56 protein-coding genes and 1 tRNA gene (1 of these 57 running past the window's edge) are annotated in these 57,671 nt (G+C 31.6%); 27 read left to right on the top strand and 30 right to left on the bottom strand.

Annotated features, from left to right (window positions below; translation table 11 throughout):
* The 7 genes from topA to ITB9_RS08445 form a co-directional block, all read left to right on the top strand.
* Window positions 1-1,255: the 3' portion of a type I DNA topoisomerase gene (topA, locus tag ITB9_RS08475; RefSeq protein WP_054851881.1), read on the top strand. Its footprint begins 1,289 nt before the window's first position; 1,255 of the gene's 2,544 nt are visible here — the last part of the coding sequence; its start codon lies beyond the left edge, outside the window; it ends in the stop codon at window positions 1,253-1,255.
* 5 nt (window positions 1,256-1,260) lie between these two features.
* The gene (locus ITB9_RS08470) at window positions 1,261-2,427 is read left to right on the top strand and encodes a formimidoylglutamase (RefSeq protein ID WP_054851880.1); all 1,167 of its coding nucleotides are present in this window, start codon (window positions 1,261-1,263) and stop codon (window positions 2,425-2,427) included.
* 162 nt (window positions 2,428-2,589) lie between these two features.
* Window positions 2,590-3,957 carry a gliding motility lipoprotein GldK gene (gldK, locus tag ITB9_RS08465; protein ID WP_028607342.1) on the top strand — a complete coding sequence of 456 codons (1,368 nt, stop codon included), beginning with the start codon at window positions 2,590-2,592 and terminating at the stop codon, window positions 3,955-3,957.
* Window positions 3,958-4,009: 52 nt separating this feature from the next.
* On the top strand, window positions 4,010-4,642 hold the full coding sequence (gldL, locus tag ITB9_RS08460) for a gliding motility protein GldL (protein WP_028289572.1): 633 nt from the start codon (window positions 4,010-4,012) through the stop codon (window positions 4,640-4,642).
* Between the two features lie 46 nt (window positions 4,643-4,688).
* A complete protein-coding gene (gene gldM, locus ITB9_RS08455) occupies window positions 4,689-6,251 on the top strand; it encodes a gliding motility protein GldM (protein WP_028289573.1) in 1,563 nt (520 codons plus the stop codon).
* Window positions 6,252-6,292: 41 nt separating this feature from the next.
* Window positions 6,293-7,192 (top strand): gliding motility protein GldN, encoded by a 900-nt coding sequence (gldN, locus tag ITB9_RS08450; protein WP_028289574.1) that lies wholly within the window; start codon window positions 6,293-6,295, stop codon window positions 7,190-7,192.
* 103 nt (window positions 7,193-7,295) lie between these two features.
* Window positions 7,296-8,336, top strand: coding sequence for an FAD-binding oxidoreductase (locus ITB9_RS08445; RefSeq protein ID WP_054851879.1), 1,041 nt, complete (start codon window positions 7,296-7,298; stop codon window positions 8,334-8,336).
* A 1-nt stretch (window position 8,337) separates the two neighbouring features.
* Here the strand turns inward: ITB9_RS08445 and ITB9_RS08440 are convergent, their stop codons facing one another.
* On the bottom strand, window positions 8,338-8,724 hold the full coding sequence (locus tag ITB9_RS08440) for a DUF983 domain-containing protein (protein ID WP_054851878.1): 387 nt from the start codon (window positions 8,722-8,724) through the stop codon (window positions 8,338-8,340).
* Window positions 8,725-8,811: 87 nt separating this feature from the next.
* Between ITB9_RS08440 and ITB9_RS08435 the strand changes: the two genes are divergently transcribed.
* The 7 genes from ITB9_RS08435 to ITB9_RS08405 all read left to right on the top strand — a co-directional run bounded on the left by ITB9_RS08435 (window position 8,812) and on the right by ITB9_RS08405 (window position 17,880).
* On the top strand, window positions 8,812-10,716 hold the full coding sequence (locus tag ITB9_RS08435) for an ABC-F family ATP-binding cassette domain-containing protein (protein ID WP_054851877.1): 1,905 nt from the start codon (window positions 8,812-8,814) through the stop codon (window positions 10,714-10,716).
* An 81-nt stretch (window positions 10,717-10,797) separates the two neighbouring features.
* Window positions 10,798-11,919, top strand: a complete 1,122-nt coding sequence (locus tag ITB9_RS08430) for an efflux RND transporter periplasmic adaptor subunit (protein WP_054851876.1) — start codon at window positions 10,798-10,800, stop codon at window positions 11,917-11,919.
* A gap of 13 nt (window positions 11,920-11,932) precedes the next feature.
* Window positions 11,933-15,130 carry an efflux RND transporter permease subunit gene (locus tag ITB9_RS08425; RefSeq protein ID WP_028289579.1) on the top strand — a complete coding sequence of 1,066 codons (3,198 nt, stop codon included), beginning with the start codon at window positions 11,933-11,935 and terminating at the stop codon, window positions 15,128-15,130.
* Window positions 15,120-16,442, top strand: coding sequence for a TolC family protein (locus tag ITB9_RS08420; RefSeq protein WP_054851875.1), 1,323 nt, complete (start codon window positions 15,120-15,122; stop codon window positions 16,440-16,442). The genes ITB9_RS08425 and ITB9_RS08420 overlap by 11 nt, the downstream gene beginning before the upstream one ends.
* A 173-nt stretch (window positions 16,443-16,615) precedes the next feature.
* Entirely contained in the window at window positions 16,616-17,431 is an 816-nt protein-coding gene (locus ITB9_RS08415) for a Two component regulator three Y domain protein (RefSeq protein ID WP_054851874.1), read from the top strand.
* A 73-nt stretch (window positions 17,432-17,504) separates the two neighbouring features.
* Window positions 17,505-17,687 carry a CPXCG motif-containing cysteine-rich protein gene (locus tag ITB9_RS08410; protein ID WP_054851873.1) on the top strand — a complete coding sequence of 61 codons (183 nt, stop codon included), beginning with the start codon at window positions 17,505-17,507 and terminating at the stop codon, window positions 17,685-17,687.
* Window positions 17,688-17,807: 120 nt separating this feature from the next.
* A tRNA-Met gene (locus ITB9_RS08405) sits at window positions 17,808-17,880 on the top strand.
* A 120-nt stretch (window positions 17,881-18,000) separates the two neighbouring features.
* Here ITB9_RS08405 and ITB9_RS15715 read toward each other — a convergent pair.
* The 5 genes from ITB9_RS15715 to ITB9_RS08385 all read right to left on the bottom strand — a co-directional run bounded on the left by ITB9_RS15715 (window position 18,001) and on the right by ITB9_RS08385 (window position 20,943).
* Entirely contained in the window at window positions 18,001-18,153 is a 153-nt protein-coding gene (locus tag ITB9_RS15715; protein ID WP_222829367.1) for a hypothetical protein, read from the bottom strand.
* 80 nt (window positions 18,154-18,233) lie between these two features.
* On the bottom strand, window positions 18,234-18,764 hold the full coding sequence (locus tag ITB9_RS08400; RefSeq protein WP_222829366.1) for a patatin-like phospholipase family protein: 531 nt from the start codon (window positions 18,762-18,764) through the stop codon (window positions 18,234-18,236).
* A 32-nt stretch (window positions 18,765-18,796) separates the two neighbouring features.
* Window positions 18,797-19,393, bottom strand: coding sequence for a DUF6134 family protein (locus tag ITB9_RS08395; protein WP_054851872.1), 597 nt, complete (start codon window positions 19,391-19,393; stop codon window positions 18,797-18,799).
* Window positions 19,394-19,562: 169 nt separating this feature from the next.
* Window positions 19,563-20,138: a DUF2911 domain-containing protein gene (locus tag ITB9_RS08390; RefSeq protein WP_028289585.1), complete on the bottom strand. Its 576-nt coding sequence runs from the start codon at window positions 20,136-20,138 to the stop codon at window positions 19,563-19,565.
* A 1-nt stretch (window position 20,139) separates the two neighbouring features.
* Window positions 20,140-20,943, bottom strand: a complete 804-nt coding sequence (locus tag ITB9_RS08385; RefSeq protein WP_054851871.1) for a DUF6503 family protein — start codon at window positions 20,941-20,943, stop codon at window positions 20,140-20,142.
* 148 nt (window positions 20,944-21,091) lie between these two features.
* Here ITB9_RS08385 and ITB9_RS08380 point away from each other — a divergent pair, with 148 nt between their 5' ends.
* The 3 genes from ITB9_RS08380 to ITB9_RS08370 all read left to right on the top strand — a co-directional run bounded on the left by ITB9_RS08380 (window position 21,092) and on the right by ITB9_RS08370 (window position 24,091).
* A complete protein-coding gene (locus tag ITB9_RS08380; RefSeq protein WP_028289587.1) occupies window positions 21,092-21,550 on the top strand; it encodes an RNA methyltransferase in 459 nt (152 codons plus the stop codon).
* 27 nt (window positions 21,551-21,577) lie between these two features.
* Window positions 21,578-22,459 (top strand): GTPase Era, encoded by an 882-nt coding sequence (gene era, locus ITB9_RS08375; protein ID WP_028289588.1) that lies wholly within the window; start codon window positions 21,578-21,580, stop codon window positions 22,457-22,459.
* Window positions 22,460-22,546: 87 nt separating this feature from the next.
* Window positions 22,547-24,091, top strand: a complete 1,545-nt coding sequence (locus tag ITB9_RS08370; protein WP_054851870.1) for a choice-of-anchor I family protein — start codon at window positions 22,547-22,549, stop codon at window positions 24,089-24,091.
* Window positions 24,092-24,142: 51 nt separating this feature from the next.
* On the opposite strand, the gene ITB9_RS08365 is transcribed toward ITB9_RS08370, so the two are convergent.
* Window positions 24,143-24,640: a hypothetical protein gene (locus ITB9_RS08365; protein WP_054851869.1), complete on the bottom strand. Its 498-nt coding sequence runs from the start codon at window positions 24,638-24,640 to the stop codon at window positions 24,143-24,145.
* A 98-nt stretch (window positions 24,641-24,738) separates the two neighbouring features.
* Between ITB9_RS08365 and der the strand changes: the two genes are divergently transcribed.
* Window positions 24,739-26,046, top strand: coding sequence for a ribosome biogenesis GTPase Der (gene der, locus ITB9_RS08360; RefSeq protein WP_054851868.1), 1,308 nt, complete (start codon window positions 24,739-24,741; stop codon window positions 26,044-26,046).
* A gap of 109 nt (window positions 26,047-26,155) precedes the next feature.
* Complete coding sequence (locus ITB9_RS08355; protein ID WP_054851867.1) at window positions 26,156-28,936, top strand: outer membrane beta-barrel protein; 2,781 nt, start codon at window positions 26,156-26,158, stop codon at window positions 28,934-28,936.
* On the opposite strand, the gene ITB9_RS08350 is transcribed toward ITB9_RS08355, so the two are convergent.
* From ITB9_RS08350 to ITB9_RS08325, 6 genes are read right to left on the bottom strand one after another with little or no spacing between them, the layout of a single operon-like run.
* The gene (locus ITB9_RS08350) at window positions 28,926-29,408 is read right to left on the bottom strand and encodes a YgcG family protein (protein WP_054851866.1); all 483 of its coding nucleotides are present in this window, start codon (window positions 29,406-29,408) and stop codon (window positions 28,926-28,928) included. The genes ITB9_RS08355 and ITB9_RS08350 overlap by 11 nt on opposite strands.
* Before the next feature lie 25 nt (window positions 29,409-29,433).
* Window positions 29,434-30,318, bottom strand: coding sequence for a TPM domain-containing protein (locus ITB9_RS08345; protein WP_082396127.1), 885 nt, complete (start codon window positions 30,316-30,318; stop codon window positions 29,434-29,436).
* Window positions 30,315-30,758 carry a TPM domain-containing protein gene (locus ITB9_RS08340; protein ID WP_028289594.1) on the bottom strand — a complete coding sequence of 148 codons (444 nt, stop codon included), beginning with the start codon at window positions 30,756-30,758 and terminating at the stop codon, window positions 30,315-30,317. The genes ITB9_RS08345 and ITB9_RS08340 overlap by 4 nt, the downstream gene beginning before the upstream one ends.
* A 6-nt stretch (window positions 30,759-30,764) precedes the next feature.
* Window positions 30,765-31,364 carry a LemA family protein gene (locus ITB9_RS08335; RefSeq protein WP_028289595.1) on the bottom strand — a complete coding sequence of 200 codons (600 nt, stop codon included), beginning with the start codon at window positions 31,362-31,364 and terminating at the stop codon, window positions 30,765-30,767.
* Between the two features lie 37 nt (window positions 31,365-31,401).
* A complete protein-coding gene (locus ITB9_RS08330; protein WP_028289596.1) occupies window positions 31,402-31,731 on the bottom strand; it encodes a MerR family transcriptional regulator in 330 nt (109 codons plus the stop codon).
* Entirely contained in the window at window positions 31,731-32,702 is a 972-nt protein-coding gene (locus ITB9_RS08325; protein ID WP_028289597.1) for a M23 family metallopeptidase, read from the bottom strand. Before ITB9_RS08325 ends, ITB9_RS08330 begins: the two co-directional genes overlap by 1 nt.
* Before the next feature lie 134 nt (window positions 32,703-32,836).
* Between ITB9_RS08325 and alaS the strand changes: the two genes are divergently transcribed.
* From alaS to ITB9_RS08310, 3 genes are all read left to right on the top strand, one after another.
* A complete protein-coding gene (alaS, locus tag ITB9_RS08320) occupies window positions 32,837-35,452 on the top strand; it encodes an alanine--tRNA ligase (protein WP_054851865.1) in 2,616 nt (871 codons plus the stop codon).
* Between the two features lie 29 nt (window positions 35,453-35,481).
* Window positions 35,482-36,426 (top strand): GSCFA domain-containing protein, encoded by a 945-nt coding sequence (locus ITB9_RS08315; RefSeq protein ID WP_054851864.1) that lies wholly within the window; start codon window positions 35,482-35,484, stop codon window positions 36,424-36,426.
* Between the two features lie 248 nt (window positions 36,427-36,674).
* Window positions 36,675-37,286, top strand: a complete 612-nt coding sequence (locus tag ITB9_RS08310) for a DUF4230 domain-containing protein (RefSeq protein ID WP_028607360.1) — start codon at window positions 36,675-36,677, stop codon at window positions 37,284-37,286.
* On the opposite strand, the gene ITB9_RS08305 is transcribed toward ITB9_RS08310, so the two are convergent.
* Complete coding sequence (locus ITB9_RS08305; protein ID WP_028289601.1) at window positions 37,281-37,586, bottom strand: rhodanese-like domain-containing protein; 306 nt, start codon at window positions 37,584-37,586, stop codon at window positions 37,281-37,283. The two genes, ITB9_RS08310 and ITB9_RS08305, sit on opposite strands and share 6 nt — an antisense overlap.
* An 84-nt stretch (window positions 37,587-37,670) precedes the next feature.
* Between ITB9_RS08305 and ITB9_RS08300 the strand changes: the two genes are divergently transcribed.
* Complete coding sequence (locus tag ITB9_RS08300; protein WP_054851863.1) at window positions 37,671-38,423, top strand: enoyl-CoA hydratase/isomerase family protein; 753 nt, start codon at window positions 37,671-37,673, stop codon at window positions 38,421-38,423.
* On the opposite strand, the gene ITB9_RS08295 is transcribed toward ITB9_RS08300, so the two are convergent.
* Window positions 38,424-40,184, bottom strand: coding sequence for an aromatic amino acid hydroxylase (locus ITB9_RS08295; protein WP_054851862.1), 1,761 nt, complete (start codon window positions 40,182-40,184; stop codon window positions 38,424-38,426). It abuts the gene before it with no gap.
* A gap of 106 nt (window positions 40,185-40,290) precedes the next feature.
* Between ITB9_RS08295 and ITB9_RS08290 the strand changes: the two genes are divergently transcribed.
* Both ITB9_RS08290 and ITB9_RS08285 read left to right on the top strand, forming a co-directional pair.
* A complete protein-coding gene (locus ITB9_RS08290; RefSeq protein ID WP_028607363.1) occupies window positions 40,291-40,578 on the top strand; it encodes a twin-arginine translocase TatA/TatE family subunit in 288 nt (95 codons plus the stop codon).
* Between the two features lie 236 nt (window positions 40,579-40,814).
* On the top strand, window positions 40,815-42,332 hold the full coding sequence (locus ITB9_RS08285; protein ID WP_054851861.1) for a S8 family serine peptidase: 1,518 nt from the start codon (window positions 40,815-40,817) through the stop codon (window positions 42,330-42,332).
* A 71-nt stretch (window positions 42,333-42,403) separates the two neighbouring features.
* Here ITB9_RS08285 and ITB9_RS08280 read toward each other — a convergent pair whose 3' ends face one another.
* The gene (locus tag ITB9_RS08280; protein WP_054851860.1) at window positions 42,404-42,934 is read right to left on the bottom strand and encodes a DUF421 domain-containing protein; all 531 of its coding nucleotides are present in this window, start codon (window positions 42,932-42,934) and stop codon (window positions 42,404-42,406) included.
* Between the two features lie 220 nt (window positions 42,935-43,154).
* On the opposite strand from ITB9_RS08280, the gene ITB9_RS08275 reads away from it, so the two are divergent.
* Entirely contained in the window at window positions 43,155-44,195 is a 1,041-nt protein-coding gene (locus ITB9_RS08275) for an NAD(P)/FAD-dependent oxidoreductase (RefSeq protein WP_054851859.1), read from the top strand.
* 48 nt (window positions 44,196-44,243) lie between these two features.
* On the opposite strand, the gene ITB9_RS15620 is transcribed toward ITB9_RS08275, so the two are convergent.
* The 13 genes from ITB9_RS15620 to ITB9_RS08215 form a co-directional block, all read right to left on the bottom strand.
* Window positions 44,244-44,414 carry a hypothetical protein gene (locus ITB9_RS15620; protein WP_187294261.1) on the bottom strand — a complete coding sequence of 57 codons (171 nt, stop codon included), beginning with the start codon at window positions 44,412-44,414 and terminating at the stop codon, window positions 44,244-44,246.
* 287 nt (window positions 44,415-44,701) lie between these two features.
* Window positions 44,702-45,091 carry a DUF3037 domain-containing protein gene (locus ITB9_RS08270; RefSeq protein ID WP_054851858.1) on the bottom strand — a complete coding sequence of 130 codons (390 nt, stop codon included), beginning with the start codon at window positions 45,089-45,091 and terminating at the stop codon, window positions 44,702-44,704.
* Window positions 45,081-45,860, bottom strand: a complete 780-nt coding sequence (locus ITB9_RS08265) for a HipA family kinase (RefSeq protein WP_054851857.1) — start codon at window positions 45,858-45,860, stop codon at window positions 45,081-45,083. The genes ITB9_RS08270 and ITB9_RS08265 overlap by 11 nt, the downstream gene beginning before the upstream one ends.
* Window positions 45,861-45,868: 8 nt before the next feature.
* A complete protein-coding gene (locus tag ITB9_RS08260; RefSeq protein ID WP_054851856.1) occupies window positions 45,869-46,510 on the bottom strand; it encodes an O-methyltransferase in 642 nt (213 codons plus the stop codon).
* Window positions 46,511-46,600: 90 nt separating this feature from the next.
* Window positions 46,601-47,686 (bottom strand): amidohydrolase family protein, encoded by a 1,086-nt coding sequence (locus tag ITB9_RS08255; protein WP_028289612.1) that lies wholly within the window; start codon window positions 47,684-47,686, stop codon window positions 46,601-46,603.
* Between the two features lie 363 nt (window positions 47,687-48,049).
* Window positions 48,050-48,586 (bottom strand): 3-hydroxyanthranilate 3,4-dioxygenase, encoded by a 537-nt coding sequence (locus ITB9_RS08250; protein WP_054851855.1) that lies wholly within the window; start codon window positions 48,584-48,586, stop codon window positions 48,050-48,052.
* A 196-nt stretch (window positions 48,587-48,782) separates the two neighbouring features.
* A complete protein-coding gene (locus ITB9_RS08245) occupies window positions 48,783-49,565 on the bottom strand; it encodes an SDR family oxidoreductase (protein ID WP_054851854.1) in 783 nt (260 codons plus the stop codon).
* Between the two features lie 238 nt (window positions 49,566-49,803).
* Window positions 49,804-50,124 carry a GIY-YIG nuclease family protein gene (locus ITB9_RS08240; protein ID WP_054851853.1) on the bottom strand — a complete coding sequence of 107 codons (321 nt, stop codon included), beginning with the start codon at window positions 50,122-50,124 and terminating at the stop codon, window positions 49,804-49,806.
* A 69-nt stretch (window positions 50,125-50,193) separates the two neighbouring features.
* The gene (locus ITB9_RS08235; RefSeq protein ID WP_054851852.1) at window positions 50,194-51,633 is read right to left on the bottom strand and encodes an aldehyde dehydrogenase; all 1,440 of its coding nucleotides are present in this window, start codon (window positions 51,631-51,633) and stop codon (window positions 50,194-50,196) included.
* 81 nt (window positions 51,634-51,714) lie between these two features.
* A complete protein-coding gene (locus ITB9_RS08230) occupies window positions 51,715-52,149 on the bottom strand; it encodes a RidA family protein (protein WP_051419174.1) in 435 nt (144 codons plus the stop codon).
* Window positions 52,150-52,415: 266 nt separating this feature from the next.
* On the bottom strand, window positions 52,416-53,813 hold the full coding sequence (locus ITB9_RS08225) for an NAD(P)/FAD-dependent oxidoreductase (RefSeq protein ID WP_054851851.1): 1,398 nt from the start codon (window positions 53,811-53,813) through the stop codon (window positions 52,416-52,418).
* Between the two features lie 82 nt (window positions 53,814-53,895).
* Window positions 53,896-55,167, bottom strand: a complete 1,272-nt coding sequence (gene kynU, locus ITB9_RS08220) for a kynureninase (protein WP_054851850.1) — start codon at window positions 55,165-55,167, stop codon at window positions 53,896-53,898.
* Window positions 55,168-55,340: 173 nt separating this feature from the next.
* A complete protein-coding gene (locus ITB9_RS08215) occupies window positions 55,341-56,012 on the bottom strand; it encodes a hypothetical protein (protein ID WP_054851849.1) in 672 nt (223 codons plus the stop codon).
* A gap of 69 nt (window positions 56,013-56,081) precedes the next feature.
* On the opposite strand from ITB9_RS08215, the gene ITB9_RS08210 reads away from it, so the two are divergent.
* Window positions 56,082-56,882, top strand: a complete 801-nt coding sequence (locus ITB9_RS08210; protein WP_054851848.1) for a bifunctional 2-polyprenyl-6-hydroxyphenol methylase/3-demethylubiquinol 3-O-methyltransferase UbiG — start codon at window positions 56,082-56,084, stop codon at window positions 56,880-56,882.
* On the opposite strand, the gene msrA is transcribed toward ITB9_RS08210, so the two are convergent.
* A complete protein-coding gene (msrA, locus tag ITB9_RS08205; RefSeq protein WP_054851847.1) occupies window positions 56,879-57,535 on the bottom strand; it encodes a peptide-methionine (S)-S-oxide reductase MsrA in 657 nt (218 codons plus the stop codon). The genes ITB9_RS08210 and msrA overlap by 4 nt on opposite strands.
* Between the last annotated feature and the right edge of the window lie 136 nt (window positions 57,536-57,671).

Here is a 57,671-nt window from a genome sequence, read left to right as displayed (position 1 = left end):
TACTGCCACCGAACGTTATTCGCGTGCGCCTTACAGGTATACTGAAGCGTCTTTAGTTAAGAAGTTAGAAGAGTTAGGTATTGGTAGACCATCTACATATGCGCCAACAATTTCGACAATTCAAAATAGAAACTACGTAGAAAAAGGGACTATTGAAGGTGTTGAGAGAGAATATACACAATTAGTGTTACAAGATGGTGAGTTAAAGGATAAGACTTTAACAGAAAAAGTTGGATCTGATAAAGGGAAATTAGTGCCAACAGATATAGGAATGATTGTAACTGATTTTTTAGTAAATCATTTTGAAAGTATTTTAGATTACAACTTTACAGCAAAAGTTGAAAACCAATTTGATGATATTGCCGAAGGTAAAGAGGATTGGAAAAAAATGATGAAAACTTTTTACAAAAAGTTTCATCCTGTTGTTGAAGATGTAAAAGAAAACGCTGATAGAGAATCTGGAGAACGTATTTTAGGTAAAGATCCAAAATCAGGAAAACAAGTAAGTGTTCGTTTAGGTAAATTTGGACCTATGGTACAAATGGGAACTGTAGATGACGAAGAAAAACCCACCTTTGCTAGTTTAAGTCCTGACCAACAGTTAACAACTATCACGTATGAAGAGGCAATGGATTTGTTTAAATTGCCAAGAACTTTAGGGAAATATGAAGATGAAGTAGTGGAAGTTAATAATGGACGTTTTGGACCTTATGTAAAATATGGTAAAAAATATGTATCATTAGCTCCTGGTCAAGATCCTTTAAATGTAGAAATAGAGGATGCTATAGAGTTAATTAAAGAAAAAGAAATTGCTGATGCTCCTGTGTATCATTATAAAGGACATGGCGTTACAAAAGGTAAAGGACGTTTTGGACCTTTCATTAAATGGAATGGTTTGTTTATTAATGTCAACAAAAAATACGATTGGGATAATTTAACTACCGAAGAAATTGAAGAATTAGTTGATGCTAAAATTCAAAAGGAAATTGATAAAGTTGTCCATAATTGGGAAGAAGAAGGTATACGTGTCGAAAAAGCGCGTTGGGGAAGACATAACATCTTAAAAGGAAAAATTAAGATTGAGTTGCCTAAAACAGTGGATGCAAAAGCATTGACTTTGGATGAGGTCAAAGACTTAATAGAAAAGAAAGCGCCTAAGAAGAAAGCTACAAAGAAAAAGGCTACAACTAAAAAGAAAGCTCCAGCAAAAAAGAAAACAACGACCAAGAAAAAAACTACAGCAAAAAAGAAATAATATAAATGAATTTTAATTTTCTTACTCCAGTTTCAGATACTGTTTTAGCGCATAATCAATTATTATCGCCTTTAAGCTTAGGACAAAAAATTAAAATTCATTCGGTACAGAATGGTTTTCCAGATTTGGATAAAGTTAAAATAGCCATCTTTGGTGTTCTTGAAAATCGTAATGATGTTAATTATATAGGAGAAGATTTTAATTTAAACGAAATTAGAAAATCTTTTTACACTTTATATCCAGGAAGTTGGAGTGCGTCCATTGCCGATTTAGGTGATATTCAGAAAGGGGAAACGGTAGAGGATACTTATTTTGCCTTAAAAGAAACTATAAATACATTAGTGCAAAATCGTATTACACCAGTTATTATTGGTGGAAGTCAAGATTTAGCTTATGCTAATTATCGTGCCTATGATAGTTTAATGCCAATGGTTAATGTTGTAAATGTAGATAGATCTTTTGATTTAGGCGATTCTTCTAAACCTACTAAAAATTCAAATTTTGTAGGTAAAATAATTTTAGACGAACCATATAACTTATTTAACTACGCTATTTTAGGCTATCAAACATATTTTAATAGTCAAGAAGAGATAGATTTGATGGAGCGTTTGTATTTTGAACCTTATCGTTTAGGAGAAATATCTAATGATATTACTTTGGTGGAGCCAGTAATGCGTGATGCAAATATTGTTACTGTTGATTTGGGAGCTATCAAAGCCTCAGAAGTTAGTCAGAAGCAAAAGGTGTCACCAAATGGTTTAGATGGAAAAGAAATTTGTGCAGTAGCACGTTATGCAGGGATAAGTAATAAAGTATCATCATTTGGTATTTATGAATATAAACCGTCTCAGGATGACGAAATTACTTCAATGTTAATTTCACAGATGATTTGGTATTTTATTGAAGGTTTTAATTGTCGTGTTAACGATGATGATTTTTCAAATGATGATAATCACCAAAAATTCATTACTTTAGCCGAATCTCATGAATTAATTTTCTATAAGAGTACAAAAACAGGACGTTGGTGGATAGAAATTCCATTTTTAGCAAATGTTAATAATAAATTAAAAAAACATACGTTATTACCATGCACGCATCAAGATTATTTAGATGCCTGTAATGATAAAATACCTGAGCGATGGTATAAGGCTTATCAAAAAAATAGCGTCTAATCGTATAGCTTAACAGATCGACGATATTGTGTATCGTTTAAGCGTTAAATTTTTACGACGAAATGTATTTTTTTTTGCCAAAAAAGTTGTTTTTCATTAAATAAATAAATATGTTTACGCTCTTAAAAAAATTAAGAGTATTAAATTAACCTCGAGTTTTCAATGGATATGAAGAAGTTTGTATTATTAACAGCGGTTTTCGCACTTTTAGTAAGTTGTGGATCAAAAGATAAAGGACAGCTAGTAGGTGCTAAAGGAAAAAAGTGGCACCCAGAAAAACCTTTCGGTATGACATTAGTTCCTGGTGGAGCTTTTATTATGGGTAAAGCAGATGATGATTTAGCAGGTATACAAGATGCACCAGCTAAAACAGTTACAGTAGCTTCGTTCTACATGGATGAGACAGAAATCACAAATAGTGAGTATCGTCAATTCGTAGAATGGGTAAGAGATTCAACAATTCGTACAAAATTAGCAATCTTAGCTGATGAAGTAGGAATGACTCCAGATGATGGAGGTATTGGTGAATTTGCATTTAAAGATGCAGATACAACAGATACTTCAGCTTACGAAAAGTATATGATTGATAATTATAGTGGACTTGGTGAAACTGGTTATGAAGGTAGAAAATTAAACTACGATGTAGATTTGTTTTTTGACACTGCAGAATATCCAGATGAGTACTATGTGGAAGTAATGGATACAATGTATTTACCATTAGAGGAGTCTTACAATGGACAACGTACTTGGGATGTAACTAAATTTAAGTTTCAATACACTTACATGGACATTGCAAAAGCTGCAAAAAATAAAAATTTAAGACGTAAAGACGTTGTTATTAGAGAAGAGGTTGAAATATATCCAGATACAACTGCTTGGATTAGAGATTTTGCTTATTCTTATAATGAGCCAATGCATAATGATTATTTCTGGCACGATGCTTACAGTGACTATCCAGTAGTAGGTGTATCTTGGCAACAAGCTAAAGCATTTTGTGAGTGGAGAACAAAACACCACAATGATTACAGACGTTCAAGAAAAATACACAACGTAGGTCGTTATAGATTACCATCAGAAGCACAATGGGAATATGCTGCAAGAGGAGGTTTACAAGCTGCAACTTTTCCTTGGGGAGGACCTTATGCTAAAAACGATAGAGGTTGTTTTATGGCTAACTTTAAACCATTAAGAGGAGATTATGCAGCAGATCAAGCTTTATATACAGTTGAAGCAGATGCTTATGAGCCAAATGATTTTAACTTATATAACATGGCAGGTAACGTGTCAGAATGGGTAGATTCTTCTTACGATCCAGGTTCATATGAGTACGCATCTACTATTAATCCAAGTGTTAATGATCCATATAACAAACGTAAAGTTGTTCGTGGTGGTTCTTGGAAAGATGTTGCTTACTATTTACAAGTAAGTTCAAGAGATTACGAATATTCTGATTCTGCAAGAAGTTACATTGGTTTCAGAACGGTTCAAGATTACATGGGAACTGATGTTACAGCTAACTCAAGACAATAATAATTACTACTAATAACAACTAAAAAACTTAACAACTAAAAACTTAGAAATTATGGCACAAAAAAAGATTTCAACAATGAACATGGTCTACGGATTAGGAGCAGCAATTGTAATTATTGGAGCTTTATTTAAAATCCAACACTGGCCTTACGGTTCACTTATCTTAACAATAGGTATGATTGTAGAAGCTGTTGTATTTACATTATCTGCATTTGAAAAACAAGGTGGTGAATTAGATTGGTCTCTTGTGTATCCTGAATTAGCAGGCGGACAAGCAACAACTAAAAAAGGTAAAGTTGAAGAGCCTAAAGATGCTGAAGGTTTATTATCTAAAAAATTAGATAACTTATTAAAAGAAGCTAAAATTGATGGTGAATTAATGGCTAGCTTAGGAACAAGTATTAAAAACTTTGAAGGAGCTGCAAAAGGAATTTCTCCAACTGTAGATTCTATTGCTGCTACTAAAAAGTATGGTCAAGAAATGACATTAGCTGCATCTCAAATGGAGTCTTTAAATAGCTTATATAAAGTGCAAATGGAAAGTGCTTCTCGTCAAGCTACTATTAATGAAGAAGCTGTTGAAAATGCTGCTAAATTAAAAGAACAAATGCAATCTTTAGCGTCTAACTTATCTTCTTTAAACGGAGTATATGGTGGAATGTTAACTGCAATGAATAAAAACTAATTAGTGATTAATATCAACTAATATTAATAAATTAAACTAATTAGAAATGGCAGGAGGAAAACAGTCCGCAAGACAGAAAATGATTAACCTGATGTACTTAGTATTTATTGCAATGATTGCAATGACTATGTCAAAAGAAGTATTATCTGCATTTGGGTTAATGGATAAAAAATTTGATAGAGCTAATGAATTAGCAATAGCTTCAAATGATGGTATATTAAGCCAACTTAACACACAAGCTGAAGAAAAGCCTGAGGAATTTCAATCGGCAAATGAATTAGCAAAGCAAATAAGCGTAATTTCAGATGATTTTTACAAATTTCTAGGTACAGTTAAAGCCAATGATATAGTAAAATTAGGTGGTTACGAGCTTGAAGATAATGGTGATTTACCTTACGAAGAAATGGATAAGGGAGATAAACTAGATGAATTATGGTTTACAGGAGATAGACTTACCAAAAGAGGTCAAGAAGTACTTGATAGAATTGAAAAGTATAAGTCAGATATAATTGCAGTATTACCACAAGAAGCAAAGTGGAAACCTGTAATTGAGAACTTTGAAAAACGTTTTAGTACATCACCAGTTAAAGATAACGAAGGTGTTGAGAAAAAATGGTTAGATTACCATTTCCAAGGTTTTCCAGCTATTGCATCTTATACAAAGTTAACAGCTATGCAAAACGATATCAAAGCTACTGAAACTAATATTTATAACGGTTTTCTTGGTAACTTAGTAAGTAATGCTACTTCTTTAAAAAATTATAAAGCGATTGTTTTGGCTGATAAATCAGCATTCTTTGCTGGAGAAAAATTTCAAGGAAGAGTTGTTCTAGGTAAGTATGCTAACGTTGCACCAACTAAAATGAGCGTTTCAGGTAAAGACATTGATCTAACAGAAGCAATTGATTCTACTGGAGCTGCTAAATTAGATTTTAATGTTGGTAATGTTGGAGAACATGATATAGATGGTAAATTTACTTTCTTAGAGGACGGTAAAGAACTTGAAATACCTATTATAGGTAACTATGTTGTAGTTCCAAGACCAAATTCAGCTACAATTTCAGCTGATAAAATGAATGTAGTTTACAGAGGTGTTGCTAACCCAATGACTATCTCTTTTGCAGGTGTGCCAGATAACAAAGTTAATGCTTCTGCATCAGGTTTATCATCAAAAGGTGGTGGTAAGTATATTATGACACCTGGTTCAGGTAAGCAAGTGACTATTAATGTTACAGCAAAACTTGACGACGGTTCTAGTGCTTCTGACAGAGCAGTTTTCAGAATTAAAGATATCCCAAAGCCTTCAGGTACTATTGCTGGTAAGTCTCAAGGTTCTTTACCAAGAAACAATGTTGAAATTGGTACTGTTAAAGCAGTATTAGAAGATTTTGATTTTGATTTACCTTTAACTGTAACATCATTTAAAATTAAAGTACCAGGTCAAGCAACAGTAAATGTTTCTGGTAGTAGATTAAATGGTCAAGCTAAAGCAGCTTTAAGAAAAGCTAGACGTGGTGATGCTATTCAGATTTTTGATATTAAGTCTAAATCATCAGGGGGACCAAGAATTAAACCAGCTAGTCCAATAGCAATTGAGCTATCTAACTAATCAAACTAAATTTGATTAATAAATTATAAAATAAATTTCAGATGAATTATAAATCTTTATTAGCAGTTGTTTTCGGAGTATGTTTTGCATCTCAATCAGTTGCACAATCTAATATTCTAAATGCTAAATCTCCAGATGAGATTGGTGTAAGAACAGAGGAACAAATAGCATTAGATAATGATAGACCATTAGAATATGGTTATGTTGATGATAGAGATATTATGTTTGCAAAAATGACTTGGGAGAAAGTTGTTTTAGACGAGCGTGTAAACTTTCCATTATATTATCCTGTTGATACTAATAATATAGGTAGTGAAAGACGTTCTCTATTTGATGTTCTAACTAAGGCTATCGATGAAGGTAAAATTGAAAATGTTTATAACGATTCATATTTTACTGGTAGACGTACTAAAAAAGAATTAGAGCAAATTAGAACAGCAGTTGATACTATGGATATTGGTTACGATCAGTTAAATGCTGATGGTTTTGTAGATCCTGAGTATATTACAACTACAACTATTGCTTCTTATGATGTATCAGCATACTTAATCAAAGGGTTATGGTATTTTGATAAGCGTCAAGGTGAATTAAAATATAGATTGTTAGGTCTTGCTCCAGCTGCACCAGATGTTAACTACGTTAACTCAAATGATGAAGCTAACAAAGAGCCAATTCCTTTATTTTGGATTTTCTATCCAGATGCAAGAAGTATTTTACATGAGTCTAAAGCTTTTAATGCTAAAAATAGTGCAATGCCTTTTTCTTTTGATCACATATTAAACTCTAGACGTTTTAATAGTGTAATTTATAAAGAAGAAAACGTATTTGGAGACAGAAAAGTTGAAGATTATGTTGCAGAAAATGCTTTAATGCAATTATTAGAGTCTGAAAGAATAAAAGAAAAAATTAGAAACTTTGAGTTAGACATGTGGTCTTACTAAGTTACACACTAATTAATATTTTAAAAAACGCTCACTTTTAAGTGAGCGTTTTTTGTTTTTATTCAGATTAGATTTTTGATTTATTTATCAATATTTTTGTATCATGAAAGTAGATTATATAGTTGTAGGTTGCGGTTTAGCAGGATTATCTTTTTGCGAAAAATTATTAGAGAATAATAAATCTTTTATAGTCATAGATAATAATTCTCAGCAATCTTCGGTTGTTGCAGGTGGATTATATAATCCAGTAACTTTAAAACGTTTTACTCCAGTTTGGAAAAGTGAAGAACAGTTAGCTACAGCTTTACCTATTTACAAACTCTTAGAACAAAAATTAAATTCTACTTTAGATTATAAGATTCCTGTTAAAAGACGATTTACGTCCCTAGAAGAGCAAAATAATTGGTTTTCTGCTTCAGACAAAAAAGGACTAAAACCATTTATTAATACTGATCTTTTTGTTAATAACAACCCTTATATTGATGCTAATTTTAAATTAGGTGAAGTCTTTCAAACGGGAAGATTAGATACCAAGAAACTTATTGAAAATTATAAAAAATGGCTTTCTGATAATAATCTTCTTATTTCAGAAACCTTTAATTATGATGCGTTAATCCTAGATGAATCAAAAGTAATTTATCAACATATTACAGCAAAGCACATTGTCTTTGCTGAAGGTTTTGGTATGAAACAAAATCCATATTTTAAAGATTTACCACTTTCAGGTACTAAAGGTCAGTTGTTAACTATTCATGCTCCAGAGTTAAAATTAGATTATGTGTTAAAATCCAGTGTATTTGTTATTCCTTTAGGTGAGGATTTATATCGTGTAGGCTCTACTTATGAGCAAAAAGATAAAACGAACACTATCACTGAGGACGCAAAGGAAATGTTATTAAACAAGCTTAAAACGTTTGTTAAATGCGATTTTGAAATCATTAATCAAGTTGCTGGAATTAGGCCAACTGTTAAAGATCGTAAACCTTTGGTAGGTAAGCATCCAACAATACCAAACATGTATTTGTTTAACGGTTTAGGGTCACGAGGCGTTATGATTGCTCCATATGTTGCTGACCAACTATTCAATTTTATTGAAAATAATGGAAGTTTAGATACAGAGATTGACTGTAGTCGTTTTTTTTAAACTAATCTTTTTTTGCTAATTTTTTGTCATAACTCATAAAAATATTAATCCAAATATTTCTAGAAAGCCTAACTATTATTGGATAAAATACTACTAATGTAAATATAATAGCAACAAACGCTGTGGTTGTACTGCTTCCTAAAAATACATAACTTATTATAAATGCAGCAACTGCAAAAGCTATACCTACTCCATAACTAACATACATTGAACCATAAAAAAAGGAAGGTTCAATTTTATATTTTGTATCACAATTACTGCAACGTTCATGCATACTAAATAGCTTACTTATAGCATAAGGATTAGGGTTTGTATACATAGATTGTTCGTGACATTTTGGACATGTACCTGTAAAAATTGAATATAATTTAGAGCCTTTTTTAAACATAATATTTGTGTACTTTTGCCTTTTGTAATTAGAAGAACAAAAATATAACTTCTAATTTTTATATTAAGTAACATAAGTCACAATTCAATGCTAAACATTCATAATTTATCAATTTCATTTCAAGGAGAATATCTTTTTGAAGACATCACTTTTAAATTAGGAAATGGTGACCGAGTTGGTCTTATAGGTAAAAATGGTGCAGGTAAGTCTACCATGCTTAAAATTTTATCTAAAGAAATGGAGCCTGATTCAGGTCAAATTGCTGCAGATAAAACTTTGAAAATTGGTTTTTTAAAACAGGATATAGACTTTATTTTGGGTCGTACTGTTCTTGAAGAATCATATCAAGCTTTCACTGAAATTAAAGAGATTGAAGCTAAAATAGAACATATAAATACACAATTAGCAGAACGTACAGATTATGAGAGTGAAGCTTATCACGATCTAATGGTTGAGTTAAGTGATATCCAGCATCAATATGAAATTTTAGGTGGTTATAATTATCAAGGTGAAACCGAAAAAATATTACAAGGTTTAGGTTTTAAACGTGAAGATTTTAATAAACTTACAGATACTTTTTCTGGTGGTTGGCGTATGCGTATTGAGTTGGCCAAATTATTACTTCAAAATAACGATGTTTTACTTCTGGATGAGCCAACTAACCACTTAGATATTGAGTCTATTATTTGGTTAGAAAGTTTCCTTAAAAATTATTCAGGTGCAGTAGCAATTGTATCTCACGATAAAATGTTTTTAGACAATGTTACAAATCGTACTATCGAAATTAGCTTAGGACGTATTTATGACTACCCAAAACCTTACACGCAATATTTAGTCTTAAGAGAAGAAATTAGAACACAACAATTAGCCTCTCAAAAAAATCAACAAAAGCAAATTGAACAAACTGAAAAGCTAATAGAAAAATTTCGTGCCAAAGCTAGCAAAGCAACTATGGCACAATCTTTAATTAAAAAATTAGATAAAATTGATCGTATTGAGGTTGATGAAGATGATAATAGCGTAATGACTTTAAACTTTCCAGTATCAATTACTCCAGGAAAAGTTGTGGTTGAGGCTAATAATATCTCTAAAAGTTATGGAGACAATCACGTATTATCTGGTGTTGATTTAATGATTGAGCGTGATGTTAAAACAGCTTTTGTTGGTCAAAACGGTCAAGGAAAATCTACTTTGGCAAAAATCTTAGTAGGAGATTTAAAACATGAAGGAGAATTAAAGTTAGGTCATAATGTACAAATAGGATATTTTGCACAGAACCAAGCAGAATATTTAGACGGAAATAAAACCGTTTTAGATACAATGATTGATGCAGCTAATGAAACTAACAGAAGTAAAGTTAGAGATATTTTAGGTTCATTTTTATTTAGAGGTGAAGAAGCAGATAAATATGTTAGAGTTTTATCTGGAGGTGAGCGTAACCGTTTAGCATTAGCAAAACTAATGTTACAACCGTTTAATGTGCTAATAATGGATGAGCCAACCAACCATTTAGATATAAAATCTAAAAATGTTTTAAAAGATGCTTTGCAACGTTTTGAAGGAACATTAATTTTAGTATCTCACGATAGAGATTTTTTACAAGGTTTAACAAGCACTTTGTTCGAATTTAAAGACGGAAATATTAAAAAATATTTAGGTGATATTGATTATTATTTAGAACAACGTAATGTAGAAAACCTTAGAGAGGTTGAAAAACGTACAGTTGTAAAAACGGAAGCTAAAGAAACACCTAAACAGTCATACGAAGACCAAAAGAAGCAAAAATCATTAAACAACAGATTAAGTAATTGCGAGTCTAAAATCGCACAGCTTGAAAAAGATATAAAAGATATTGATGTAGAATTAGCTGTTAATTATGACGAAACCGTTGCTAAACCTAACTTTTTTGAACGATATCAAGCTAAAAAAGATAAATTAGAGCAATTAATGGAAGATTGGGAAAATATAACGCTACAATTAGAACAATTTTAACATCAGTCTTTTAGCTTTTTTTTAACGTTTAACCTTTAAACTATAAACTAATTTTGCGGTCATACCATCAAAACCAAATTCATGCGCAAAATTATCCTTTCAATTTTAGGTGTTCTTTTTATTATAGGTGCTTTTATAATTGCAAAAAATCTTATTGATAACAAAAATAAGCCAAGACCAGTAGCTGCAAAAGTTATTAAAACTGTTTTTACAGATACGGTTAAAAATACAACCATTCCTATTGTAATTCCTGCTAATGGTAATCTTACAGCAAAACAACGTGTAGAAATCTATTCAGAAGTGCAAGGCGTTTTTCGTAATGGTAGCTATTTGTTTAAACCTGGTCAAACGTATCGTAAAGGTCAAACCTTAATTCGTGTTGATGCTTCAGAGTATTATGCAAGTGTACAATCTTCAAAAAGTGACTTGTACAATTCAATAGCTGCAATAATGCCAGATTTAAGATTAGATTTTCCAGATATATTTTCAAAATGGCAATCCTATTTAAATAGTTTCGATTTAAATAAAACAACACCCAAGTTACCAGAAATGAGTTCTGATAAAGAAAACTATTTCATAACAGGTCGTGGTATTATTACAAGCTATTACAATGTAAAAAATTTAGAACAGCGTTTGTCTAAGTACACTATATCTGCTCCCTTTAATGGTATTTTAACCGAAGCTTTAGCAACAGAAGGTTCTTTAATTAGAAGTGGTCAAAAGTTAGGCGAATTTATTAATCCTTCTGTTTATGAAATGGAAGTATCAATAAGTAAAACATTTGCTAATATTTTAAAAGTAGGTGAAAGTGTAGCTTTAACTAATTTAGATAAAACGGAAAGTTATACAGGAAAGGTGTCTAGAGTAAACGGAAGCATTGATGCTAACACACAAACCATTACAGCTTTTATAGAGGTGACAGATGATGACCTAAAAGAAGGTATGTATCTTGAAGCTAATTTAAATGCTAAAAGTATTGACAATGCAATTGAGATTAATAGAAATCTATTAACGGATAATCAAGAAATATTTGTCATAAAAGATTCTATCCTTGATGTAATACCAGCTAAACCTGTACATTTTTCTGATACCAAAGTCGTGTTGCAAGACGTACCAAACGGAACAGTTATTTTAAAGCGTCAAGTACCAGGAGCTTATTCTGGTATGATTGTAAAACCTTTTGTAGAAACAAAAGACAACTAAATAGCATACTATAATGAGAAAAATAATTAGCTATTTTATAAAATACCATGTTGCAGTAAATGTATTTATTATTGCATTTGCAATATTTGGTATTCTTGGATATTCGTCTTTAAAATCTTCGTTTTTTCCATTAACAGAATCTAAGATAATCAATGTTAGTATTGCTTATCCAGGAGCTTCACCTCAAGAAATTGAAGAAGGTATTGTACTTCAAATAGAAGAAAATTTAAAAGGACTTAAAGGGGTAGATCGTGTCACATCTGTGTCAAGAGAAAACAGCGGAACCATTACTGTAGAAATCGAAAAAGGTGAAAACCTAGATTTCATGTTACTAGAAGTTAAAAATGCGGTAGATAGAGTTCCAACGTTTCCTACAGGTATGGAGCCATTAGTAGTTTCTAAACAAGAAGCAGTTAGAGAGACTATTTCTTTCGCTTTAAGCGGAAAAGAGATTCCGTTAGCCACATTAAAACAATTAGGTCGTCAAGTTGAAAACGATTTACGTGCTATTGAAGGTATTTCTCAAATAGAAGTAACAGGTTATCCAGAAGAAGAGATAGAAATTGCTGTAAATGAAGGAAGCTTATTAGCCTATAACTTAACTTTTACCGATGTTGCCAATGCTGTAAGTACGTCTAACATATTAGTAACAGGTGGAAATATAAAAACAGAAGCCGAAGAGTATTTGATTAGAGCTAATAACAAACAATATTATGGCGCAGAATTTTCTAATATTATTGTAAAAGCCTCAGCAGATGGTAAAGTGGTACGATTAAAAGACGTTGCTGTAATCAGAGATCGTTTTTCTGAAACACCAAATGCATCTTATTTTAATCAAGAGTTATCTGTAAATGTTTCGGTAACCAGTACTAATAACGAAGACTTAATTTCATCTGCAGATAAAGTTAAGGAGTATATCACAAGTTTTAATCAAAAATATAATAACATACAATTACATATTGTAAGAGATTTATCTATAACACTTAATCAGCGTACAGATTTATTGACAGAAAACGCAATAGTTGGGATGATTTTGGTATTGGTGTTTTTATCATTATTCCTTAACACACGTTTAGCCTTTTGGGTAGCTTTTGGTTTGCCAATTTCGTTTTTAGGAATGTTTATTTTTGCAGGACAATTTGATGTCACAATTAATGTATTATCATTATTTGGTATGATCATCGTTATTGGTATTTTGGTGGATGATGGTATTGTAATTGCAGAAAACATTTACCAACATTTTGAAAAAGGTAAAACGCCAAAACAAGCTGCGTTGGATGGGACAATGGAAGTTATTCCTCCTGTAGTTTCGGCTATTATTACTACGTTACTAGCCTTTTCATTATTCTTGTTTTTAGATAGTCGTATTGGTGAGTTTTTTAGCGAAGTTTCAGTCATAGTAATTTTAACTTTAGTAGTGTCTTTAGTTGAAGCATTAATTATTTTACCAGCTCACTTAGCACATTCTAAAGCATTACAACCACAAGTAGAAGAAGAAAATCCTTCAAAGATGAAGCAGTTTTTTGCTAAAATGAGAGGGATTAATAGAGCAGGAGATAAATTTATGGGTTATTTAAGAGATAAAGTGTATGCTCCAGCCCTAGATTTTGTGCTTCAATTTAAAGTGTTATCCTTAGGTATATTTGTTGCATTACTAGTTTTAACTTTTGGATCAATAGGAGGAGGTATAATTGGAGTGACACTATTTCCAAGTGTAGCTAGTGATAGGGTTTCAGTTCAATTAGAAATGCCTAATGGAACAAATGTTAAGGTTACAGATTCAATAATTTCTATGATTGAAGAAAAATCATTCATAGTAAATGAAGAATTAAGCGAAAAATATTTAAAAGGAACGGGTAAAAAGCTTTTTGAAAATACAATTTTAAGTATCAATAGTAGCTCAAGTGCCACTCTTAGATTAAATATGTTACCAGGAGAAGAACGTCCAGATGCTATAAAATCGTCAATGGTTTCTAATCGTTTAAGAGAGTTAGTTGGACCAGTAATAGGAACAGAAAGTTTAATTTTTGGTTCTGGTGGTAATTTTGGAGGTAGTCCAGTATCTGTATCCTTGTTAGGTAATAATATCGAAGAGCTTAAAGCATCTAAACTAGAACTTAAAGCTTACCTGTCTACCAATCCACTATTAAAAGATATTGAGGATAATGATCCTGCAGGAATTAAAGAAATTAGATTACAACTTAAAGAAAGTGCCTATCTATTAGGTTTAGATTTAAGAACAGTAATGTCACAAGTACGTTCTGGTTTTTTTGGATCACAAGCACAACGTTTTCAACGTGGACAAGACGAAATTAGAGTTTGGGTACGTTATGACAGACCAAACCGTAATTCGATAAACGATTTAGACGACATGCGTATTTTAACACCAACTGGTGAGCGTGTAAATTTAAAAGACATTGCTAATTATAGTATAGCTAGAGGAGATGTAGCAATAAATCACCTAGAAGGTTTAAGAGAAATTAGGGTGTCTGCAGATTTAAAAGATCCAAGTACAAGTACGACAGATATTTTAGACGATATTAAAAATAATTTCATTCCTAATTTGCAATCAAAATACCCAACTATAAAAGCATCTTACGAAGGTCAAAATCGTGAAAAAGACAAATTAGTAAGTTCTTTAAGTAAAGCCGGAATACCAATATTGCTATTAATTTACGTTACAATTGCTTTTACTTTTAGAAGTTATAGTCAACCTATATTGTTACTTTTATTAGTGCCTTTTAGTATGACTGCTGTAGCTTGGGGACACTGGATTTTAGGATTTCCGGTTAATGTATTATCCTTACTAGGTATTATCGCTTTAATTGGTATTATGGTTAATGATGGCTTAGTATTGATAGGTAAGTTTAATAGTAATTTAAAAGAAGGTATGGCTTTTGATTTGGCGTTATCTGAAGCTGGTAAATCAAGATTTAGAGCCATATTTTTAACCTCATTAACAACTGTCGCTGGTTTAGCACCATTATTATTAGAAAAAAGTAGACAAGCTCAGTTTTTAAAACCTATGGCAATTTCAATATCATTTGGTATTGCTTATGCAACAATATTAACCTTATTAGTTTTACCATTGTTTTTATCGTTTAGTAATACTATTAAGCAAAAAACAAAATGGTTAATTACAGGAGATAATATAACTAAAGAAGAAGTAGAACGTGCAATTAAAGAACAAAATGAAGAAAATGAACATTAATAAAAGCCTTTTACTTCTAGTATTATTGTGTGGTGCTTCAATTGTAAATGCACAACAAATTTTAACTCAAGAAGACGCTGTAAAATTAGCTTTAGATAATAACTACGGAATCAAAATTGCCAAAAATGATGTTGAAGTCGCTAATAACAATACAAGTATTTTAAATTCTGGTTATTTACCAACGGTTACTGCAGCTGCAGGTGCCACTTATAATTTAGATAATACTGAAGCAGAGTTTTCTAATGGAACAGATCCTACTGTACTAAATGGAGCAGAAAGTGACCGTTATAATGCATCAATAAGCCTTAATTATACCATTTTTGATGGATTAGGTAGACGTTATAATTACGAAAGTTTGAAAGAACAATACCAGTTGTCAGAACTTCAAGCCAGAGAAACTATAGAAAATACAATTACTCAATTGTTTTCTGTATATTATAGTGTTGCACAGTTAACTGAAAATTTAGAGGCTTTAAAAGAAACCTTAGCAGTTTCAAAAGATAGATTAGTACGTGCAGAATACCAGTTTGAATACGGACAAAATACTAAGTTAGGGGTTTTAAATGCGGAAGTAGATATTAATAATGATAGTATCAACATCATTTCGTCATATCAAGATCTTAAAAATGCCAAACGTGATTTAAATGTTGTTTTAGGCAATACTTTAGATAATGATTTTACTGTAAATACTGAAGTTAACTTTGCTTTACAATTTCAACGAGATAGTTTATTTGAACAAGCTAAAATAAGAAACGTTGCTTTATTACAAACCGAAAAAAATATTGCTATTAGTCAATTAAGTATAAAATCTAATCAATCGGGTTATTTACCAACATTAGGATTATCTGGTACCTACGGATGGAATAAAAACAATAACAATGCAGCATCATTCGTGTCTGTTAGTACAAGTACAGGTTTATCTGCTGGATTAAATTTATCATGGAATATCTTTGATGGAGGAAGAACAAAAACCAATGTTAGAAATGCTAAAGTTAATTTAGAAACTCAAAAACTTCAAAAAGAAAATATCCTAAAAGGTATAAAACGTGATTTTGATAACGCTTGGGAAGATTACACTAATAAATTGAAAATCTTTAATATACAAAAGCAAAACATTATCACTTCACAAAATAATTTTGAACGTACTCAAGAGCAGTTTAAGATAGGTCAAGTCAATTCAATCGAGTTTAGACAAGCACAACTTAACCTCTTAAATGCAGAATTAAGCCGAAATAATGCTAAATACGATGCTAAATTAGCCGAATTGCAATTACTACAATTGAGTGGTCAATTACTAAATGTAGATTTTTAAATTACTGATTTACAGATTGTTTTCACCGAATGATTTTCTATTACTTTTTAGAAATCACTTTTAAACACACGTTTTTAAAGCGTTTTCTTCTTAATTGGTGTCTTTTGTCGATTTTATTTGTTTTTAAGCCTGTCAAAAGGTATATTTGATACAGTTAATCCTAAATCATCAACATGAAAACGATAAAACTTACTTTAGCAGCACTTCTTTTTACTTGCCTAACTATTGCAGGAGTATCAAATTCTGAAAAGGAAGCATTAATAGCTTTGTATGAAAATACAAATGGAGCAGAGTGGAACAATTCATGGGATTTAAACACGTCAATAGATACTTGGCATGGAGTAACTGTAGTAGATTCTAAGGTTGTAAGTTTAAACTTATCTTTTAATAATCTTCAAGGTACTATACCTACAGAGATTGGGCAATTAAGTAACTTACAAGTTTTAAACCTTAGTTTTAATAAGCTTACAGGAGATTTACCAGAGTCAATTGCTAACTTACAAAAACTATATTCTCTTCAATTATTTTTAAATCAATTTGAAGGAGAAATTCCAAGTTGGATTGGTAACATGACTAACTTAGAAGCTTTAGCTTTATATAGTAACAAGTTCTCAGGAACTATTCCTCAATCTATTACGCAGCTTAAAAAGTTAAAATCGTTAGAATTAGGAAGTAACTTTTTAACAGGTAAAATCCCTTTTGAAATAAATAATTTAACAGAACTTAAAAAATTAAGTTTATTAGATAATCAGTTAATAGGTCAAATTCCAGAAACAATAGTAGAGTTAACTAATTTAGAAGAGTTAGTATTATCAAGTAATAATCTTACTGGAAGATTACCATTTGAGTTATCTCAATTATCTAAATTAAAATTGATAATGGTTAGTGATAACCTACTAAATAATGATTATGTAACTGTTGTTGATGATGCACCAAATAAAGTAACATTATTCTTAGAAGACACAACATTAGCAGCAAATAAAGAGTAACTTTTAGTTAAATATATGTTTAAAATAGTCAACCTTTGGTTGGCTATTTTTATTTTTGGTAAAAAGTAAACCTATGTTTGAACATTATTTTCAATGTCCTTATTGTTGGGAAACTATCTCAATGTTACTTGATTCTAGCGTCTCAAAACAAACTTATATAGAAGATTGTGAGGTTTGTTGTAATCCAATACAGCTAACGCCACAATTTTTAGAATCAGAATTAGTTGGTTTTGAAGCGATTAATATTGAGCAATAAAAAAAATACATTTTTTGCTTGTTATATCTAAAAAGGGTTGTATATTTGCAGTCCGAAACAATTAGGTCGACATTATGAACCGATAGTTAAAAGCTAAATTAATTGTTACGAATATTAAATCGCGGGATAGAGCAGTAGGTAGCTCGTCGGGCTCATAACCCGAAGGTCACTGGTTCGAGTCCAGTTCCCGCTACTAAGTAAAGCTTCACAGAAATGTGAAGCTTTTTTTATTTTATTTCTTTTAGATTATAATATTGTATTTAGCTAGTGTAATATTTTTAAATTTGAATACTATTATTCAAACATTCATTATTTAGCTAAATAAACTTGGGTTTTCTTTTAAAGCTTCAATAGTGTATTGGTAACCATGATTAAAAATAGCCTCAATTTTATTCATTTCAAATGTGCTATAATTAATAAGTTCTTCTGGATAAATAATTAGATCACAATATTTAAATTTTACCATAGACTCTGAAGCTACTTTAATTTTGTACGCTCTATCTACAACAGAGTAGGAGTGTCTTAAATCTTTTATGCTTATTTTTTTTAGGGATTTACATATACACCAATAATTTTATCACATTCTTGTTGTAAAGGCTCAACAGGAAAGTTGTTTAATGTACCTCCATCAATATAAAATTTACCATTAATTTCTATGGGTGTAAATACACCAGGAAATGATGCAGATGCTATTATAGGTTTAATTAATTGTCCTTTTTTAAAAATTTTTAGGGTACCATCAATAACATTTGCTGCAGTAATGTATAAGGGTTTCTGTAAAGCATTAAATTCGTCAATAGGAAAGAAGGCTTCTAGGTCTTCATAAAATTTATCAGAATTTATAAAACCTGGTTTGTTTCTAGCATATCGTGTGGTTTTAAAAATTGAAACACTTTTAAAAAAAGTCAGAATGTCTGACCAATGTACACCTGCAGCATACAATGCGCCAACAATAGCACCTGCACTTGTACCAGAAATATGGGTTGGTTTAATGTTGTGTTCTTCTAATGCTTTAATCACGCCAATGTGTGCGGCACCTCTTACTCCACCACCTGATAATACTAAGCCTATATTCATTTTTTTGCTAACTTAATAGTTGTTATTTAAATCTATTGTTTTATTAAATCAAATTTAATTAATCCACCATCAATTGATGCTTTAGTTAAAAGACCATCTGTGTAATGAAAAATTCCAGCTTTACCTTTTTCGTTTATTTTTTTGTAAACATGATTTCCCATAGCAATAATACTATTAAACTGTCCTGTTTGTTCAGAATAGCATTTACTGATGTTTATGGGTTCGTTAAAATATAACTGAATAGTAGAAAAATTAATTACAGCATCAATAGTTTCTTCATTTTTACCATCTATTAATACTTTATAGTTGCCATCTGTTTTTTTTGTTTTTGTACTAGTATGCGGATTATTATTAACTATAATTTTTACATCTGCAGTTTCAAGATTATTGGATTTAAACGTAACATCATAATTATATTTAACAATAATATTTTTAATAATTTTAGCTTCAATTGTAGTTGCGCTTTGATAGTTAATACTATTATTTGTTGTCGTTTTGGTGGCTTTAAGATTGCCAATAATTTTATTGTTTCTTACAACATTAAAATTTATGGTGTTTTTTTTAGGTGTAGTAAATACGGTAAAACCGAATAAAAAAACACTAGTAATTATAAGTATTAAGGTGCGCATATTTTATAAATTGAATAGACTTATGGTGTCTAAACTTACAACAAATTACAATAATTTTTATAAATAGAAATCTAATGTTTATCATCTAAACTTAAGTTTAACTTTAATTTAAAAGCATAAAAAAAGCCTGACTTGATAGTCAGGCTTTTTTATTAATATTATCTAAAAATTATTTTGTTGTAATAGGAAACTCTGCAATTGTAGTATCCCATCCAATTTTTAAATGTACTGTGTTTTTTGAAGCTTCATATAAAGCAATAGATAAGTTTTCAATAACTTTATCACTTTTAGTAACAGGTACAGTCACACTAGCAACATCCTTGCTAGCATCATAACCATAATTTCCCCAACCATCTAAAACAGTGTTTAATTTTAAAGTCCACTCTGTAGCAGTAGGTATTACTATAATAGTGTAACGTCCAGCTTTGATGTTTTTACCTCCAAAAGTCACATCATTATTAAATAAAATTTCAGTAGACTCGTTAGCACCAACTCTCCAAGCTTCACCAAATTTAAGTAACTCTCCAAAAACGACTCTGTCTTTTTTTGCAGGTCTAGAATAAGTTACACGTATTTGTGGTTCTAAAGCAGTTTTTTCAGCCTCTGTTTTCTTAAAAGCTCTGTGTGGTGCTCCATCAGGATAGTATGCACGATCCATTGGGCTTTTATCCATTTTCTTAAACTCTTGTGCATTAACAGTAGATGCTGTTACAATAATTGCGATAATAAATAATAATTTTTTCATTTTAGTTGTTATTTAGATTAATTATATTTTCTGTTTTTATTGTTGAAAGTTCTTTAAGCTCACCAGCTTCATATAACTTAGGTAAATCCTTTAAAGGTGTTCCAACTTTAGCTTCGTAATTAACATAATCTTGAAACGTAATGCCATCAATAATTCTTGTGTTAAAAGCACTTCTAAATCTTACACCACCTTTGTTTACTTTATAGCTGTAAGCTAAATAGTCTATTTTTTTAGTGTTTTTATTAATCCAATAATTAAAGACATCATCATGATCTTCTCCACCACCAGCTTCGTCAAATGTCACTTCAATGACATCATAAGATTTGTTTTTTATAGTCGTGGTTTCAATAAACTTGGTGTTAACCGCTTTGTCATTTAATTTGTAAGGTAAAGTCGCAAAATATATCACCGAATTAATAGCTCCTGTTGCGCTATTAATATCCTTTTTACTTAATGTTACAGCACTATCATTTATGGTTCTAAAAAACGTTCCGTTTTTTAAGACATCTGTAATTTGTTTACCTTCTTTTTGGTAGCTTTTAGTGTACTTAAAGTCTAAACCGTTATTTTTAAATTGGTAGTTTACACCTCTAAAACTAAAGGCATAGTTAGCAGAATCAAACAATGGACCACCATGTGCAGCTATTGTAGCTTTTAAAATGGTTTCCGAAGGACTTAAACCAACCTCTTTAGACGTTGTAATTGGGGCTTTTTCTGTTAAGGTCTCTTTTTTTGTAGTCTTATTATTGCAAGCACAAAATAAAAGTATTACAAATGTGATTATTACGGATTTTAAGGTTGACATTGGGATATTTTTATATAAAACTAATGGATTTGTCGTTTTAAAACACAGACCTTTCAGTTAATTAATAAAACTTTAAGACATTACTTGGACTTATAAATTTGAAAAAAGAAGAATTAATTCTAAACTCAAAATATTTTACTTTTGTAAAATGGTAGATAATTTTGAAAATGAATATTTCGGAATAGGTATTCAAAACGGAAAAACACCCGAAAACTTAGGCGTCCTTTGGCGTACAGCACAAAATTTAGGTGCTAGTTATATTTTTACTATCGGAAACAGATATGCTAAACAAGCTTGTGATACGCATAATGCAGTAAAGGCAATGCCATATTTTCATTATAAAACTTTTGAAGATTTTTATAATAACATACCCAAAGGAGCAAGGTTAGTAGGTGTTGAGTTGGATGACACAGCTGTAGACCTAGAAACCTTCCATCATCCCAGACGTTGTGTCTATTTATTAGGAGCAGAAGACCATGGATTATCTAAGGAAGCTATTGAAAAAAGCCATTTTTTAGTTAAATTTAAGTCAGAATTAAGTTTAAATGTAGCTGTTGCGGGAAGTATTGTGATGTATGATAGAGGAATAAACAAACCAAGGTCGTAACTTTGCGTTCTATTAAATTAAAGTAAAATGAAACATAAAGCAGGTTTTGTAAACATAATCGGAAATCCAAATGTGGGTAAATCTACATTAATGAATGCGTTTGTTGGTGAAAAGTTATCCATAATCACCTCTAAAGCTCAAACAACTAGACATCGTATTTTAGGGATTGTAAATGGTGAGGATTTTCAGGTGGTATTAAGTGATACACCAGGTATTATAAAACCAGCTTATGAGCTGCAAGCCTCAATGATGGATTTTGTAAAATCTGCTTTTGATGATGCTGATGTTTTAATTTACATGGTAGAAATTGGTGAAAAAGAATTAAAAGATGATGCTTTTTTTAATAAAATCACCAATGCTAAAATCCCTGTTTTATTACTTTTAAACAAAATAGATAAATCTAATCAAGAGCAGTTAGAAGAGCAAGTACAATCTTGGTCGGCAAAAGTACCAAATGCTGAAATTATTGCAATATCTGCTTTAGAAGGCTTTAATGTTAAAGAAGTTTTTGATCGTATTATCGAGCTGTTACCAGAGTCGCCTGCATTTTATCCAAAAGACCAATTAACAGATAAGCCAGAACGCTTTTTTATAAACGAAACGATTCGTGAAAAAATCTTAATGCATTACAAAAAGGAAATCCCTTATGCAGTAGAGATTGATACTGAAGAGTTTTTTGAAGAAGAACAAATTATACGTGTAAGATCTGTAATTATGGTAGAGCGTGAAACTCAAAAAGGAATCATAATTGGTCATAAAGGATCTGCTTTAAAACGTGTAGGTGTCGAGGCTAGAAAAGATTTAGAAAAGTTTTTTGGTAAGCAAATTCACTTAGAATTGTATGTGAAAGTTAACAAAAACTGGAGAAGCAATCAACGTCAGTTAAAACGTTTTGGTTACAATCAGTAAGCAATTTTAATGTTATCGTCATTTAGGCTTAACTTTTGGTTAAAGCTATAGTTTCATCTTTATGGTTTACATAAAAACCAACTAAAAATGAAACATTTAAAACACACATTACTATTATTTTCGTCTTTACTATTATTACATTGTTCTGATGATGACGATGGTAATGTAGATATCATTATTGATCCAGTTAATACTGAAGTTAATTTTCAATACAAAACTACTATTAATGTTGGAGGAGAAGCTTCTGCAGAGATTTCAGCATTTGACGCTTCTACAAACAAGTTATTTGTAACTAATGCAGAATTAAACGAAATTTCAGTTTATAATATTTCAGATTTAGACGTGCCAGTTCAAGAGTCTTCAATAAGTTTAAATGCTTTTGGTGCACCTAATAGTGTTGCTGTTCTTAACGGAAAATTAGCAGTAGCAGTTGAAGCTTCAACAAAACAAAACCCTGGACAAATACATGTATATAATACTTCAGATTTATCTTTAGATAATCAATATACTGTTGGTGCTTTACCAGATATGGTTACGTTTTCAAAAAATGGTAATTATATTTTATCTGCTAATGAAGGTGAGCCTAACGATGATTATACAATAGATCCAATGGGAACAGTTAGTATCATAGATTTAAACGACGATACGGTTACCACATTAGATTTTTCAACCTTTACGTCCCAAGAAGCTAATTTAACGTCTCAAGGCTTTAGAATTTTTGGTCCAAATGCAACTTTAGTAGAAGATGTAGAGCCAGAATATATAGCTATTTCTGACGACTCTCAAACTGCTTGGGTCTCTTTACAAGAAAATAATGGTATTGCTAAAATTAATTTAATCACTAAAGTGATTGAAGCTATTTATCCTTTAGGTTATAAAGACTATAATTTAGCTCAAAACTCAATTGATGCTAGTGATAAAGATGAAGTGACAGAACTTAAAAATTGGCCTGTAAAAGGTATTTATATGCCAGACGCTATCGTGTCTGTAAATATTAACGGAACAGATTATGTGATTTCTGCTAACGAAGGCGATTCTAGAGACTACGATGGTTTTAGTGAAGAAGAGCGTTTAAAAGATTTAACTTTAGACCCAACAGTATTTCCTGCAACATTAGATTATTTAGCAGACGAGAATCTTGGACGCTTAAAAACAACGACAACGTTAGGAGATATTGATAATGATGGAGATATAGACGAGATATATAGTTATGGAGCTCGTTCTTTTTCAATATGGAATGCAAATGGATCTCAAGTGTATGATAGTGGTAATGATATTGCGACTCAAATTTTAGCTAATACTCCAAGTCGTTTTAATTGGGATTGGGAAGATAACGAAAACGATAAACGTAGCGATGATAAAGGTGCAGAACCAGAAAGTGTTACTGTTTTAAATATCGCAGACCAACGTTATATTTTATTTGTTGGTTTAGAAAGAAATTGTCAAGTCATGGTTTATGACATAACAAATCCAGCAGCTCCTACTTTTTTATCTATTTTATCTCATGATGGAGATTATGCTCCAGAAGGTTTATTAGTTGTACCAGCAGCAGATAGTCCAACCGGAAAAGATTTATTAATTGTATCTAATGAGGATAGTGGGACAGTTAGTTTCTACGAGAATCAGCAGTAGTAATACATTTTAACTCATGTAAAAAAGCTTCAGTTTAATCTGAAGCTTTTTTTATTCGTCTAAAACAAGGCTCATAAATGTATATAAATTAGTCATTTCAGATTGGTTGGAGGTTTTACTAATTCGACCTGAAAAGTATAACGCAAACCATAAAATAACCATTAATATTATTCCCCAAAGTTGTAAATGGTAATCTACTTTAAGCGCATAATTAGAATATGCCCAAACGCAAAAGGCAATAAATAAACCAGCAATAACAAAATGTAAAAACATAAATAAAGTCCAAACGGTAGGGTTAGGTCCAAATAATCCATACAACTGACTTGTATTATTATTTACTTCATTTATTTCTAAATGTAATTGTGGTGACCAAAAATGCTGTTGTGCTTTTGGTAGTTTAATAAAAACATGATCATCTATTCTTGAGACAATAAATTGGCTTTGGTTATGCTTTTTAGCTTCAAAAGCCTCTAAAACAGTGCTGTGTTTTTTATTTATTTCTATTTTAAATCGTGGTCGTAGCACGACTTGGTTTAAGTTTTCGTTCATAAATATCTCATAATGAAAGTAAAATACTATTTTTTCTCAAACTAAACACTACCTTTGCACTCGCTTACAGGATATGTAATGCATAAAAACTTAAAATTATGAGCAGTATAGTAGCTATCGTCGGAAGACCAAATGTTGGTAAATCTACCTTTTTTAATCGTTTAATACAACGTCGTGAGGCAATTGTCGACGCAGTTAGTGGTGTGACTAGAGATAGACATTACGGAAAAAGTGATTGGAACGGAAGAGAATTTTCTTTAATTGATACAGGAGGATACGTTAAAGGTAGTGATGATATTTTTGAAGCTGAAATTGATAAGCAAGTAGAATTGGCTATTGATGAAGCGGATGCCATAATATTTATGGTAAGTGTAGAAGATGGTGTTACAGGAATGGATGAAGATGTTGCCAAATTACTACGTAAAGTAACAAAACCAGTATTTTTAGTTGTAAACAAAGTAGATAACGGTAAACGTGAAGAGGATGCTGTAGAGTTTTACAACCTTGGACTTGGTGATTATTTTAGTGTTGCAAGTATAAATGGAAGTGGTACTGGAGATTTACTAGATGCTTTAGTAAAAGCTTTACCAGAAAATGAAGAAGAACAAATAGAAGATATTTTACCAAGATTTGCTGTAGTTGGACGTCCAAATGCAGGAAAATCGTCATTTATTAATGCTCTTATTGGTGAAGATAGATATATAGTTACAGATATTGCAGGAACAACTAGAGATGCAATTGATACTAAATATAACCGTTTTGGATTTGAGTTTAACTTAGTGGATACTGCTGGTATCCGTAAAAAATCTAAAGTTAAAGAAGATTTAGAGTTTTACTCTGTAATGCGAAGCGTACGTGCAATAGAGCATGCAGATGTTTGTTTATTAGTCGTTGATGCAACAAGAGGTTTTGATGGTCAAATTCAAAATATATTTTGGTTAGCGCAACGTAACCGTAAAGGTATTGTGGTGTTAATTAACAAATGGGATTTAGTAGAAAAGGATCATAAATCTACTACGGAGTTTGAAAAGTATATCAAAAAACAATTAGAGCCTTTTACAGACGTGCCAATTGTATTTATTTCTGCTTTAACAAAACAACGTATTTACAAAGCTATTGAAACTGCTGTTGAGGTTTATAATAACCGTACAAAACGTATTAAAACTAGTGAGTTAAATGAGACGTTGTTGCCTATTATAGATAACTATCCACCACCAGCTTACAAAGGTAAGTTTGTTAAGATTAAGTATATTATGCAACTGCCTACACCACAGCCTCAGTTTGCTTTTTTCTGTAATTTACCTCAATATGTTCGTGAAGGTTATAAGCGTTATTTAGAGAATAAATTACGTGAAATTTATGACTTTAAAGGTGTGCCTATTAGCGTTTACATGCGTAAAAAATAATCATTCTAAATTACTTTTAGCTTTTTTTTAAGATAGATAATTGGATTACAAAGTTATTTTCGTTGAAAATAAATAGCTATTAATCAAGCTGTAACATCAACCAAAAACAATGCGTAACTTAATTATTGTTTGTACACTATTATGTGCAGTATTTTCATTTAGTCAATCCAAAGAATTTAGTATTAAAGGTCAAGTTTTAGACGGTTTAGACCAATCACCTCTAGAAGCTGCTACAGTTTATCTAGAAAGAGCTAAGGATAGCAGCCTGGTAACTTATACTATAACTAATAAAGATGGAAGCTTTGAGCTAGAGGACCAAACCAGTCTAGAAAACCTAAATTTATTAGTGTCTTATGTTGGATATCAATCTTACAAACAAAAAGTAACAATCAATAAATCGGTTATAGATTTAGGAGCTATTAAACTACAAATTAGTAATTCGTTAGATGAAGTTTTAATACAATCATCAGCTCCTGTTACTATCAAAAAAGATACTTTAGAGTTTAATGTCAATTCTTTTAAAACAAAAAAAGATGCGACTGTTGAAGATTTACTTAAGCAATTACCAGGAGTAGAAATTGACGAAGAAGGCAAAATTAAAGTTAATGGTAAAGAGGTCAATAAAATATTAGTAAATGGTAAACCCTTTTTTGGTAATGATCCTTCAATAACAATTAAAAATCTTACTAAAGAAATTATAGAAAAAATTCAAGTTGTAGATACTAAGACTAAAAGTGAAGCTTTTACAGGTGAAGAAGGTGATACAGAAAACAAAACTATAAACCTGACTATTAAAGAAGAAAACAACAAAGGGGTTTTTGGTCGTGTTGCAGGAGGAGTTGGTACTGATGACAGGTATGAATTTGCAGGTATGTTTAATAGGTTTGATAACGACCAACGTATTAGTGTTTTGGTTGGAGGAAATAATATAAACTCTCCTGGATTTAGCTTCGGAGAAATCGAAAAAATGTTTGGTAATGGCGGAAGTACTTGGTTTAATAGTAATGGCTCATTTAGTATTAATGGACGACAATTTGGAGGAGGTCAAGGGATTACAACGTCTAATTTAGCAGGTGCTAATTATGCTGATACTTTTGGCGAAAAAACAGAGGTTTCAGCAGATTATTTTTATTCTAATAGTAATTCTGAAAACGAAACCGCTTCACAACGTGAAACTATTTTATCAGATTCAAGATATTTTTCCAATTCAAATTCTGAATCAGATAGTGATACACAAAGTCACTCCATTAATTCAGATTTTGAAATTAAGATAGATTCGACATTTTTTATTAATATAAAACCATCTTTTTCAAGTTCTACAAGTACAACAACTTATAATAGTAATGACGAAACCTTAAATGAAGATCTAACATTAACCAATCAATCTACTTTAAATTCGTTTGTAGAAAATAAAAGCAATAATTTTTCTAATCAAATTAGTGCAACTAAAAAGTTTGGGTCTAAAGGTGCTTTTATAAGATTTGGAATTAATAATAGTTTTAATGCTTCAGAAAGTGATGACTTTATTAATTCTAATACTGAAGTTTTTGGTGACTCAGCCGAAACTATTAATCGTAATCAATTTACAGATGGCGATAATAACAGTGACAATTTAAGAAGTAATGTTACCTACAGATTACCAATTAAAGAAAAAGAGTTTTTTGTAAATTTTGAATACGAATACCAACGTAATAATGACCAAAACAAGCAAAGTACCTTTGATTATAATAATACATCAAATCAATATGACGTGTTTAATGAAGCTTTAAGTACTGATTTTGAATATACAGATACTAAAAGTGTGCCTGGAGTTAGTTTAAGTTACCGAAAAGAAAAATGGTCTGCTAGAGTTGGTGCAGACTATGTGTTACGTACACTTAAAAATGAAGACGGTTTAAGACCGCAGTTTAATGTTGAAAGAGACTTTAATGCAATCGAATTGAACTCTAATTTTAATTATAGATTTAGTAAAAAAGCATCAATTTATGCAAGTTATAGGTTGTCAAACAGACCACCAGCTTTAAGACAATTACAAGCTTTTGAGGATGTGTCAAACCCTTTAAATACAGTTGTTGGTAATCCAAATTTAGAACCAACAAATGAGCATAGATTATATATGGGTTTCAATGCTTATAATTGGAAAGAGCGTACAGGTTTTTATATTTATGCAAATGTGTCAAAAAATCAAAATGCTGTAGTGTCTAGAACAACAATAGATTCTGAAACTTTAAAACGCACAACTACTTATGACAATGTTAATGGTAACCACAATGGTTATTTTGGAATTGATTACAGTAAGAAGTTTAAAATAGACTCTGTACAATCTGTGAGATTTAAAATAGGTAACTGGTCAAATTTCTCAAAAAACATTAATTATAATAATAATGTGCAATATGCTAGTAATGTTTTTGCTTACAATCCTAATGTTGGTATTGACTATATTTATAACGATGTGTTTGAGTTTAAACCACGTTACCGATTAACAATTACTAATAATACTTATGATATTGATGCGTTTGAAGATATTAATTTTACATCTCACAACTTGGATTTAAACACTGCTTTTTTCTTAACAAAAGGATTGGAATGGCGTAATGATATCACCTATAATTACAATCCAAATATCGCAGATGGTTTTCAAAAAGATGCATGGTTTTGGAATGCAAGTGTCGCGTATTCTGTTTTAAAAGATAAAGGTTTATTGACATTAAAGGTCTATGATTTACTAGATCAAAATACCAATGCTAGGCGTACTGCTACGCAAGATTATATTCAAGATACACAAAGTACAGTATTGCGTCAATACTTTATGCTTAACTTTAGTTGGAAGTTTAATAGTTTAGGTCCTAAAGGTGAAACTAGAGGAAACGGAATGTATTTTACGGATTAACCCATTTAACTTTAACCGAATCTAAAACTTGTAATACACCTTCAAAATAACGTTCTTCTTTAAAAGAAGGCACAAGAATATTTTCAATCAAGTCATAGCAGATAATATCTGTTATGACTTTTTCAGTTTCAGTACCTGTTGCTATCGCTATTTGACGATCGTGTTTGGATATTAGTAAAAGCAGACCGTTGTTTTTTTCGGCTTGACCGACACCTAAATTATTAGCTAATTTAGTAGCATAAGTTAGTGTGTTTTCTTGGTTTGGGATAGAGTCCTTTATATAAACACAAATTTGATTGGTAGTTTGTTTTTCAAAGTCTAAAATAATTTTTGAAATCGAGTCAGTTTGTGATTGAGTAAAAAAATTAGCCTCATCAATAACGACTAAAGCATGTTGTTGACTAGAATTTTGGGTTTGTGACTTACATGATAAAAGTGCTAAAAAAAATAGAAGTAGAGTAAATTGTTTCACTTTTAAAAATAAGTTTTAATTATAGTTACCAGCCTCCAGAAGCTCCTCCACCTCCAAAGCCTCCACCTCCAAAGCCTCCTCCAAAACCACCTCCAAAGCTTCCGCCTCCTGAGGATCCTCCAAATCCGCCTCCAAAACCTCCAGAATGACGTCTGTAGCTTCCACGACCAGAATTGCTTAAAATTAAGGCTTCTAAAATATCTCTAGTTGTATTGCTTCCTCCACCAAAATTATCGGTTCCATTACCATCACCACGTTTTTTGGATATGGATATTAGAATGATAATAAATATTAGTATTAAAATAAATATAAAGCCAACTGGAGTACTTTTCTTTTGACCTTGTCTTGTGCCTTGATATTCGCCTTTTAAGGTGTCAAAAATGGCGTCAACACCATTATTTAAGCCACCATAATAATCGTTACGTTTAAAGTATGGTATAATATCATATTCAATAATTCTAGAAGAGATAACATCGGTTAATAAATGCTCAACACCATAACCAGTAGTAATCATTATTTTTCGATCGTCTCTAGCTAATAGTATAAAAACACCATTATCTTCTTTAGCTTGACCAATTCCCCATTTTTGAGCCCATTGTGTGGCTAGATAATTAATATACTCACCTTGAGTAGATGGTATAATTGCAACAACAATTTGTGTTGATGTTGTGTCAGAGTATTTTATTAGTTTTTTTTCTAACGTCTGCTTTTGACCTTGTGTTAATAGTCCTACGTAGTCATAAACAGCATCTGGATTTGCTTTAGTTGGTTTGTCAGGTATTTTATATTGTGCAAAAGATAACTGAGTCCCTAAAAATAACAATCCAATTAGCATTAAAAAAGTATGTTTTTTACATGCTGTTTTTTTTGTTTTATTATGAAATGAGGATTGATAAAAATTTATAATCATCCTTTAGATATCGTATTTGGTAACTCATTAATATCATTGGCTTTAATAGGAAAGTGCGTTTTTAACTGTTCTCCAGCATGTAAAATGCCATCTACTAAACCTTGTTTAAATTGTCCATTTTTAAAATGGTTTTGGATAACTGTTTTAGTATCATCCCAAAAATGATCAGGAACCAATTTGTTAATGCCTTGATCTCCATAAATACTAAATTTATGATCGTTTACAGCTACATATATTAATACACCATTACGGTCTACTGTGTTATCCATTTTTAAAACAGAAAACACTTCTAATGCACGTTGTTCTAACATGTCATTACAAGTGTTTTCTATATGTACACGTATTTCGCCAGACGTTGTGTCTTCAGCAGTGCGTATTGCAGCTACAATTTCTTGTTCTTCAATAGTCGATAAAAAAGATTCTACGTTGTCTGATGCCATTTTTTTTTAGTCAAAATTAAATTCTACCTCAGGTGCATTTTCTGATCCTGGATCTGCTTTGTATCTAGCCATTTCTTCAAAACCAAACCATCCTGTTAAGACACTATTTGGAAATTTAGACGTATAAATATCGTATTGATTTACATCTTGATTATATCTATCTCTGGCAACATTAATACGGTTTTCTGTACCTTCTTGTTGTTTTATAAAATCTCTAAACTGATTCGTCGTTTTTAATTCTGGGTAACGCTCAAAACTAGCAATTAAGCGACTAAAAGATCCACTAAGTTGAGATTGTGCTTTCTGAAATTTTTCTAAGTTTTCAGGTGTTAAATCGTCAACATTTACATTTACAGAGGTTGCTTTAGATCTAGCTTCAATAACTTCTTTTAACGTTTTTCTTTCAAAATCTGCAGATCCTTGTACCGTTTTTATAACAGTATTATATAAATCATTACGTCTTTGGTAAGTGCTCTCTACATTAGACCAAGACGTTTTTGCATTAGCTTCTAGTGTTACAGCAGTGTTATTTATACCAACAGCCCATTTGTATAAACTAAAGGCTATAATTGCTATAATAATAATTGGTATAAGTAACTTTTTCATGGTAGATGATTTTTTATTTGTGTTTTCTGGTAATTGTTTATAGTTCATTTTTTAATTTTATTAGCTGTGCTTTAACACTTTCCAATTTAGCTATAATTTCAAAATTATCAAGTGTTTTTTTCTTTTCTTCTTTTAAATGAATTTTGGCGCCTTCTAAAGTAAAGCCTCTTTCTTTTACTAAATGATAAATTAACTGCAGGTTCTTAATATCGTCTGGTGTAAATTTTCGGTTACCTTTTGCTGTTTTTTTTGGTTTTAAAACATCAAACTCTTTTTCCCAAAATCTAATTAAAGACGTATTAACATCAAAAGCTTTTGCAACTTCACCAATGGTATAATATCTTTTTTCAGGTAGATCAATTATCATTAATCTAAAGATTGGTTTTCTAAAGAAGCTCGTTCTAATAATTTATTAAACTCTTCAGGAGTTAAACTTCCGTAGTAAAAATTAATAGGATTAATACGTTGTCCATCTTTAAAAATTTCGTAATGTAAGTGTGGTGCTTCAGAACGCCCTGTGCTTCCTACAAAACCTATTAAATCTCCACGTTTTACTTTTTGGTTTTTTTGCACATTATATTTGTACATATGAGCGTATAATGAAATATAGCCATAACCATGATTTATTCTAATATGATTACCATAACCAGCCGAGTTGCTGTCAGCACGCTCTACTATACCATCACCTGAGGCGTAAATTGGTGTACCTCTTGGTGCAGTAAAATCCATTCCCCAATGCATTTTTCTTAATTTGGTGAAAGGGTCAGATCGCATTCCGTATCCAGAAGCCATACGTGTTAAATCTTCGTTGCTTACTGGTTGTATAGCAGGTATTGCTCTTAAGAGTTTTTCTTTTTCTTCGGCTAAAATTGCAATTTCATCTAAAGATTTAGATTGTACTACAATACGTTTCAAAAGGTTGTCAATACGCTTGTTGCTACTAATAATTAGTTCAGAATTATCATAACCATCCAGTTTTTTATATCTATTAACACCTCCAAAACCTGCTTTTCGTTGTTCTTCCGGAATTGGATTAGCTTCAAAATATAAACGGTAAATAGCATTATCGCGATCTTCAATGTTTGCTAACACTGTTTCGGCTTCAGCCATTTTTTTGTTTAATAAATCAAACTGTAACTCTAGGTTAGTTAATTCGCGCTTCAAAGCTTTTTCTTTCGGAGATTCAAAGTATTGTCCACCTATAAAAACAAACAAAAAAGCAAATAAAGATGCAGCAATTAGTAACAGCGTTATGTACTTAAATGTGCGTCTTTTTTTGCGCTCAATTTTTTTATAAGAGAGCGTTTCAGAATCATAATAATATTTTACCTTACTCATTATCTAACTTTATACTATTTTTGCAATTGTTAAAGCTGAATTTTCAGCGCATTAAAATAGTTAACGAATAACAAATATATAAATTGTTTTAATAAGCGGTAGGCTTAGGTAAACAAGATTATCAACATAGTCCTATGAATTCTCAAGACATACGTACCACATTTTTAAAGTTTTTTGAAGATAAAAAACACAGTATTGTACCATCTGCACCAATGGTGTTAAAGGATGACCCAACATTAATGTTTGTTAATTCTGGTATGGCACCTTTTAAAGAATATTTTTTAGGTAATGCACAACCAAAAAATAATAGACTAACAGATAGTCAAAAATGTTTACGTGTTTCTGGTAAACATAACGATTTAGAAGAGGTTGGTTATGATACTTATCACCATACTTTATTTGAAATGTTAGGAAACTGGTCTTTTGGTGATTATTTTAAAAAAGAAGCAATTGCTTGGGCTTGGGAGTTGTTAACCGAAGTTTATAAAATAGATAAAGATATTTTATATGTTACTGTTTTTGAAGGTAGTGAAGATGCAGATAATCTTGATATGGATACTGAAGCTTATGATATTTGGAAACAATATATTAGCGAAGACCGTATTTTAAAAGGAAACAAAAAAGATAACTTTTGGGAAATGGGTGAGCAAGGACCATGTGGACCTTGTAGTGAAATACATGTTGATATTAGATCTGCTGAAGAAAAAGCTAAAGTAGATGGTAAAACTTTAATAAACGAAGATCATCCTCAAGTGGTTGAAATATGGAATTTAGTTTTCATGCAATACAACCGTAAAGCAAACGGAACTTTAGAAGGGCTACCAAACAAACACATTGACACAGGAATGGGGTTTGAGCGTTTATGTATGGTATTACAAAACGTACAGTCTAATTACGATACAGATGTTTTTACGCCTATAATTAGAGAAATTGAAGCCATTACTGGTAAAGATTATGGTAAAAACGAAAAAGCAGATGTTGCTATACGTGTTATTTCGGATCATGTTCGTGCTGTAGCTTTCTCGATTGCAGATGGACAATTGCCAAGTAATACTGGAGCTGGATATGTTATTAGAAGAATTTTACGACGTGCAGTACGTTATGGGTTTACCTTTTTAGATAAAAAAGAACCTTTTATTTACAGATTGGTAAATGTCTTGACTGAAAAAATGGGTCAGGCTTTTCCCGAATTAAAAGCTCAAAAACAATTAATAGAAAACGTAATTAAAGAAGAAGAAGCCTCTTTTTTACGTACCCTAGATCAAGGTTTAGCTATATTGGATCGTATTGTGGACAATGCTACAGATAAGCAAGTTTCAGGATCAAAGGTGTTTGAACTTAAGGATACCTATGGTTTTCCTGAAGATTTAACAGATCTAATTTTACGAGAAAAAGGATTTTCTTATAATAAGGGAGAATTTAATAAGCGTTTAAAAGAACAGCAAGGTCGTGGTCGTGAAGCCTCAGAATTAAAATCTGATGACTGGACTATTTTAATCGAAGATGAAGAACAAGAATTCATAGGCTATGATCAGCTAGATGCTAAAGTTAAGATTACAAAATACCGTAAAGTTGTTTCTAAAAAGGAAGGGACAATGTACCAATTGGTATTTAATTTAACACCTTTTTATGCTGAAGGAGGAGGTCAAGTTGGTGATAAAGGATACATACAATCTAGTAATGGTGACGTGTCATACATTGTAGATACTAAAAAAGAAAATAACGTAATAATACATTTAACCAAAGAGCTTCCAAGTGATGTTAATCAAACCTTTGAGGCTAAAGTAGATGAAAAACAACGTTACAGAACAGAGTGTAATCACACAGCAACTCACTTATTACACCAAGCATTAAGAGAGGTTTTAGGTGATCATGTAGAGCAAAAAGGTAGTGCAGTGCACTCAAAGTATTTACGTTTTGATTTTTCTCATTTCTCTAAACTAACTGTAGATGAGTTACGTGATGTAGAAAACTTTGTTAATGCACGTATCGAAAGTAAATTACCATTGCAAGAAGGACGTAATGTACCAATGGAAAAAGCAGTAGCAGAAGGTGCTATGGCTTTATTTGGAGAAAAATATGGAGATGCAGTACGTACAGTACGATTTGGTCAGTCAATAGAATTATGTGGTGGTACGCATGTTAAAAATACAGCCGAAATTTGGCATTTTAAAATAGTATCAGAAGGTGCTGTTGCTTCAGGTATACGTCGTATAGAAGCAATTACTAATGATGCTGTTAAGTCTTATTATCATGAAAACAACAGAGCGTTTTTTGAAATGAAAGACTTGCTTAATAATGCAAAAGAGCCTATTAAGGCATTGCAAAATCTTCAAGATGAAAATTCTAGTCTTAAAAAGCAAATAGAACAATTGTTAAAAGAGAAAGCAAAGAATATAAAAGGAGAGCTTAAAAATGAGATTACTGAAATTAACGGAGTTAATTTTTTAGCTAAAAAATTAGATCTTGATGCGTCTGGTATAAAAGATTTATGTTTTGAACTAGGTAGTCAGTTTGATAATTTATTTTTATTATTTGGAGCAGAAAATAACGGTAAAGCCATACTGTCATGTTATGTGTCTAAAAGTCTAGTTGAAACAAAAGATTTAAATGCAGGAACAATTGTTAGGGAATTAGGCAAACACATCCAAGGAGGAGGAGGTGGACAACCATTTTTTGCAACAGCAGGAGGAAAGAATCCAGCAGGAATCAAAGATGCTTTAGAAGCAGCTAAAGGGTATATTGCTTAACCTAATTAAAGCATATATTAGATTTGGTTATGAATCTACACACCAAAATACCACTAAAAAAACAAGACAAGAACCTAATAAGTTACAACACAAAGGTGTTTCTTTTAGGGTCTTGTTTTGCTGAAAATATTGGTGATAAATTTGAGTATTACAAGTTTCAAAATTATGTCAATCCTTTTGGTATTTTATTTCATCCTGTAGCTATTCATAACCTTGTAACTAAAGCTTTACAAGGTAAAAAGTATACAGATGAAGACGTGTTTTTAAACAATGAGCAGTTTCATAGTTTTGATGCACACTCCAAGTTAAGTCAGTCTACCAAAAGTTTAATATTACATCAGCTTAATGCAGCATCACAAAAAACAGGACACTATTTAAAACAAAGTTCACATGTTATTATAACTTTAGGTACTGCATGGGTTTATAAATATTTAGAAACTAATAAAGTGGTTGCAAATTGTCATAAAATTCCGCAACAGCAATTTAAAAAACATATATTAAGTGTTCAGGATATAGTCCATGCTTTACAATCTATTATAAGTCAAGTTAAGCAAGTAAATCCCAATGTTAATTTTATTTTTACCGTCTCACCAGTAAGACATATTAAAGATGGTTTTGTTGAAAACACACAAAGTAAATCCCATTTAATTACAGCAATCCATCAGGTGTTAGATAATCAATCACATTACTTTCCGTCTTATGAAATCATGATGGATCAGTTACGTGATTATCGTTTTTATAATGACGATATGATACATCCAAGTAATAAAGCAGTACAATATATTTGGGATAGTTTTAAAGAGGTGTGGTTTGATGATACTACTGAAAAAACAATGCAAACTGTAGCGCTTATTCAAAAAGGATTACAACACAAGCCATTTAATGCTTCGTCTGAAGCGCATATCAAGTTTTTAGAGCAGCTAGTTGCTAAACAAGAGCAATTGCAAAAACAATTTCCTTTTATAAAATTTTAGATATCAGATAGTTATGTTTGTTGGTGACGGTAGGTTATTTTAATTTACAGCTAATTAATATTCGTTTTATCGAAAAAAAAGGTGTTAATATTATATTATTACTAATTTGGTCATGCTATTAATCAATATATTCAAATTAACACCAACTATTTAACTGCTCTTGTAGTTACTTCTTGGTGTTTTTTTCTTAATTGTATTTTAACTTCACTTTATTAGATAAATTAGTAATCTAATAGTACATTTATATCATGCGAAAAATTATTATAGGAATCGTCATTGCATTTGTGGTGTCTTTCATTTTAAAAAAATGTACAGAAGGTAGTGCAGACAAAACAGTTATTAGAGAGCACTCTGCATTAATTGAAAAACAAATAAATAACGTTGGTAAACTAGTTGTTACAGAAGGCTATTTTAGTGATGCTTATAGTTATAAAAGTTCAAAAGCATTATTTGCAAACTTGACTTCAGATAAGCAAGCTTTAGTAATTGTAAATGCAGAAGTTACTGTAAGTTATGATTTAAGTAAAATTGAATACCAAATAGATAGTATTAATAAAGTTTTAAAGATTGTAAAAATCCCTCAGGAAGAATTAAAGATCTATCCTGATTTGGAATATTATGATGTAGAAAGTGGTTATCTTAATGCTTTTAATCAAGACGATTACAATAAGATAAAAGAAACAGTGACTATTAGAATTAGAAAAAAAATTGAAGCTTCAAACTTACGTTTAAATGCCAAAAACAGGTTAATCAGTGAGTTGTCTAAATTTTATATTTTAACCAATAGTTTGGGTTGGACATTACAGTATAATGACAGTACTATAGATACACAAGATAAGTTAGAGCGTTTTAAACTATAGCTTTTTATACAAACTTTGCCATCCACCACCATTAGTTACTTCTATACCATTACTACGTAAAATAGAAGCAGCACTACCAGATCGCATTCCGCTAGCGCAACAAGTAATTACAGGTTTTTTCCAAGCTTTAATTTGATTAATCTTTGCTTGAACTTGTTGTAAAGGTATGTGTTTTGATCCTGGTATGGCACCAGAATCATATTCTGCTTTTGAGCGTACATCTAAAATAATGGCATCACGATCAGTAAAGTCTTTGATTTTATTGGCTTTATTTCCAAAAAGAAAACTAAAAATTCCCATAGTAAAATTGTTTATTACAAAGCTACTAATTTGAAACTTAAAAATCCTTAAATTTGTTTAACTTCAACTTAAAATAAGCAGTAAATGTCTCAAGCATACGTTAAGCAAACCATTGAAAATAATATTGGTTACATCACTTTTTTCACACCAGAGCATAATGCCATGCCAAGTCCAATTTTAAAACAATTGGAACAAACTATCATCAATGCTGGTCAAAATAATGACATTAAAGTTATTGTTTTAAAAAGTGCAGGAGAGCGTACGTTTTGTGCAGGAGCAAGTTTTACCGAGTTAGTTGCTATTGATACTCTTGAGGATGGTAAACTTTTTTTCTCAGGTTTTGCTAATGTTATTAACGCAATGCGTAATTGCCCAAAGTTAATTATTGGACGTGTGCAAGGTAAAGCTGTTGGAGGCGGAGTAGGCTTAGCAAGTGCTACAGATTATTGTTTAGCAACTAAATATGCTGCAATAAAATTATCAGAAATAAGTATTGGTATTGGGCCATTTGTTATTGAGCCTGCTGTAAGCCGAAAAATTGGTCAAACCGCTTTTGCAGAAATGACCATTAATGCAGAAGCGTTTTATGATGCAAATTATGCAAAAGCAAAAGGACTGTATGCTGATGTTTTTGAAACTGTAGATGCTTTGGATATAGCAGTACAAGAATTGGCATTAACACTAGCCTCATATAATCCAGAAGCACTTTTAGAACTTAAAAAAGTGCTTTGGCAAGATACCAATCATTGGGATACGTTACTTATAGAGCGTGCTCAGATTAGCGGAACATTAGTGCTAAGTAATTTTACAAAGCAAAAGCTGGATAGTTATAGTTAACTAAACAGCTATTTCCTGACTAGCAATTTTAATACCATCATCAATTAAATGTCCAACTTCTGGACGGTTTTGTTTGATGGTTTCAAGGTGAGCTAAAATACTATCACATAATTCGTTTTCATTCCCTTTTTTAGCAAGTTCAAACAGCTCAACAGGTAATAACCAATCCATAGGAAAACGATTTACTAACTGTTCTAAAACTTTAGTTCTAGACACTGTTTGGTTAGTCCCTTCACGATATTCACGTACTTGTTTGTATAATTCAATAAGCTCTAATTTTTCAGGAGACTTTTCTTCTTGTATTGTTGTACTACTAATTTTATGTGTAATTAAATCAAAACTATGTAGATCTGCAGGTCCAGAGTAACCAGAAATAACCTCTTTACCAACAGCCATATCATATTGTCCCCAAGAAGGTTCAAATAATACAGTGTCTTTATGTGTTACAGTACAGTTTTTAAAACTTATTAATATAATTTTACCCTGTAGGTTTCGTGTACCAGTTATAATGTCTCCAGTAACAATAATATCACCTTCAAACTCTAAAGTAACCGTTTCACCTTCATAAATATCATAAGCGCGTAAATCTCTAGGCGACATGTCTTCAATAGCAAGATTAATACCTTTAAGTTTTCCAACAGGCGAACCAAAACCATCAGCATGCTCTAAAACACTGTGTCCTACCAATTCTTTATCTCTGTTAGCCAATGCAGTTTGTCCTGTAGTTTGTATGTAGCTAACCTTTCCGTTATGCTCAATCATATTAGTAAACACACCAGATATTTGTAAGCCTGTACTCAGCTCAATGGTTCCTAAAGCCTGACTTTGTATCAATTTATTAATAGCACTAGGTCCACCAGTACGTAAAGCCATAGTGTTAGCAAATGACTCTAACACTAAACTAAGGTGCGCAAAATCAGGAGTGACATAAAGTTGAGGTTGTGGTTTTGTAATGTCAAAATTCTGAAAAGTAGAAGCTATAGTATAAGGCAATTTTTTAACTTTATCAGTCATGCACCAAGCGCTTTCACCAATAGAAGATAGCAAACCAGCACCATAAATTTTAGGATTTTCAACTGTACCAATCAGTCCATACTCAACCGTCCACCAATGTAAATTTCTTATCAAAGCCATTTCACTAGGTTCGCCCATGTTGTTTTGCAAATCTTCCACCTTTTTTTCTGCTAAATCAATAGCATCTTGAGGTGTGTTTGGGGCTTCTTTTATAATAGATAAATGTCGTACAGCCTCATATAATTCATAATCTTTAGCACTACTAATTGCCTTACAACCAATCTCACCAAAACGTCTTAAATATTCAGCATACTCAGGATTAGCAATAATTGGTGCGTGGCCAGCACCTTCATGTATAATATCAGGAGCAGGAGTGTACTCAATATGTTCTAATTGTCTAATATCACTAGCAATAACCAACACATTATAAGCCTGAAATTCCATGAATGCATTTGGAGGTATAAAACCATCCACAGCAACAGCAGCCCAACCAATAGCTTTTAAAATACGGTTCATACCATACATATTTGGTATCGCATCTACATTTATACCAGTTTGCTGTAAACCATCCATATACGTACTATGTGCCACTTGGCTTAAATAATCCACATTTTTACGCATTGCATAACGCCAAACAGCTTGATCAATAGCAGTATAATCCTCATAATTTTGAGGTTTTATAAACTGTCTTAAATGCTTAGGTAAACGATCCAGTATAGGATTAGATTCAATATTTTTAAACTCCATTGGTATAAATTTCAAGTGTTGTAAAAATACAAAAAACGTACTAAAAGACTCTTAAAAAAAACAGTAGTTTAACTAAACAATCAAAACAACTTAGTATATTTGTACTATGATTACAACAGCAACATTTTTATTTATAAGTGGAGGAGAAATATTTTTTATTCTGCTTATCGTTGTTATGGTTTTTGGAGCTAAAAATGTTCCTGAAATTGCTCGTGGTTTAGGTAAAGGTATGCGTCAAATAAAAGATGCAACCAATGATATTAAAACCGAAATCACAAAATCTGCAGAACGTAACGGTTTGGATACTAGTATCACTGATGGCGTAAACGAAGAACTTAAAAAAGTTAAAGACGATCTAGAAGAGTTTACAGGATCTGTACGTCGTAAATTATAATTTAATCTTAATTGTTTTGGCGGTACCACAAAGGTCGCGTCATCCATTATATCTTTTTTTGCCATTTATGGCAGTAAAAAAAGGATGCCTTTCTACCGCTAACGCATTACCATGGTCTTTAAGATAGTGTCAAATTATTATTAAATTTACTTTAAAGTTGTTAATTTGATAAAATTATCAGTATTTTTTTAGGAAAAAATTATATATTTAGATTTCAACCTAAAATTATTAATAAAATGAAAAAACCATTACTTAAACTATCCGTACTTATGGTAGTTTTTACAATGTTTAACGCATGTCAGAAAGAGGATTATCAAGAACTACCTCAAGAGCAAACTATTGATTACGACCAAAAAGAAGCTTTATCGGTTTCAGAAATTAATGCCATTATCAATCAAAGTTTAAATACCACTGGGACTTTTAACTGGAAAGATGTACACTCACACACTTTATGGAGTGCAGTTGTAAGAGGTAACAATATCTTAACTATAGGTTACGGAGAGGAAGGTCAAAGTTTTTCCGAAATAAAAACCTCAGAATTAAAAGCTACTTTGTCCAATCTTGTTCAAGTAGTAGAAGCAAACGAAGACTATAAAAGTAGTCAAGAAACTTTGGTAGAACATGATATTATTAATGTCATAGATGTAAAGGTAGAAAATTATCAAACCATTAAAGCTTTATTACAATCTGATGGTGTTAGGTATTTAGAACCTAACGGTTACAATCAATATGAAACTGTAAGTAATGGAAGATCAAGTTCTGGATGTGATAAAAATGCAGACAGTATTAATTCGGCACATTACACAACAATAAGTCCTAATAACGCACAAGTATCTTGGCATTTTAATGCAACTAATATTCCGTCTGCTTGGAATTATAGTACAGGAAACGGAGTCACAATTGGATTAATAGATACAGGTGTGTCTGCTTCTCAATCACTATTAAACGGAAACGGATTTAAAGATGGCTATTCATCTAATAGTCGATACGTTCAAAAATACGGAACGTTTATAGATTCAAATTGGTGGTGGTCAGATAATTATGATGGGCCACATGATAAGTGTGGACATGGTACAGCTATGGCATCCACTATGGCAGCTCCACGTAATGACAATGGTATGCCTGTTGGTGTAGCTTACGATGCTAATTTGGTAGCTTATAGAGCAACAGAAGATGTTTTATTAAATGACTATCATGAACGTAAAGGTGTCTCTGAAGCGTTAACCCAATTAGGTAATAGAAGTGATGTTAAAATAATATCTATGTCTATTGGTTACTTGTGGTCTATAGGTAATATAAAGGATGCTGTTAAGTATGCTTATAGCAAAGGAAAATTAATTTTTGCAGCAGGTGGAACTTCGACAAGTTTTACCAATGGATATGGAGTGATTTTTCCAGCTACTATGAGTGAGACTGTTGCTGTAACAGGAGTAGATGATGGACCGAACTATGAAAGATGCGAAACTTGTCATAGTGGAAGTAAAATAGATTTTACCATTATCATGGAAGGTAACAATAATACAAGTAAAGCTCCTCCAACATTAGGATTTTATGATGGAGACAGACGTTATACTGGAGGATCTTCTGTTGCAACAGCAACAACAGCTGGTATTGCAGCCTTAGTTTGGTCTAGATATCCAAGCTGGTCAAGAACACAAGTTTTAAACAAACTAAAACAATCTGCAGAATTTTATCCTAACAAAAATAGCAGTTTTGGTTATGGTAATATAGATGCTTTACAAGCAGTTCAATAAAAACAGTAAGTGTTAATTTAATAAGCCTCTCAAAATCTTGAGAGGCTTTTTTTTTTGAAATAGCGATATATTTATGGTTTTTCTCTTACATCTTCAAGTAAAACGTTATCAAGACTTGTATTGTCACTGCTAGAAGATTTATGCAATACAGATATGTCTCCTGTTGATTCTAAAACAACTGCTTCAATTTGATTAAAATCTAATACATTGGCTTCCCTTAATTTTGCAATTAATTGTGACTTTTCAATCCTAGCATGCTTTAAATTGTCATACAAAATAGTTTTTCCTTTCATTAATAATAAAGGTTTGTTAGATATAATTGAAGAAAGAAACGAGAATTTTTTTTGTAAAAAAGAAAAAATATAAGTCAACACTAATAAACTAGCAATTGCAACAGCTCCATGAGTTAATGATGTACTTGATGTTAAAGTCGAAGAGATAATACTACCAATAGCAATTGTAAATGCAAAGTCATAAGCTGTAAATTTAGCAAAAGATCTAAGACCAATAATGCGTGTAATTACAATAATTACAATAAATAAAATTAAGCTTCCAGCAAGTGTTTCTATTAGTGGGTCGTTGACCGAGTATATCCATTTCATAAATTAAAATTTAATATGTTTTAATAGTTAATACATTGGTTTTCCTTTAAAATATCAATTTATTAACTGTTTAAAGACGTTTTTTCTGACTTTATGAAAACATTAATATTAGATAAAATAATGAAGTTTCAATTTTAAAGTAATCCATAGGTATTTAATTAGCAATAATTAGTCAGTTGTATATATGTTTTTACTTTTGCATAAAACAATAAGTTTAAGGATGGATTATGTGATTATTGGAGGTGCACAAGCAGGATTAGCTATGGCTTATCATTTGCAAAAAATGAATAAACAATTTATAGTGCTTGATGGTCAGTCTCAAGTTGGTGCCTCTTGGTTAAATCGTTGGGACTCTTTAAAATTATTTACTCCAACAGAGTATAATCATTTACCAGGTTTAAAATTTGATGCACCTAAAGGTCATTATCCTTCTAAAATTGAAGTCGCTAATTATTTTAAGACTTACGTCGAAAAATTTAGCATTCCTATGCAACTTAATACACATGTAACAGCAGTTAATAAAACCGAGAACGGATTTGAAGTTATACACAAAAACGGAAGTATTAAGGCTAATAATGTTATAGTTGCAACTGGACCATTTCATATACCATATACACCACCTTGTCATACAAAAATTGCAGATTCAACTTTGCAAATGCATAGTAATTATTATAAAGGAACACACCAATTGCAATCTGGTGACGCTTTGGTTGTTGGAGGAGGAGATAGTGGTTATCAAATATTAAATGAGATTTCTAAAGACCAATCCAGAACAGTATATTTTTCTGGAGATACTAAAGTCAAATCTTTGCCACAGCAGTTTTTAGGTAAAACATTATGGTGGTGGTTTACTAAAGTTGGTTTTTTAAGTTATAATAAATACAGCTGGATTGGAAAAAAAATAAATAGATCTACACAGCCTGTTATTGGTACAGATGTTAAGGGTATATTGTCTAGAGATAATGTGATACCTGTTGGAAGAACTAAGGATGCTTTGAATGATAAAATTATTTTTGAATCTACTAAAAAATCATCTATTAAAAATGTAGTTTGGGCAACAGGTTATCGTCCAAACTTTAAATGGATACATGGTTTAGAGTTGGATGCAGACGGTTACCCTAAAAATTACAGAGGTGTAAGTAATATGGACGGTTTATATTTTATTGGTTTACCTTGGATGTTTACTCGAGGTTCTGCTACTTTAGGAGGTGTCAGTAAAGACGCTAGTTATTTAGCAAATGTTATAAATGGTAAAAATTAAATCTTAAGTATTAGTTTATTTAAGGAAATTCAAAATTTAATAGAGCCTTTATTTGTTATAAAGCTCTGGTGTTACAGAAATTTCCATAGTAAAAACGCCATTTTTATCGTAATACCTATAATCTAGACTTATATTATTATCACGATACGTTTTTAAATCCGGACTGTTTTTTACATTTTCAATAATATTAGGTCTTATGTACTTATTTACGGTGTCCATAACGACTTCAGATTTTTAGGTGTCTAAAAGTGTATAGTAATAAATAAAATTAGTTTTTCCTTTAGAGGACGTACTGTCTAGTCTAGTGTATTAGTCAATTGCTATAGGTGTTTGCTTGTTCATTTCTATTGCAACCTTTTTTAATTCTGCAGCAACGTCTTTTTAAAATAGTTGCTTAACACCATAAAAGGAGATTAAAAATGCAATAATACCAGCTAAGATTACTAGAATATTAGCTTTCTTTTTTGATTGAATTTTAGTTATTAAAGTATGAGTAATTGTTTAAGTTATTTACACAGCACATAGTTATTAAAAATATGTTCTAATTCTTTTTCGGGATTATTAGTTAATCCAGAATGAGTTTTAGAGCTTTGTATTACAGTACTACGTGATGCTGCTAACCATCTAAATCTGTCTGATAATTCAAACTGTCCAATCTTTCCGCTTGATTTATCTCCTTTACAAATTAAGTCCCAAGACTTTAAATAGGTATTTAAGTCTTCCATATTTAATTCGCATGCAAATGCAGCTAATTTAGCCTTGTCTATTTTAAATTTAACGTTTAGATATTTTTTTCTTTTAGAAAACAATATAACACCAATGTTAAAAAACTCTTCACGTTCTACTTTAGGGACAAGTCTAATAATCGCGTATTCAAAAGTAACTTTATCTTGCATCTTCCGCTTCTTTAACTAGTGAGTTTATCTTTTCAAGTCTAGAGTTTAAATACGTTTTATAAGCTTCTCTGATTTGATCTGGTGTAAACGTGTCAGATTCGTTTATTAGCCAATCTTTAGGAATAGTGTTTATAATTGTATTGATAGTATTACTTGTTAGTGTTGAGGTAATATGTTGTGATGCTTCGTCTAATTTTGTCGCGCGATCTAGTAAAACATGGTCTTTAATTAAAGGAAATGTACGTGTTAAATGATTCTCCCAAGTATCCCAATTATGATGAAAATAAAAGCTGGCACCATTGTCAATTACCCATAATTCTTTATTCCAATTAAGCACATTTGGGTTTTTAACTGTTCTGTCAATGTTACTAATAATACTATCTAGTAATACCACTTTAGAGGCTGTTAAAGGGTCTGCAACAGAAGCCAAAGGATCAAAAGTAATAGAGCCACTTAAGTAATGTAAACCAAGGTTTAAACCAACGCTAAATTTTAATAGGTCTTGTATTTCTTCATCAGGTTCGGTTTTACTAAACGAATCATCTAAATTCATAAACACCAATTCTGGAACTTTTAGTCCAATAGCTCTTGCTAATTCGCCACCAATAAATTCAGCAATTAAAGCTTTTTTTCCTTGACCAGCACCTCTAAATTTTAAAACGTATAAAAAATCGTCATCTGCTTTTACAATTGCAGGTAAAGAACCACCTTCTCTTAAAGGTGTGATGTATTGTGTAACATCAACGGTTCTTATTTCTAATTTATTCATTGGTTTTTTTATATCTTTCGACTAATTGTTAAACCATCTCTTATAGGTAGTAAAACGGTTTCAATTCTTGGATCCTCTTTTAAAAGTGTATTGAAATCTAAAACAGCTTTTGTAGATACATCTTTGTCGTTTAAGGGTTCCACAACTTTTCCATGCCATAAAACATTGTCTGATAATATGATTCCGCCTGGATTTAATTTGTCAATTATTAAATGAAAATAATTGACATAATTAGGTTTATCTGCATCAATAAAAACCAAATCAAAGGTTTTATTCATATCAGGAAGTATGTCCATAGCACTTCCCAAATACTGATGTATTTGTTTTCCATAGTCAGATTTATTAAAGTACTTACGCTGAAAATCTTCCAGCTCTTCATTAACATCAATGGTGTGTATTTGACCCTCAGGATGTAAACCTTCCGCTAAACAAAGTGTCGCATAACCCGTAAAAGTGCCAAGTTCTAAAACAGATTTTGGCCTAATTAATTTAGAAATCATGCTTAAAACACGACCTTGATACGGTCCACTAAGCATAATAGGTTGTAATATTTTTTGGTAAGTTTCTCTAGTCAGTTGTTGTAATAATTCTGGCTCATCCTGACTGTGAGCTACAACGTAGTCGTCTAATTTTTCGGGTAAAAAATACATGGTATTGTCTGGTCGAGCGCAGTCGAGACCTTTCTAAATATATCATTAAAAATAAAAACACTCTCGACTGCGCTCGAGAAGACTTTTTTATTATCCTAAAATTCGTTTTACTAATTTGTCCTTAGCATCTTGGTCATCACCACATAACCATTGGATCACGTTATCTTCCCAAATAGCATCTCGTTCGGTTTCGGTAATAATTTGTCTTTCCATAGCTAAATCTAATATTTTTCCAGGATAAGAACTTTGTTTCTCACTTTCCATTTCGCCTAAAGGGTATGGATCATCAAGTCCCATTAAAACTTGTTTAGAACCTTGATTACGCAATAATAGTTCTAGACCTCCAGTATCATGAACTAAAGTGTCAAAAAAGATGTTTTTATGTCCAACTGCTTTTCTTGGATGACTTTTACCTTCAAATAAATCCGGTCTTCCATCAAAGCCTTGAATACGTCGTCCTAAGTTAATCTGAGCTAACTGTCCACCATGAGCAAAGCAAGTACGCATATTAGGGTATTTATCTTGATAGCCATTTAGGGTTAAAAAATGATAAGCATCTGCACATTGCGCCAACATCCAAATTAAGTGAAAACGCCAAGAAGTGTTTTCTAATTTTATAAACTTTTCGCCATCATAAGGATGAATTTCTACTGCTAAATTATATTTGTTTGCTAGTTCAAAAATAGGTTCGTTTTCTTCGTCAAAAATACAGCGCCAAGTTCCAATAGTGTCCATATAATGTGTTGGAAGACATAGTAACCTCATACCTAGTTCCTCGACGCAACGTTCAATTTCCCAACATGCACCTCTAACAAAACCAGGATGTACAACAAATCCACAAGTAAATTTACTAGGGTTTTCGCGTTGTACTTTTGCATTAAAATCGTTTTGAAAACGCAAGGCTTGTTTCATCTCTTCAACACGTAAGCCATTTCCATATAATTGAGATAAGTTTAAAACAACAGCGTGATCAATTTTATTACGTTGCATCCATTCTAACTTTTCGTTTAAGAAAAAACTAGAATCGGTTATAGGTCTGTTCCAATCTTTTTGAAGCATGAATTTTCGGTCTTTATCAACCCAAAAAATACCTTTGTCTTGCATAAACTGAGGAATTTCCTCAGGATATGGCAATAAGTGTGAGTGACCGTTAATTCTAAGTTTGCGTTTTTCCATAAGTTTTGTCATTGCGAATCTTTAGATGTGGCAATCGTTGTCTTAAATTATTTATTCTATTCATTTTGCTTTGATGCATTACTGAATTTAAAACACAGTTTTAAATGAAAGTATATTGCGGAGCAAAACCAAAAAATCAAATTGAAATTATGAAATTCCTGCGGTACATTCATTCTCGGAATTACGTGCTTAAAGCTTTGCTTTGCAGTTTCTTTCCTTCACTCATTATTTCTGCATTTCAATGTTCAATTTTACAAATTGATTTGGGACTTTCAATTAAGCTAATGTTATTTTTAATCCCAATTTTGTTGCTTTTGCTAACTGCTAACTGCTAACTGCTAACTGCTAACTACTAACTACTAACTACTTTTTTAACTTAACCTTTTTTGGTGGTTCCATAATAGCAGAGCAGTTTGGGCATGTACGTTTGTCCAAATCTCCATAATATTTATCAAATATTTTAGGCATATCTGTTTCAATATTTTTTACTGTAAAATCTTCTTCATACAATTTAGTTGTACAATTTTCGCAAAACCAAAGTAAAGCATCTTGCACACCTTTTTCTCTTGGGTATTCAATGACTAAACCAACTGTATTTGCACCACGTTGTGGCGAGTGTGGTACTTTTGGTGGTAATAAAAATATTTCACCTTCTTTAATATGAATGTCTTTTGGGATACCTTCATCAATCACTTTTAAAACAATATCACCTTCAATTTGATGAAAAAACTCAGGTGTTTCGTTATAATGGTAATCCTTTCTATTATTTGGTCCACCAACAACCATAACAATAAAATCACCATCCTTCCAAACCACTTTGTTTCCAACAGGTGGTTTTAAAAGATGTCTATTTTCTTCAATCCAAGCTTTAAAATTTATAGGTGGAAATAATTTACTCATGATACAAATTTTTAATTTTTATCATCCTAAACAAAATTCAGGATATTAATATGTTTTGGGCGTTACCCTAAAAAGGGTCAGGCTTTACGCTATATCTTTTTTTGCTATTTATGGCAGCAAAAAAAGGATGTCGCTGCAATCCTTAACGCAGATTCATCAATTCAATAAAATTAGTAATAATAAACGAAATAAAGAATTATAAACTCTTTGTTCTTCCGCCATCAACCGGAAGATTAATTCCGTTAATATAACTCGCACGTTCGCTTGCTAAAAAGGTAATTGCATCAGCTAATTCTTCTGGTTTTGCAAAACGTTTTGCAGGCACAGCACTTTTCATGGCATTTGCAGATTCTTCTTCTGTATTTCCTGATTTAGCAGATTTGTTTTTAATAATTTCTGTTAACCGATCTGTTCCTGTAGCTCCTGGTAATACGTTGTTTACGGTAATACCAAATTGACCAAGCTCGTTAGCCAATGTTTTACTCCAGTTAGCTACAGCACCACGAATGGTATTACTCACACCTAAACCATCTAAAGGTTGTTTTACTGATGTAGAAATTACATTTACAATACGACCATAGTTTTCCTTTTTCATAAACGGAACCACTGCTTGTGCTAACACATGATTACATTTTAAATGCTGAGTAAAAGCAGCTTCAAACTCATCTACATCTGCAGAAAAAACAGGTCCTCCTTTTGGTCCACCTGTATTATTAACCAATACATGAAACCCATGATTGTCTTTTACGTAAGCTTCTACCTTTTCTTTTAATTCCTTTGGTTTAGAAAAATCAGCTACAATATAAGCATGATTTCTATGTTGTGGTAGTTCTGTTAACGTTGCTTTTAACTTGTCTTCGTTTCTAGCAATCAGTGTTACTTGTACGCCTTCTTCAGCTAATGCTAAAGCGGTTGCTTTTCCTATTCCCGCTGTGCTTCCGCAAACTAGTGCGTATTTGTTGTTTAAGTTTAAGTTCATATTCTAAGTTCTTTTGTAACCTCTCGACTGCGCTCGAGGAGACATTTAGTTTTAATTAATGTTTATTTGTCTGCTCGAGGAGATTATTCGTGTAAATTATATTTTTAGTTTTATGTCTGGTCGAATTCATTTGAGACCTAATTTAAATTATACTTTTTAATTCACCTCTCGACTGCACTCGAGGAGACAATTCGTACAAGTTTATAGTTTTAATGTCTGGTCGAGCGCAGTCGAGACCTTACTCGCTATCTGGATTATATTTTGAATGACTAGCATTTCTACATTCAGATAAAATTTGTAATAAATCATATTCATCATTTGCTAATGCATATTTCTTTTTTGCACTCCACTTTTTTATTTTCTTTTCAAAAAATATTGCTTGTTCAATATCGTTAAATTCTTGATGAAAAATTAACTTTAATGGTCTTCTTTTAAAAGTAAAACAATTTTTGTTTAATCCATTTTGGTGCTCTTCAAATCTTCTGGAAATGTTATTTGTAACTCCTGTGTAGGTTAAGTTATCTGAACATTGTAATATGTAAACATAATAAGTTTTCATAGTAGACCTCTCGACTGCGCTCGAGGAGACATTTCGTTTTAAATTATAAAATTCCCACTTTTATATAAACTAGTATTTTATACAAACATTTTTAGCTTCTGTAAAAAAGCGTAACGCTTCAAAACCACCTTCACGTCCAATGCCAGAAGCTTTTACACCACCAAATGGTGTACGTAAATCACGCATCATCCAAGTATTTACCCAAACAATTCCTGCTTGTAATTGGTTACTCATTTTCATGGTGCGTTTTAAGTTATTAGTCCATAATGTTGCAGACAAACCATACTTTACTTTATTAGCCATTTGTAAAACTTCATCTTCATTATGAAAAGGCATAATGGTAACCACTGGTCCAAAAATTTCTTCTTGGTTGACTCTGCAATCATCTGTTGGGACTTCAATAACTGTTGGTTCTAAATAGTAACCGTTTTCATAACCTTTTACAGTTACTTCATTTCCTCCGCAAAGGATTATTCCATTTTCCGCTTTAGCGATATTTATATATTCTTTTACTTTTTCTAAATGTGGTTTGGATACTAATGCTCCAATATTAGTAGATACTTCAGATGGATGACCAACTTTTAAAGCCTTTACTTTTACAACAAAATCTTTCTTGAATTTTTCATAGATAGAAGCTTCCACAAATATTCTACTTCCACATAAACAAATCTGACCTTGATTTGCAAAAGAGGAGCGAACTGTTGTATTTAGCATATCGTCATAATCGCAATCTGCAAAAATGATGTTCGGGTTTTTTCCGCCTAATTCTAACGATAGTTTTTTAAACATAGGAGCTGCTACTTTTGCAATATGTGCTCCTGTTGCTGTTCCTCCTGTAAAACTAATCGCTTTTATATTTTCATGCTCTATAATGGCTTGTCCTGTTGTTGTTCCTAAACCATGTACAATATTTAAAACACCTTTTGGAAGTCCTGCTTCGTTACAAATTTTACCTAACAAATAAGCTGTCATAGGTGTGACTTCACTTGGTTTGGCAACGACGCAGTTTCCTGCTGCAATTGCTGGAGCGATTTTCCATGTAAATAAATAAAGAGGAAGATTCCAAGGAGAAATACAACCTACAACACCAATGGGTTGACGTAGTGTGTAGTTTATTGCTTGATTAATGCTTTCGTGACTTTCACTAGCAAATTGTGTTATGGCATTACCAAAGAATCTGAAATTACTTGCTGATCTTGGTATATCTACTGCTTTTGCTAAGCTAATTGGTTTTCCATTGTCTTTGCTTTCTGCTACTGCAAAACGATCTAAATTAGCTTCTAATAATTCTGAAATTTTAATTAAAATCCTACTACGTTCTTCTATGCTTGTTTGTGACCAGCTTGGAAAAGCAGATTTGGCGCTTTTATAGGCTTGCTCAACATCTTCTTTTGATGAGTTTGGAATTTGTCCGTAAACTTTTCCATTACTAGGATTGTAGTTATCTATCCAATGGTTTTGAATTGGATTGTGGAAGTTTCCGTTTATGTAGTTTTTAATGTTTTCCATTTTTTTTAGTCTGGTCGAGCGCAGCCGAGACCTATTTTAGTGACCTCTCGACTGCGCTCGAGGAGACATTAAATTTATATATTATTTACCAACATAAGCCATAACCTTAATCTCCACCACCAAATCTGGATGTGGTAATTGGTGTACAGCGACTGTGGTTCTTGTTGGTCCTGTTTCTTTGTCAAAAAACTCTGCGTAGGCTTTGTTATAATCTGCAAAGTCATTCATGTTTACCAAAAACGAAGTCACATCAACTACGTTTTTTAAGCTAGCTCCAACTTTTTTAAGATTGGTATCAATGTTTTTTAAAACTTCTTGAGTTTGTGTGTAGGCATTGAGCTTTTTGGTTCCCATTTCATCTATAATATCTACGCCAGCAATGCTGTTGTCTGCTCTACGCGAACTTGTTCCTGAAACGAAAATGAAATCTCCAACTTGTTTTACGTGTGGATATGCTCCTCTTGGTGTTACCTTCGTTCCTGCGGAAGCAGGAATCTCATTGTTTTTATTACTCATATTTTCTGTTTTACCTCTGTTCATTTTGCCTTGATGCAAAACGAACCAAAAAATCACAATCAAGCCAAGGAATTTTCAGTTTTGCAAACTGAAACCGATTTGAAAACTCCGCATCGAACTGCGTTCTCCTGTTTTCGGAGCTTTTCTTCATCTATTCTTCGCCTTGATGTTTCAATTCTTTTGAATTGATTTGAGGGCTTTATAATTTACTAAGTTTATTTTTAAGCCCTAAATTATTTTCATTTTGGCTAATTGCTAATTTTTAGTTACTTCAATCCAGCAATTTTATCTTCTTCTAAAATAGCTTCTGTTTCTTCTTGTACCTTTTTTAAGATACTATTTAAATCCTCGGTTGTTGTGATTTTTTTATCTACTAATAGGTTTAGGATTGCTTTATCTTGTGCTCTTCCTTTTGTCATTGCTGTGTGATAAGGAATGTCTTCTTTAAAAGTAACCATTGAATATTTTGAAAAATAATGGTTAGGAAATTCTTTTTCTAAAGCCATTTCAATAGCACGTTTTTCTTTAAAAATAGGATTAGCAACGTGATCACGCATTTCGTAATAATTATCGATTGCCAAATCTGCTATAGCGTCTGTATCTGCTTTTCTGCTTTTTTCGTAGACTTTAAAAATAGTTTCCCAATCGCCTTCATGCTGTTCTAAAATTGCATCAAAAACGGTAACATCTTCAAAAGAAGCATTCATCCCTTGTCCGTAAAAAGGAACAATAGCATGTGCAGCATCTCCAAGAATAATATTTTTGTTTTTATAATGCCAAGGTGAGCATTTTATGGTTCCTAGTGCTCCTGTTGGATTGTTAAAAAACTCGTCTGCTATATTTGGTATTAATGCTAATGCATCTGGGAATTGCGTTTCAAAGAAGTTTTTAATGGTTTCTTCTGTAGTTAAATTATGGAAGTTATATTCACCTTCTTCATAACTTAAAAACAAGGTTACTGTAAAGCTTCTGTCTAAATTAGGAAGCGCAATTAACATGTAATCGCCTCGAGGCCAAATGTGAAGATAATCTTTACTTATAAGGTGTTGTCCTTCTGCGGAAGCGGGAATCTCTAACTCTTTATAACCATGTGTTAAATAGTTTTGTGAGTAGCTAAACAAAAATTTACGCTCTAAATAATAGCTTTTTCTAAGTGAAGAACCTGCTCCATCTGTACCAAAAACTACGTCTCCTTGTGCAGTAAATTCTTCTTTGGTTTTATAATCGTAAAAAGTTGCTGTGTTATTTTCAATGTCTACTCCTTTGCATTTTTTATTGAAATGAATGGTTAGGTTATCGTATAAATCAGCTTCTGTTAATAATAATCCATTTAAATCTCCTCTTGAGATGGAGTTGATATATTCATTATCTCTTCCAGAGTAATTGGATGGAAAGGTGTTTCCTTCTGTGTCATGAACCAATCTTCCGTACATAGGAATACACAATGGTTTCACTTTATCTTCAACGCCTGCAAGTCGCATGGCTTTTAAACCTCTATCTGATAATGCTAAATTGATAGAGCGTCCAGCAGAAATATCTGTAGTGCGTAAATCTGGTCTGCTCTCATAAACATTTACGTTGTAACCACGTTGTGCTAGACGTAAGGCTAGGAGTGAGCCACAAAGTCCTGCTCCTATGATTAGTATGTTATCTTTTTTACTCATATTGCTAGTCTCAACTTTGACTTAATGTTAGGTTTTGTTATCCTGAACTTGATTCAGGATCTCATTATTTATTCTTTAAGAGTTATATGTTTAGTATTTCTTTTAATTTTTCTACCATTTTATAGACATCTACAAAAGTGTTGTATAATGGTACAGGAGCACAGCGTATAACATCTGGTTCTCGCCAATCTGTAATGATATTTGCTTCGGTTAATTGTTTGTGCAGGTTTTTGTCTGCATCTTTTACTTGAATGGATAATTGACAACCACGCTCTTTAGGGTTGGTTGGTGTAATTATTTTAATTTTCTCGTTATTTAATTCATTAATTAAAAACTCGAAATAACCTGTTAGTTTTTCAGATTTCGCTCGAAGTGCATCCATGCCAACCTCATTAAACATATCTAGAGAAGCTTTAATTGCTGCCATAGATAAAATTGGCGGATTACTAAGTTGCCAACCTTCTGCTCCTGGAATGACATCTAGAGGTTGTCGCATATTAAATCGTGTTGATTTATTATGACTCCACCATCCAGCAAAACGTTTTAAATCTTTATTATGTGCATGTTTTTCATGTACAAAAATTCCGCCTAAACTTCCTGGTCCAGCATTTAAATATTTATAAGTACACCAAGCCGCAAAGTCTACTCCAGAGTTGTGAAAATCTGGTTTTATGTTTCCTACTCCATGTGCCAAATCGATACCAACCATACAATCTTTTGTATGACCAAGCTCTGCTATTTTTTTTAAATCTAAATATTGTCCTGTGTAATAATTTACGCCTCCGATAAGTAGTAAAGCAATTTCATCACCTTGTTCTTCTAAAATAGTTTCTAAATCGTCTATGTTTAAAAGCTCTTCGCCTTTACGAGGTTTCCATTCTATCACACCTTCACTAGCATCAAAACCATGAAACTCTAATTGTGTTTGTACTGCATACCTATCACTAGGAAAAGCGTCACTTTCAATTACAATTTTATATTTGGTTTTTGTTGGTTGGTAAAAACTAACCATTAATAAATGTAAATTGGTTGTTAAGGTGTTCATGATAACCACTTCAATAGGTTTTGCACCTACAATTTTAGCCATAGATTCTGTTAAGAATTCATGATAAGGCATCCAAGGATTTTTAGCTTCAAAATGACCTTCTACACCCAAATTTGCCCAATCTTCTAACTCTTGATTAATGTATTCCTTGGTAGCTTTTGGTTGAAGCCCAAGGGAGTTTCCTGTAAAGTATAACCAATCGTTTCCGTCTTTATCTTTAGGAATATGAAATTGATTTCTGTAAGAAGAAATGGGATCGTTTTGGTCTTGAGATTTAGCAAAGTCTAGACCTTGTTTATAGTTGGACACGATGTGTAGTTTTTCGGGTTTACACAAAAATAAGAATTATTAATTTAGAAATGAAGTTGTATTTTGGTCATGAAAAAAGGCTTTATAAATAATTTATAAAGCCTTTTAAGTTTATAGTGACGCAATAAAGCGGAATTGTGTTATATACGATTGCGATTTATATTTTGGATGTTTTAATTCTGTGTTTTTATAATAATATTACTAAAAGATAAATTCCAATTTCCTTCAGCCTTTTTATGGTCTTTGGCAATTGTTATTCCGTTAAAGTCTTTGTGGTTTTCAAAAGTTGTTATCATAGATGGCTTTTCTGTATTTCCTTTTCTGAAAACCCACTCTTTGATAATATAGTTTTTATCGTAATAAAAATCATAGGCATCACCAGGAGTGTAACCACCTTTATTGGAATAAGTAAGAGTTATTTTATTTAAAACGGTATCGCTAATTGGTGCTTTTTCTTCAGTAGCTTCAGAAATGGTTGTTCCGCTATCCCAAACTAATTGAAAAGGAGCTAAAAGCCAAAATTTATCATTTATAAAACCTTGATCAGCTCTTAAAGATAAGCTGTCTATTTTAGATTTATTATAATTTATAGTGTCTTTTCCGGTAATTAAAGTAACGTTGTTTGTTTTAGGTTGCCATGACCAATGACGCTCAAAATGAGTGCTGTCTTTGTCTACATTAAAGGTGAAATCTATTTGATTTACTGTGTTCCATTTGCTAATTCCGTGTGCATTTGCAATTTTTTCAGCAATGGATAGTGTTTTTTTAATGGGTTGTTTTTCAGTATCATTTTTACATGAAGTAATAAAAATGAAAAAAATAAAGTATAGAAAATATTGTTTCATTAGTAGCTGTTTATTTTCAAAGATAATCACATTAAAATAAAGTTTTATATTAGAAGAAAATATTATGTCATGACTAAATATAATCAATATTTTGAAACTAATAAATTAACATGGAATACTAAGGTTAAAGTGCATTCTGAAAGTGATATGTATAATATCAAATCTTTTAAAAAAGGAAAAAACACTTTAATGCAGTATGAATTAGCAGCTTTGCCAAATATTGAAGGGAAACGTTTATTGCATTTACAATGTCATTTTGGACAAGACACCTTAAGTTGGAGTCGGTTAGGAGCTAAGTGTGTTGGCATTGATTTAAGTGACGAAGGTATTAAGCTTGCAAAAAGCTTAAATGAAGAATTGCATTTAGATGCTAAATTTGTGTGTTGTAATGTTTTGGATACATCAGCACATGTAAAAGAAGTTTTTGATATAGTATTTACAAGTTATGGAGTGATTGGTTGGTTACCTGATTTAAAACCTTGGGGAAAAATGATAGCAGAAAGATTAACATCTGGAGGCGAGTTTTATATGGTAGAATTTCATCCTATTGTATGGATGTTTGATTATTTAGAAAAAAAGCCAAAAATGAAATATGGCTATATGCAAGATGAGGTGATTTATGAAGAATATGAAGGGACTTATGCTGATACTGAATCTAAAATGATTACCAAAGAATATGGTTGGAACCATGGATTAAGTGAAGTTATTAATGCTTTAACAGAAGCAGGATTAAAAATTGAGTATTTAAATGAATACGACGAAAGCCCATATAATGTATTACCCGATTTAATTGAAGCTAAATCGGGTAATTATGTAACAAAAGATAAATTGTATCCTTTGATTTTTGAAATTAAAGCGACTAAACTTTAGTGTTTTTCTTTTAAAACTTCAGGCATCTTAGCTTGAAATTTTTTAAGTCTTGGTATAGACACACCTTGAATATATCTGTTTTCTGGATGTAGTTTTTCGTAATTTTGATGATAGTCTTCAGCAATCCAAAATTTTTGGAACGGATAAACTTCTGCAGCAATTTTAGCATTTAATTGTTTACCTAAAGTTGCTTTTTTATTGTCTATTATCTGTTTTTGTGTTTGGTCTTGGTAAAATAGTATTGAACGATACTGACTACCTTTATCTGGACCTTGTCCATTAACTTGTAATGGGTTTTGTGATGCAAAATACACGTCTACTAATGTTTTGAAACTTACCACTTTTGGGTCGTAAATAACTTCTACAGCTTCTGCATGACCAGTTTTACCTGTATTGCTTTTTTCGTATGTTGGGTTTTTAGTGTGTCCTCCAGCGTAACCATTAATGACTTCGTCTACACCTTTTACGCTTTCATAAACAGCTTCTACACACCAAAAACAGCCACTTGCAAAATAGGCTTTTGCTTTACCGTTTTCTAACTTTACAGTTACGGGTTTAGCATTTTTAATAGCATCTTGTTTTGGATTAGTTTGTGCTTGATTATGACAGCTAAAAACTAAGGCTAAGAATAATAATGTGATTAATTTTTTCATGTTTTTCTTTTTCATTTTTCTTTTTGTCGTTTAAAATATGAAAACATTAAGTTAGATTATCGTAAATGTTTCTTAAATAAAAGAATTAAGCATAAAAAANNAGTTAGAGTTATTATGATATTTATAGAAATTATAA

Source organism: Olleya sp. ITB9 (assembly GCF_001315805.1).
In the GTDB taxonomy this organism is placed as follows: Bacteria; Bacteroidota; Bacteroidia; order Flavobacteriales; family Flavobacteriaceae; genus Olleya; species Olleya sediminilitoris.
This window is presented reverse-complemented; position numbering and strand designations above follow the sequence as displayed.

What these genes read in the sequence shown, in the direction of transcription:
- ITB9_RS08210 (WP_054851848.1), top strand. Translation starts at nt 56,082, where the DNA reads ATGACTAAATATAATCAATATTTTGAAACTAATAAATTAACATGGAAT.
- ITB9_RS08255 (WP_028289612.1), bottom strand. Translation starts at nt 47,686, where the DNA reads ATGGAAAAACGCAAACTTAGAATTAACGGTCACTCACACTTATTGCCA.
- ITB9_RS08240 (WP_054851853.1), bottom strand. Translation starts at nt 50,124, where the DNA reads ATGAAAACTTATTATGTTTACATATTACAATGTTCAGATAACTTAACC.
- ITB9_RS08395 (WP_054851872.1), bottom strand. Translation starts at nt 19,393, where the DNA reads ATGCGCACCTTAATACTTATAATTACTAGTGTTTTTTTATTCGGTTTT.
- ITB9_RS08390 (WP_028289585.1), bottom strand. Translation starts at nt 20,138, where the DNA reads ATGAAAAAATTATTATTTATTATCGCAATTATTGTAACAGCATCTACT.
- gldK (WP_028607342.1), top strand. Translation starts at nt 2,590, where the DNA reads ATGGATATGAAGAAGTTTGTATTATTAACAGCGGTTTTCGCACTTTTA.
- ITB9_RS08400 (WP_222829366.1), bottom strand. Translation starts at nt 18,764, where the DNA reads ATGAATATAGGCTTAGTATTATCAGGTGGTGGAGTAAGAGGTGCCGCA.
- ITB9_RS08285 (WP_054851861.1), top strand. Translation starts at nt 40,815, where the DNA reads ATGAAAAAACCATTACTTAAACTATCCGTACTTATGGTAGTTTTTACA.
- der (WP_054851868.1), top strand. Translation starts at nt 24,739, where the DNA reads ATGAGCAGTATAGTAGCTATCGTCGGAAGACCAAATGTTGGTAAATCT.
- ITB9_RS08380 (WP_028289587.1), top strand. Translation starts at nt 21,092, where the DNA reads ATGGTAGATAATTTTGAAAATGAATATTTCGGAATAGGTATTCAAAAC.
- era (WP_028289588.1), top strand. Translation starts at nt 21,578, where the DNA reads ATGAAACATAAAGCAGGTTTTGTAAACATAATCGGAAATCCAAATGTG.
- ITB9_RS08290 (WP_028607363.1), top strand. Translation starts at nt 40,291, where the DNA reads ATGATTACAACAGCAACATTTTTATTTATAAGTGGAGGAGAAATATTT.
- ITB9_RS08335 (WP_028289595.1), bottom strand. Translation starts at nt 31,364, where the DNA reads ATGAAAAAGTTACTTATACCAATTATTATTATAGCAATTATAGCCTTT.
- ITB9_RS08330 (WP_028289596.1), bottom strand. Translation starts at nt 31,731, where the DNA reads ATGATAATTGATCTACCTGAAAAAAGATATTATACCATTGGTGAAGTT.
- ITB9_RS08370 (WP_054851870.1), top strand. Translation starts at nt 22,547, where the DNA reads ATGAAACATTTAAAACACACATTACTATTATTTTCGTCTTTACTATTA.
- ITB9_RS08445 (WP_054851879.1), top strand. Translation starts at nt 7,296, where the DNA reads ATGAAAGTAGATTATATAGTTGTAGGTTGCGGTTTAGCAGGATTATCT.
- ITB9_RS08340 (WP_028289594.1), bottom strand. Translation starts at nt 30,758, where the DNA reads ATGGCATCAGACAACGTAGAATCTTTTTTATCGACTATTGAAGAACAA.
- ITB9_RS08230 (WP_051419174.1), bottom strand. Translation starts at nt 52,149, where the DNA reads ATGAGTAATAAAAACAATGAGATTCCTGCTTCCGCAGGAACGAAGGTA.
- gldN (WP_028289574.1), top strand. Translation starts at nt 6,293, where the DNA reads ATGAATTATAAATCTTTATTAGCAGTTGTTTTCGGAGTATGTTTTGCA.
- ITB9_RS08420 (WP_054851875.1), top strand. Translation starts at nt 15,120, where the DNA reads ATGAACATTAATAAAAGCCTTTTACTTCTAGTATTATTGTGTGGTGCT.
- ITB9_RS08275 (WP_054851859.1), top strand. Translation starts at nt 43,155, where the DNA reads ATGGATTATGTGATTATTGGAGGTGCACAAGCAGGATTAGCTATGGCT.
- ITB9_RS08410 (WP_054851873.1), top strand. Translation starts at nt 17,505, where the DNA reads ATGTTTGAACATTATTTTCAATGTCCTTATTGTTGGGAAACTATCTCA.
- ITB9_RS08295 (WP_054851862.1), bottom strand. Translation starts at nt 40,184, where the DNA reads ATGGAGTTTAAAAATATTGAATCTAATCCTATACTGGATCGTTTACCT.
- ITB9_RS08280 (WP_054851860.1), bottom strand. Translation starts at nt 42,934, where the DNA reads ATGAAATGGATATACTCGGTCAACGACCCACTAATAGAAACACTTGCT.
- ITB9_RS08325 (WP_028289597.1), bottom strand. Translation starts at nt 32,702, where the DNA reads ATGAGTAAGGTAAAATATTATTATGATTCTGAAACGCTCTCTTATAAA.
- ITB9_RS08430 (WP_054851876.1), top strand. Translation starts at nt 10,798, where the DNA reads ATGCGCAAAATTATCCTTTCAATTTTAGGTGTTCTTTTTATTATAGGT.
- ITB9_RS08245 (WP_054851854.1), bottom strand. Translation starts at nt 49,565, where the DNA reads ATGAACTTAAACTTAAACAACAAATACGCACTAGTTTGCGGAAGCACA.
- ITB9_RS08225 (WP_054851851.1), bottom strand. Translation starts at nt 53,813, where the DNA reads ATGAGTAAAAAAGATAACATACTAATCATAGGAGCAGGACTTTGTGGC.
- ITB9_RS08235 (WP_054851852.1), bottom strand. Translation starts at nt 51,633, where the DNA reads ATGGAAAACATTAAAAACTACATAAACGGAAACTTCCACAATCCAATT.
- ITB9_RS08270 (WP_054851858.1), bottom strand. Translation starts at nt 45,091, where the DNA reads ATGCAAGATAAAGTTACTTTTGAATACGCGATTATTAGACTTGTCCCT.
- ITB9_RS08345 (WP_082396127.1), bottom strand. Translation starts at nt 30,318, where the DNA reads ATGATTATAAATTTTTATCAATCCTCATTTCATAATAAAACAAAAAAA.
- ITB9_RS08310 (WP_028607360.1), top strand. Translation starts at nt 36,675, where the DNA reads ATGCGAAAAATTATTATAGGAATCGTCATTGCATTTGTGGTGTCTTTC.
- ITB9_RS08355 (WP_054851867.1), top strand. Translation starts at nt 26,156, where the DNA reads ATGCGTAACTTAATTATTGTTTGTACACTATTATGTGCAGTATTTTCA.
- alaS (WP_054851865.1), top strand. Translation starts at nt 32,837, where the DNA reads ATGAATTCTCAAGACATACGTACCACATTTTTAAAGTTTTTTGAAGAT.
- gldL (WP_028289572.1), top strand. Translation starts at nt 4,010, where the DNA reads ATGGCACAAAAAAAGATTTCAACAATGAACATGGTCTACGGATTAGGA.
- ITB9_RS08440 (WP_054851878.1), bottom strand. Translation starts at nt 8,724, where the DNA reads ATGTTTAAAAAAGGCTCTAAATTATATTCAATTTTTACAGGTACATGT.
- ITB9_RS15620 (WP_187294261.1), bottom strand. Translation starts at nt 44,414, where the DNA reads ATGGACACCGTAAATAAGTACATAAGACCTAATATTATTGAAAATGTA.
- ITB9_RS08215 (WP_054851849.1), bottom strand. Translation starts at nt 56,012, where the DNA reads ATGAAACAATATTTTCTATACTTTATTTTTTTCATTTTTATTACTTCA.
- ITB9_RS08260 (WP_054851856.1), bottom strand. Translation starts at nt 46,510, where the DNA reads ATGTATTTTTTACCCGAAAAATTAGACGACTACGTTGTAGCTCACAGT.
- ITB9_RS08425 (WP_028289579.1), top strand. Translation starts at nt 11,933, where the DNA reads ATGAGAAAAATAATTAGCTATTTTATAAAATACCATGTTGCAGTAAAT.
- ITB9_RS08250 (WP_054851855.1), bottom strand. Translation starts at nt 48,586, where the DNA reads ATGAGTAAATTATTTCCACCTATAAATTTTAAAGCTTGGATTGAAGAA.
- ITB9_RS08435 (WP_054851877.1), top strand. Translation starts at nt 8,812, where the DNA reads ATGCTAAACATTCATAATTTATCAATTTCATTTCAAGGAGAATATCTT.
- gldM (WP_028289573.1), top strand. Translation starts at nt 4,689, where the DNA reads ATGGCAGGAGGAAAACAGTCCGCAAGACAGAAAATGATTAACCTGATG.
- msrA (WP_054851847.1), bottom strand. Translation starts at nt 57,535, where the DNA reads ATGAAAAAATTAATCACATTATTATTCTTAGCCTTAGTTTTTAGCTGT.
- ITB9_RS08300 (WP_054851863.1), top strand. Translation starts at nt 37,671, where the DNA reads ATGTCTCAAGCATACGTTAAGCAAACCATTGAAAATAATATTGGTTAC.
- ITB9_RS08265 (WP_054851857.1), bottom strand. Translation starts at nt 45,860, where the DNA reads ATGAATAAATTAGAAATAAGAACCGTTGATGTTACACAATACATCACA.
- ITB9_RS08470 (WP_054851880.1), top strand. Translation starts at nt 1,261, where the DNA reads ATGAATTTTAATTTTCTTACTCCAGTTTCAGATACTGTTTTAGCGCAT.
- ITB9_RS08365 (WP_054851869.1), bottom strand. Translation starts at nt 24,640, where the DNA reads ATGAACGAAAACTTAAACCAAGTCGTGCTACGACCACGATTTAAAATA.
- ITB9_RS08415 (WP_054851874.1), top strand. Translation starts at nt 16,616, where the DNA reads ATGAAAACGATAAAACTTACTTTAGCAGCACTTCTTTTTACTTGCCTA.
- ITB9_RS08315 (WP_054851864.1), top strand. Translation starts at nt 35,482, where the DNA reads ATGAATCTACACACCAAAATACCACTAAAAAAACAAGACAAGAACCTA.
- ITB9_RS08385 (WP_054851871.1), bottom strand. Translation starts at nt 20,943, where the DNA reads ATGTCAACCTTAAAATCCGTAATAATCACATTTGTAATACTTTTATTT.
- ITB9_RS15715 (WP_222829367.1), bottom strand. Translation starts at nt 18,153, where the DNA reads ATGGTAAAATTTAAATATTGTGATCTAATTATTTATCCAGAAGAACTT.
- ITB9_RS08305 (WP_028289601.1), bottom strand. Translation starts at nt 37,586, where the DNA reads ATGGGAATTTTTAGTTTTCTTTTTGGAAATAAAGCCAATAAAATCAAA.